Source organism: Rossellomorea aquimaris TF-12 (assembly GCF_001648555.1).
In the GTDB taxonomy this organism is placed as follows: Bacteria; Bacillota; Bacilli; order Bacillales; family Bacillaceae_B; genus Rossellomorea; species Rossellomorea aquimaris.
Map to the genome: position 1 here is coordinate 1 of NZ_LQXM01000030.1, position 56109 is coordinate 56109.

Sequence of the window (56109 nt, forward strand, 5' to 3'; positions counted from 1 at the left end):
TCTCAGGTCGGCTACGCATCGTCGCCTTGGTGAGCCGTTACCTCACCAACTAGCTAATGCGCCGCGGGTCCATCTGTAAGTGGTAGCTAAAAGCCACCTTTCAACATTTCCTCATGCGAGGAAATGAATTATTCGGTATTAGCCCCGGTTTCCCGGAGTTATCCCAATCTTACAGGCAGGTTACCCACGTGTTACTCACCCGTCCGCCGCTGATATCAGGGAGCAAGCTCCCATCAATCCGCTCGACTTGCATGTATTAGGCACGCCGCCAGCGTTCGTCCTGAGCCAGGATCAAACTCTCCGATAAAAGTTTGAATAGCTCTTGTGTTACTTGTAAATCTAGAATTAACGTTGACGTTTTGTCTTGTTTTGTTCAGTTTTCAAGGTTCAATTTGTTAAGTGCTTCGTTTTGAAGCGACCTAACTATCATATCATTGTCACTTTTTCGTGTCAACAACTTTTTTGTATTTTTTTGAGTCGCCACTGACCGCTCAATGATGTCGTTCAGCAGCGACATTTACAACTATACCAAGGTTGAAAATTGAAGTCAATATAAAAATGATATTTTACTATAATTTCTTTGATACGCGATAATATCTATGAAAAACACCTTGACCCTTTGTTTCTACATCTACAATATCAATTAATCCTCTATCTGTTAAAAACTCTATTAACATGCTCAAATCCACAGAGTAATGTTTTGCTTCTGAATGATTCAGTAGATCTTGGAACGTCCAATAATCCCTCTGTTCCAAAATACTTAATAGATGTTCTGAAGAAACCTTTGTTCTTGAATGAATAAGAAATTCGCTAGCTAAAAACAATAACTCTAGTCTTTTTTCAATTTCTTCATCACTCGTAACCAACTCTTCATAGAGTTTATAAATTTCGGGCTCTATTTGTTTCACTTGATTCCATACTGTTACTTCAGGGTGGAATCCATTTTCTATTACCGCCAATCTCGCTAAATGATGTAATGAATGTACAATATGATTATAAGCATCCAAATAATGTTTACTCTCAAAGAATACTTTTCCATCCATGTAACGGCGTATCAGCTTTCCAAATTCTAACCCCATCTTGATCTTTCTACCATAGAAAGGGAAATCTCTCAGTTCAGTCTTTAAGTTTTGAATATACTCATTACGATCAAACAACACTTTTCCATTAAAGAGCCAATCGATCACTTTTCGGTTCGAGCCAAGTAATATCCATTCCTTCAACTTTTCTTCTGTTACGATATGTAAGGCAGCTTTTTGCTCCTTATATGAATAATGTTTTATAAATACTGGCTCATCAGCTTCTTTTACAATTAAAAATAGGACAATATCAAATGTATCAGTCAACGGACTAGATTTCTTGCTTTGTTCAATTAGGATTACACCTAATGTATTTGGGTGGCTTGTTCGCTCTTGGTATAAAGGGCGCAAAATGTCTTCCATAAAATACTCCTCCACATCAATCATTGGTTGGTTACTATTTCGACATTCAATGATGATTTCCTTCTCATAATATAGTCATTTTTCGACAAACGGTTTTAATATCCCCTCTTTTCAACAAATATGGTATAGTATTTTTTTAGGAGGGACAAACATGACTAAGAAATATTCAAGTAAAATTAATAAAATCCGGACCTTTGCCTTAAGCTTAGTTTTCATAGGATTTATTATTATGTACGTCGGTATATATTTTAGAGAACATCCGTGGGTAATGACAACATTCATGCTACTGGGTTTTCTGGGCATTATTGGGAGTACTGTAGTTTACTTTTGGATTGGAATGCTTTCAACCAAAGCTGTGCAGGTTACATGTCCCAATTGCGGGAAAGTAACAAAGGTTCTTGGCCGTGTAGACATGTGTATGTATTGTAATGAGCCTCTAACGTTGGACCCTAATTTAGAAGGCGAAGAATTCAATGAAGAATATAATAAGAAGAAAATGTAATGAATAAAGTAAGGACTGTTCAAGAATACTCTTCCTGAACAGTCCTTTTTTTGTTACATCTGAGCAAAAAAAGAATGGTTCATTTGAACCATTCTTCTAGTGTGTTTCTTTTTTCGAGCATTCAGAACATGTACCATATATTTCCATACGGTGATTATTCACTTTAAATCCTGTTACATGAGAAGCAAGTTGCTCTACTTCATCTAATCCAGGGTAGTGGAAATCAACGATCTTTCCACAGCCATCGCAGATAACGTGATAATGATCTGTTGTGACAAAGTCAAAGCGACTAGAAGCATCACCGTAAGTTAACTCTTTTACTAAGCCAACTTCACGGAAGACTCGTAAATTATTATATACAGTAGCCACACTCATATTGGGAAATTTCCCTTCGAGTGCTTTATAAATATCATCAGCTGTTGGATGAGCCATTGATTCAATGAGATACTCTAAAATCGCATGACGTTGCGGAGTTATCCGGACTCCCGTTTCCTTCAATGTAGAAATCGCTTCTTTTAATTGCCCTTCTTCTAACATCGCCATGCACCTCTTTTCATAAGAATTATTATTTTATAATCTTTATAAATAGTGTACTAATCACAGGTCCTATTTGTCAATCTTTCTAACTATTCACTCATGCAGATTTTTCTCTTGTTCTCCTAGTTGTTGGTTAATATACCTGCCTGCAACAAATAGGTAGTCCGATAATCGATTTAAGTATGAAAGCACAAGGGGATTAATATTCTCATCTATCCCAACTGCTTCTCTTTCTGCTCTTCTCACAATTGTTCTGGCGGTGTGTAATGCTGCTCCAGCAGGATGACCACCAGGGAGAATGAAATTGCTTAGAGGTGTTAAGGTTCCATCCAGAAAATCAATTTGTTCTTCTAGTTCTGAAATATTCGATTCTTCCAGTTTCCACTTTACTTCTTTTCCTTCAGGCGTAGCAAGCTCTGCTCCAACATGAAAAAGGATTGTTTGAACTTTATGAAAAAAAGCTTCAAAGGATTCTTTCCCATCGAAGTACTCTACCTTTAGATAGCTTAACCCTAAGCCTATCATGGAATTTGCTTCATCACAGGTTCCATATGCCTCAACTCGCTGATCTTTTTTTGAAACACGTGTACCGTATACAAGTGAAGTTGTTCCTTTATCCCCTGTTTTCGTATATATTTTCATCTTAATATCCCCTTTCAACATCAACAATATTGATAAATTCTTCATTGTTCTTACTATATGTTATTAAGTTCTGTTTAAATATATCAAATGCTCTTGGTAAGTAATTTTTTGTAATGCTTGAGAGATGAGGTGTAACTGTTATGCCTTCTTCCTTCCAAAATGGATGATCCTTCGGTAAAGGTTCATCCTTGAAAACATCAAGGTAAATATGACCTATCAACTGGGATTTCACTACCTCTGTCAACACATCCTCACTAACAAGATCTCCTCGACCAATATTGATAAAAACACTAGAATCTTTCATTTTCTTAAAGTGTTTAACCCCAATGAAAGATTTTGTGCTTTCTGTACTTGGGAGAACAGCTACTACGTAGTCTGCATGTGGAAGTTGTTCCTCAAATGTTTCTAGCGTAAACATGTTGTCAAAGTACTGAGCAGGCTTTGCATTTGAGTTTACCCCGCTTACCTTCATCTGAAAAGCTTTCGCTATCCTGGCAATCTCTCCCCCAATGGCACCTGCTCCAATTACTAGTAGAGAGGATCCATGAAGTTCTGTCGTAGGGAGTCTTCTACTCCATACCGCTTCTTTTTCTTGATCCAATACGGCTTGTAACTGTTTAGCATGCTGGAGCATGAGACCGAATGTAAACTCCGCCATGGGAATCTTATGTATTCCTTTTGCATTTGTTACCAATATCCCTCGTTCTTTAATGGATTGGAACGGCATTTTTTCCAAGCCAGCAGAAGTGACCATGATCCATTTTAAATTCTGGCTCATTTCAATATGTTCATCCGTCAAATCTTCTCCCATAGTAACGATGACTTCTGCATTTGGGAGTTCGTCTCTACTATCTTCAATTGTTCTATAAAATAAGAATTCAACCTCAGGAAAGGACTTTTGCAGATCTTCTCTAAACTCTTCCTTAGGTTTAAAGGTTACGATAACTTTCATTACTAATCCTCCCAAAATCCCTGTTACATTTATATTATCATAGTGAAATTAAAATCCCCTACTTATAACATTTTTCTGGAACATGGGCATCTTTTTATCAGGCTCTTTTTGACAAGTGTGTGTTGGATGCTGAGTGAACCTGCTTCGCTTGCAGCTAGCGTTTGCCGTAAAAATGGAGAAGCACAGAGGGGATTACAGCAGAAGCCAGAGGTGCCCCCAGAACCAATAAAAAAGAGGACCGACAATAGTCGATCCTTCAACGGATGAGACTGACTTATTTGAGGAGGTTGCCCTACTCTTACTATATGTCCTTCAACAATTTGTGAATGGACAGAATACTCATCCTTTTTAAAATAGGCTTTAAAATAGGCTTAGGAAAGGTTTTCTTGTATATAATGAAGAGCTTCTTCCACATGTCCCTTTACTTTTACCTTTCTCCATTCCTTTGAAAGGTTACCTTCTTTATCAATAATAAATGTAGAACGCTCGATTCCCATATATTCTTTTCCAAAGTTGTTCTTAAGCTTCCAAACACCATATTCCTCTGCTACTTTATGATCTTCATCGACAAGTAATAGAAATGGAAGTCCATGCTTGTCTACAAACTTTTCGTGTCTTTCAACAGGATCAGGACTTACACCGAGAATCACTGCATCAAGGTCCTCAAAGTTTTCATGCTGATCTCTAAAATCACATGCCTCAGTGGTACAGCCAGGCGTCATGTCTTTTGGGTAAAAATATAGAACGACATTTTTCCCTTTGTAATCAGATAGCTTTACCTTTTCTCCGTTACTTGCAACCAATTCAAATGCTGGTGCTTTTTGACCTGTTTCTACTGTCATTTACATTCCCCTCCAATAAAATATTCTGTATTACTAGAGTACCCATTAGGAGGAGAAAACTCAAACGTTACGCTATTTTCTTTCATAGTTCAAAAAGGATTTGACGACAAATGCAGCTGGAATCGTGTAACCAAGCCATGACTCAATTAAAGCAATTCCCCTACCAATCCCCACGGGTGTAACATCTCCGTATCCAACTGAGAAAAGAGTGATTCCACTAAAATACATTGTCGTGAAGAAATAATCCAAGAAGTCGCCAGAAACCGCCATTCCGTTTTCAATGAGAATCGGAATCCCCTCTAATTCTAAAAGAGTAAACAATAACCCAAACCCTATCATTATTGTGATATAGCTCATTCCCAGAAACATAAAATGATGAAAGGAAACGTGATGCCCTTTCCATTTTGAAGGATAAAACAAAGCTCTCAAACTCATGATCATGCAAAAAAGGATGAGAATTCCCATAATATAAAGCATACCTATACCCTCTTTTCAACGCTTGTCATAGTATATGTACGCTTTATATGCTGAAAAAATGCTAGTTTCCTGCACCTCTATATCTCTTTACTCCTTCATTCCACAGCACGATTGAAAAGAGAAAGAAGCCGACTCCAACCAGTGGTGTCAGAAAGGAATAGGTGTACCATTCTGTTTTCTCTAAGAAAAAGGCAGAAGGATAAACCCCTACAAAGGCAAACGGTAAAATCCACGTCAAGATAAATCGAATAACCTTATTATAAATATCTACCGGGTACCTTCCATAGTTCCCAATGTTATACATCATAGGCATAATAGATGTTTTAGCATCTGACCAGAAGGCGATACTTGCCAAAGCAATAAAGATCCCTGCATAAACAAGGGCACCACCCAACACAAAGGTAATAAATAGAAACGGCTCATACCATTCGAAGGTAATATCGAGTCTATTTCCTGCGTAAAACATAACAGCAAGACCTGTAATCACACCGAATAATGACTCTAACTCCATTCGTTCTAATATCACTTGAAATAAACTATGAATAGGCCTTGTTAAAATTCGGTCAAATTCTCCCTTCACAACGTATCGGTCATTAAAATCCCAAATGTTGAAAAATGAAGTAAAGAGCGCGAAGGGGACCAAAAAGAATCCATAAATAAAAATAATCTCATCACGTGTCCACCCACTAAGTAGCTGCGTATGTCCAAACACTACAAGAATGAAGACTAAATTGACGGCTTGAAACAATAAATCAGAGAGAATTTCTACAATTAAATCCGCTCTGTATTGCAGTCTGATTTTCATATATTGGGCGACATATTGAAAAAACATCTTTAAATAAAACATTTGTCACCCTCCCTGAATAATCATTTGTTTTTTTGCGATAACCCATAGAACTTGAATTGGAATAAACAGAACCAACGTCCACACTCCCTGCATTAAAATAGCATTGAATGCTTCAGATGATGTAAATCCATTTGTAAAAATCATACTTGGTACATAGCTAATACTTTGGAAAGGCAGGTACTCCATTACATTTTGAGCCCATAAGGGAAAAAAGTGAATCGGCAATAACAGACCTGAAAACAAATCAATGACTACTCGCTTTGCACGAATGAGTCCATCGTTATTAAATAAGAAGAATGTTGTAATACCTGTTAACAAGTTTATTTGGGTGTTGATAATAAAACTGAATAAAATCGATATCCCAAACAATCCCCAAGTATCAAGACCAGAACCAAATTGCAGCGGGAAGACAAAGCCCACAATAATCATCCCGGGAAAAGAAAAGAACACCAGTCTAAAAATCCCTTCTCCTAACCCTTGCATCGTTTTCATTCCTAAGTAGTTATAAGGCCTAATAAGTTCAACTGCTACTTTCCCCTCTTTGATTTCTTGGGCAATTTCACGGTCAATATTATTAAAGTAAAAAGCTCGTGCCATCCATGAAACTGCTACATAAGTGGTCATTTGAACAACAGAGAGTCCTTCGATGTCTTCTTTCCCACCATAGATCGCCTGCCACAAAAAATAATACGCTCCAATATTAATACTATAAATTAGAATTCCACTATAATAATTCGTTCTGTAAGCGAGCATCATTAAAAAGCGGATACGAATCATTTCGATGTATTTTGCCATAGTAACCTCCTATTTTTAGCATCATATCCTTCACTTTGATACCGATCCCTTTTCATAAATGTTTCGAATGATTTCCTCAGTTGTTGTTTCCTCAATTTTCATATCTTTGACTTTGATTGTTGACACAACCTTCGATATCAGCTGAGAAATCACCTCATCATCAGCTTCAGTGATGGCAGCATAGCTTTGCTTTTTATCATCGAATATCCATTCGATTTTAAGGTCCTGCGTCAATTCAGTTAATGCTGAAATAGAAGTATCTTCTAGAAATTGAAACACGACTTCCTTCTGATCCCCCCAGTTTTCCTTTAGTTGACTTAAAGCTCCATCATAGATAATTTTACCTTCATCAAGCATAACAACTCGTTCACAAAGGGCTTCAATATCCGATAAGTCATGGGTAGTAAGAAGAATGGTCGTATTATACTTTTCATTAATTTCTTTTAGGAATTTACGAATCTTCAGTTTTACCAAAACATCCAAACCAATCGTTGGTTCATCCAGAAACAATAGAGGAGGATTATGAACGAGTGCTGCGGCAAGTTCACATCTCATCCGTTGACCTAAGGACAGTTTCCGTACAGGTTTATCAAGTAGTGGAGCTATATCAAGGGTTTCAATCACATGATCCATATGTTCTTTAAATTGTTGATCTGGAACCTTGTACACCTTTTTTAAGAGTTGAAAGGATTCTTGAACAGCAATATCCCACCATAATTGAGATCGTTGTCCAAAAACGACCCCTATGGTTTGAACAAATTTTTCCCGATCACGATGCGGATTCATTCCATTCACCGTCAGTTCTCCATCACTTGGTGTTAGTATTCCTGTCAGCATTTTAATGGTCGTGGATTTTCCAGCTCCATTTTCTCCAATATAACCGACCATCTCTCCTTGCTTTACGTTAAAGGATACATCGTTTACTGCTTGCAACACTTTATAATTACGAGTAAACAAATCTCTAAATGCTCCTTTTAATCCAGAGCGACTGGAAAATGCTTTAAACTCTTTTCGTAAATGCTTTACCTCAATGGCATTCATATTACTGCCTCCTTCATTTATCTATATATAGAAAAAATTCACTTCTCGAATAATCAACAAATAGTGTACCATATAGTTTTGTTCTAGTACTTAAACTATGCTTCAAAATAGTGTTCCCTATTATCCCCTATTTGCTAAAGGGGAAATAAGCATACTACAATAGAACATGAAGGAAATTAGTTAAGAATAAATTAGGAGGAGAATTATGAATCATACCCAATCAGAATCCTTACATAAAGAAGCTCTAGAACATATTGTCGGGGGAGTGAATAGTCCATCCCGTTCATTTAAAGCAGTAGGCGGCGGATCACCCGTTGCCATGGAACGTGGAAAAGGAGCTTATTTCTGGGACGTAGACGGAAACCGTTACATCGATTATTTGGCAGCATATGGCCCAATTATTACAGGTCATGCCCACCCCCATATAACAGAAGCCATTAAAACAGCTGCTGAAAATGGAGTCCTTTACGGAACTCCAACTCGCCATGAAGTGAAATTTGCGAAGATGATTAAAGAAGCAATGCCTAATATGGAAAAGGTCCGTTTTGTCAATTCAGGTACTGAAGCTGTGATGACAACAATACGTGTGGCACGAGCTTATACTGGCAAGGATAAAGTGATTAAATTTGCCGGCTGTTACCACGGTCATTCCGATTTAGTCCTTGTGGCAGCAGGTTCTGGTCCTGCAACATTAGGAACACCTGATTCTGCCGGAGTGCCTAAGAGTATTGCACAGGAAGTGATTACCGTCCCATTCAATGACATCGAGCCTTTCAGAGAAGCAATGGAAAAATGGGGAGATCAAATTGCTGCCGTTTTAGTGGAGCCGATTGTAGGAAACTTTGGAATCGTTGAACCGAAGGAAGGTTTCCTAGAGCAAGTAAATGAAATTGCTCATAGTGCTGGATCTCTTGTCATTTATGATGAAGTAATCACTGCTTTTCGTTTTATGTTCGGAGGAGCACAAGACATGTTAAATGTAAAACCCGATTTAACAGCACTTGGGAAGATTATCGGAGGAGGTCTTCCCATCGGTGCATACGGTGGAAAGCTTGAAATCATGGAACAGGTTGCTCCCCTTGGACCTGCTTATCAGGCAGGAACAATGGCTGGGAATCCCGCATCCATTCTATCAGGGATTGCTTGTTTAGAGGTATTAAAAGAAGAAGGCGTGTATGACAAGCTGGATCAATTGGGAAAAATGCTGGAAGATGGTATTTTAGCCGCTGCTGAAAAACATAACACTCCTATTTCCATTAACCGACTTAAAGGAGCTCTTACACTTTACTTTACAAAAGAAAAAGTTGAAAACTACGATCAAGCAGAAGCAACCGATGGAGAAACCTTTGCGAAATTTTTCAAATTAATGTTGAATCAAGGGATTAACCTTGCACCTTCCAAATATGAAGCTTGGTTTATCACCATTGCTCATACTGAAAAAGATATAGAAGAAACCTTAACGGCTGTTGATAAAGCATTTGCTCAATTATAAAATTTTAAAGGCTCGAACAGAAGGTTAATCTCTGTACGAGCCTTTATTTTATGGATTAAGTTTCTCGTATTCTATGAAATTGTTCTAGGCCGTGTTGTGATTTCTACCTTAAAACGATTGAATAAACCCTGTATAATGGTACACAAATGGTACAAACTAATTTTCATTTGCCTATTGATATTGTTTTAAAGTACCTGTATAGTACACTATTATTTATGAAAAAGTACTTCAAGAAAGGACCTGTTTCCATGAAACTTGGTGCTCGCATCCTTAAGACAGGAATCGCGATTGTATTAGCTTTACTTGTATCCCAGCTATTGAATTTACCTTCTCCCGTATTTGCCGGAATTGCAGCTGTGTTTGCTGTTCAGCCTACGATTTATCGATCGTATTTAACCATCATTGAACAAATACAAGCAAATCTCATTGGGGCTGGTATAGCCGTTATTTTTGTACTTTTATTTGGCAGCAATCCCCTTGTAGTTGGCCTTGCTGCTATTATAGCCATTGGCATTATATTAAAATTAAAGCTTGAAAACACGATTGGCCTAGCTCTGGTAACACTCATTGCCATTATGGAAGTAACAAACCAAGACTTTATACAATTTGCATTTATTCGATTTTCTACTATTATGATCGGGGTATTTTCCTCTTTCATTATTAATCTCATTTTTTTACCACCAAAGTATGAAACAAAACTGTATCACAAAATCTCTGATTCTACTGAAGAAATTCTAAAGTGGATTCGGTTAAGTACAAGACATGCCACGGAATTTCATTTATTAAAGAAAGACCTTGAACGCTTAAAAGAAAAGCTGATTAAGGTTGATCAACTGTACCTTCTATATAAAGAAGAACGTTATTATTTTAAGAAGAACTCAGTTGTAAAAAGTAGAAAACTCGTCATATATAGACAAATGATCTCCTCAACGAACCGAGGATTAGAAATTCTTAAGAGATTGAATCGATATGAAAACGAAATTTTTCAATTACCCGATGAACTTCGTGGTGTCATTAAAGGACAGCTTGACTGTCTCCTTACCTATCACGAACAGCTTCTCTTAAAATTCATCGGCAAAATGCATCCACAGTCAGAGTCTGAAGCTCAACAGGATGTTTGCCTACACCGTAAAGAGCTCATGAAGATTATGTTAGATGAAGTTCAAAATCATAGCAAAGACAATAATATTCAAAATTTCCACCTGCTTCACATTTTTTCAGCAATATTTGAATACGATGAACACCTAGAGCATTTGGAAAAATTGATAACAAGCTTCCAATCCTATCACAAGGATGATAATGAGGTAATGATTCAAGAAGAAGAAGAGTAATTAAAAAAGGAGCAGATGGTTTGAAACCATTTGCTCCTTTTTTTAATTCTTCATTTTTGGATCAAGTGCATCGCGAAGTCCGTCCCCCATTAGGTTAAACCCTAATACAGTCAGCATAATCGCTAGTCCGGGGAAAATCATCGTCCAAGGTGCTTGAAGCATAAATTGTCTTGCATCTGATAGCATCTTGCCCCATTCTGGTTCAGGTGCCTGAGCCCCTAATCCCAGGAACCCAAGAGCTGCTGCCTCAATAATTGCTGTAGCAATAGCAAGAGTTCCTTGAACAATAATCGGTGCCATACTATTCGGAAGCACATGACTAAAGAGAATGCGACTATCACTCATTCCAATAGCCTTTGCTGCCATTACATATTCCTCTTGCTTTACGCTTAACACTCTTGACCTGATCAATCGACCAAAGTTTGGAATATTAATGATTGCAATGGCGATTAGTGCATTTCTTAGGGATGGCCCAAGTGCTGCTACAACGGCAATAGCAAGTAATATACTCGGGAAGGCTAACATGATATCAAAGATACGGGATATGATTGTATCCACCCATCGACCATAGTATCCAGCAACGATTCCCAATAAGCTCCCTACTACAGAAGAACCTATCACGGCAAAGAATCCAACCCATAATGAGATCCGGGCTCCATGTATGATTCTTGATAAAATATCACGTCCAAAATCATCTGTTCCTAACCAATGTTCAGACGAAGGAGCTTGAAGTCTCTTCGATAAGTCCTGTTCATTGATTCCTTGAGGAGCAATGAGAGGCGCAGTAATGGCCAGGATGACAAAAAATAGAACAATACAGAAGCCAACAAGAGCAACTTTATTCTTTTTAAAGCTCTTCCAAGCTTCCTTCCATGGAGATATGGTTTCCTCTTGCAGCGAAGGACTAAATTCTTTTTGCGGTTCTGCTACTTCTGCCATGAGAGTTCACCTCTTTCTTCTATTGATGTTAGTTGTATTTAATACGCGGGTCGACCGCTGCATATAAGAGGTCAACGATTAAGTTAATTGATACAAATATAGTGGCTACTACTAATATTCCAGACTGTACAACAGGATAGTCTCTAAAACTGATCGCTTCATAGATATAGCGACCAATTCCTGGCCAACCAAATATGGTTTCTGTTAGGATAGCTCCTCCTAGAAGAAGACCCATTTGTAAACCAATAACCGTTAATACTGGAATGATGGCATTTTTCAAAGAATGCTTATAGACAACCCAAAACATCTTCAACCCTTTTGACCGAGCTGTACGAATATAATCTGAGCGCATTACTTCTAACATACTTGAACGCGTCATACGAGCTATGATGGCCATAGGAATCGTAGCTAAAGCAATACCTGGTAGAACTAAGTGTTTAAACACTTCCCCAAGCTGGTCAAAACGACCTTGTATAATCGTATCTACGATATATAGATTCGTAATGGAATCGATGGGGTTTCGAATATTTTCCCTTCCTGTGGTAGGGAGAATATCCAATTCTATTCCAAAAATCCATTGGCCCATTAACCCTAACCAGAAAATAGGCATAGATACTCCAATTAGAGCTAAGATCATAGCTGTATAATCAAACCAAGAATTTTGGAACCAAGCACTAATAATTCCTGCATTCACACCAATCACTACTGCAACGATAATGGCAACTAATGCTAATTCAAACGTGGCAGCCAGATATGGCCATATTTCACTTGAAACCTCCGTTTTGGTTCGTAGAGAATTACCTAAATCTCCTGTTAAAAGTCCTTTTAAGTAATCAAAATATTGTATATACCAAACAGTATCAAGGCCTAACTGAGCCCTTAATGCTTCAACCGCTTCCTTTGAAGCTTGTTGTCCTAATATAACCTGAGCAGGATCTCCTGGAATCGCCCGGATGATAAAAAACACGATAAGTGTCATCCCAAGTAATACGGGTATAAGTTGTAATAATCGACGTATGGTGTATTGAAACATCATGTTCACCTCTCTGAAAGGAGATTCTATTATTTGAATCTTTCATTCTCTTACTTGATAGATGTTGCCGTGAAGTGCTTGTTGCCTCTTAAGCAAGGCTGGTTTTCTATTAGTCTAGCTTCGCCTCCGTGTCCCTCGAGGTCACTTTTGAAATATCCCATAAGGCATAGAGCGCTTTTTGGAATTTTCCCAAAGTGCTTGTCGGGCCAAAACAGTCGGCTCCGCTTTTCTATTTGTCTAGCTACAGGGCTTAGAGGCTCGAGGTCATTTCATGCCAATCAGCTGAAGGCAAAAAACGCCTTCTCCTGATTGCCCTGAAATGCTTGTCGCCTCTTAAGCAAAGCCCTTCCGCTTTTCTATGTACAAAGGGGAGAATCAAAGACATCTCCCCTAGGTTTGTTGCTTATTTCTATTCGATATCTACTCCACCTAACCAGTCAGAACCAGTTGGATGTGGTTTAAAGTTTTTAAGTTTTGAGCTACCCGCAAGTAGTGGTGTAGAGTGAGCAATTGGTACCCATGGAGCATCTTCATGGATAATTTCTTGTGCTTGTTTGTATAACTCTTCACGTTTTGCAGGATCCACTTCTGTTTGAGCATCAATTAAGATATCGTGCACTTTGTCGTTACTGTAGTAAGAGTAGTTGTTACTTCCGATATTGTCCTTATCAAGAAGAACGTATAAGAAGTTATCAGCATCTCCGTTATCACCTGTCCAGCCAAGTAAGAATGCATCTGCTTCCCCGTTTTTAGCTTTTTCCAGGTAAGTAGCCCACTCGTAAGATACGATTTTCGCTTTAATTCCTACCTCAGCTAAATCAGCTTGCATTGCTTCTGCAACTTTTTGGCCGTCCGGCATGTATGGACGTGGTACAGGCATTGCCCATAGTTCCATTTCAAAACCATCTGGATGTCCAGCTTCAGCAAGAAGTTCTTTTGCTTTTTCAGGATTGTATTCATATGCTTCAACATCATCATTGTATCCAGCAATTACTGGAGGCATTGGATTCTTTGCAATGTTTGCTTTTCCTTCGAAGAAAGCGTCAATAATTTCTTGCTTATTAATAGCATAGTTCACAGCTTGACGCACTTTAGGATCATCAAAAGGCTCACGAGTTGAAGTTAATCCTAAGTATCCAACGTTCATGGATGGACGTTCGAATAATTGTAAATTGTCATCAGAATCTACTTTACTTGCATCACTTGGGTTAACTCCATCAGCAAGATCGATTTCACCAGAAATTAATGCATTAAGACGAGCAGAGTTTTCTGGGATAGATTTGAATACTACTTGATCTAATTTCGGTAAATCTTTATTCCAATAGTCTTCATTCTTTTCTAGAACAATTTTGTCATTACGCTTCCATTCAACGAATTTGAAAGGACCTGTACCTGCATCAGTAGGACCTTCTGCAAGCTTGTCACCTAATTCGTCAATCGCTTTAGGACTTACAATAGCGAAAGGACTCATAGCGACATTCTTTAAGAATGGAGCTTGTGGACGCTTAAGTGTAAATTCAACTGTTTTTTCATCTACAGCTTTTACTTCTTTAATTACATGACCTTCATCGCCTTTAAATCCACCAAACATTGAACCGTAGTATGGGAATTTATCTGCGTCTCCATTCATCCAGCGTTCGAAGTTTTTCACAACAGCATCAGCATTAAAATCTGTACCGTCTTGGAATTTCACTCCTTCACGCAGCATAAATTTATAAGTCAAACCATCTTCAGATACTTTCCAATCTTCTGCTAACCCTGGGTTAACATCTGTATCCTGTTCACCAAATTTAACGATTGTTTCAAAGATGTTTTTCGTTACTTTAAATGATTCTCCATCTGTCACGGTACCTGGATCCAATCCAACTGAATCTCCTCCGCGACCAAAGATCAATACTTTTGCATCTCCGTTATCTTTTTTCCCGTCACCTGAAGAACCTTCTGATCCGCCACATCCATATAGGACAGACGAAACGACTAAGATGACAAGCATTAAAATTGACCAGCCTTTTTTCCTCAATGAAATCCCCTCCTGAATATTGTTTATATACTTATGAGACTTGACCTCTAATAAAGATGACAAGCTACATAATGCCCTGGTTGGTGTTCCTTAAATTCTGGTACTTTCTGTTTACAAATCTCTGTTGCATGTGGACATCTCGTATGAAATGTACATCCACTAGGTGGATTAGAGGGACTCGGAATATCTCCTTGTAACAGGATCGTCTCTCTTTCAAAATCTGGATCTGGTATCGGAACAGCCGATAATAGCGCTTGTGTGTATGGATGCAATGGTTTGTCGTACAGGTTTTCACTTTTACTTAACTCAACCATTTTTCCGAGATACATCACGCCGACTCGATCGCTTATATGTCTAACTACACCTAAATCATGAGCAATGAATATATAGGTGAGTCCAAACTCTTTTTGCAGGTCTTGCATAAGATTCAATACTTGGGATTGTATCGAAACATCCAGTGCTGAAACAGGTTCATCCGCTATAATTAACTTTGGTTTTGTCATTAGAGCACGTGCGATCCCAATTCTTTGCCTTTGTCCTCCACTAAATTGGTGAGGATACCGTTTGGCATGATAGCTGCTTAATCCAACAATGTTAAGTAGTTCGTGCACTCTTTCTTTTCGTTCCTTTGATGATCCCATTCCATGAACCTTTAAAGGCTCTTCTAGAATTTTTTCAACTGTATGTCTTGGGTTTAAAGATGCGAAAGGATCTTGAAACACCATTTGCATTTCTCGACGAACCTTTCTCATTTCTGAGTTTGATAGACTCGTAAGTTCCCGGTCTTCAAACGTAACACTGCCCTCAGAAGGGTCTATCAGTCTCATTAGCATTCTTCCAGTGGTTGATTTTCCACATCCACTTTCCCCAACGATTCCGAGTGTTTCCCCTTTATTGACGGTAAATGATACTCCATCTACTGCTTTTACTGAACTGACAGGTCTGCCGAGGACACCCCCTGTAATAGGGAAGTGCTTCTTAAGATTATCAACCTTTAGCAACGGTTCCGTCATAAACTCCCTCCTCCACTTCATCGAACAGGAAGCATCTTGTGCAATGTCCTTGTGATGTTTCATATAATTCTGGTGTCTCAACTAAACAGCGATCGAATGCAAATTCACAGCGAGCAGCAAATCGGCATCCAGTTTTGATGGAACCTGGCTTTGGAACGCTCCCTTGAATGGAGTGTAATCGTTGTTGTTTTACACGCATATCGGGAACGGACTGAATTAAGCCTTTTGTATAAGGATGTTGAGGGTTCTTAAAAATTTCTGCTACTGTTCCTTCCTCAACTATTTTCCCTGAATACATCACAACGACTCTTTCGCATGTCTCTGCTACGACTCCAAGATCATGAGTAATAAGTAACACCGCAGTGTTTAATTCTTTGTTTAACTTCTTCATTAATTTAAGAATTTGTGCTTGGATAGTAACATCCAAAGCTGTTGTTGGCTCATCGGCAATTAATACTTGTGGGTCACATACCATTGCCATGGCAATCATTACCCTTTGTCTCATACCACCTGATAACTGATGAGGATAATCTTTTATAAGTTCTTCTGATCTTGGTAAGCCTACCATTTTCATAATTTCAATTGCTTTTTCTTTTGCCTGCTTTTTGTTCACTTTAGTATGTATTCGTATAGCTTCTGTTAACTGATCACCTATGGTAAAAACAGGGTTTAAAGAGGTCATTGGTTCTTGGAAGATCATGGCTATGTCATTACCCCGAATATCTCTCATTCTCTTTTCATTAGCCTTTGTTAAGTCTTCATCTTTAAAAAGGATTTTCCCCCCGACTACTTTCCCCGGTGGGCTAGGAACTAGTCCCATTATGGATAGTGAGGTTACACTCTTTCCGCAACCACTTTCTCCTACAATTCCTAGTACCTCTCCTTGATTTACATGAAAACTAACTCCATCGACTGCAGGAACTTCTCCGTCATCGGTAAAAAAGGAGGTCCTTAAATCTTCCACTTTTAGTAAAGGACGCGTTTCGTTCATTCAAATCCTCCTCTTAAACTATCTTTCTTTTCGTAATAGTGATTATTTTCTAAATTTTATATGCTTCTTATTATACAATACGTTACAAATGTTGCAATCTATTTTCAGAATTTTTCTTTTAATTACATTTCCTCTTTCCTTCCTAATTCATTTCAATATATGTCCAAAATAAGGTTTCATTCCTTCCATAAAAAGTTATTTAGTCCTACTTTTTTCATCATTCTCTTATTCATATTTTAAAAAAACCTTATCGATTAAATAAAAAAGTCATGACTATTATCACCCTAATGTCTAAACATCAGTGGTAATCTTAGTCATGACTATATCAACGTTAGTTATCTAATTGTTGTACCTGGAAGAGCTTATGATAATGACCTTGTTTCGCCATTAACTCTTCATGGGTCCCCATTTCAACTATTTCACCATGCTCCATGTGAATAATACGGTCAGCATGAGTAATGGTGGATAATCGGTGGGCAACAATAAATGTTGTTCTGTCTTTCGCTAGTATTTCAAGAGCTTCTTGAATAAGGTGTTCACTTTCCAGATCAAGAGCAGAGGTTGCTTCATCTAGTATTAAGATAGGCGGATTTTTTAAGAATACTCTTGCAATGGCTACCCGTTGCTTTTGTCCACCAGAGAGCTTTACGCCCCTCTCTCCAACTCGAGTGTCATATCCGTCGGGAAGCTTCATAATAAACTCATGGGCATTTGCGGCTTTCGCTGCATTTATCACTTCTTCATCAGAAGCTTCAGGGTTTCCAAACTTAATATTCATCTTCACAGATTCGCTAAATAAAATATTATCTTGAAGAACCATACCGATTTTATCTCTCAACGACCTAACTTGAAATCGTGTGATTTCGGTTCCATCAAGTAAGATGGATCCCTTTGTTACGTCGTAGAAACGAGGAATTAAACTGACAAGTGAAGACTTTCCTCCTCCACTCATTCCAACAAGAGCAACCGTTTCTCCAGATCGAATCTGTAAGTTTAAGTTCTTTAAAACCTCTTCTTCTTTCGAATCATACTGAAAAGAAACATCTTTAAATTGAATGTCACCTTTAACATGTTTACAAGGAATTGCACCTGGCTCATCATCGATATCATATTTTTCATCCATAAACTCAAAAACACGATCCATGGAAGCTATAGACTGAGTGAGGGTTGTGGATGAATTGACTAATCTTCTTAAAGGGCTATATAAACGATCAATATAAGCAATAAATGCTGCCATCGTACCAATAGAAAGATTATCTTGAATCACTTCATATCCAGCAAAACCAATTATGATTAAAGGAGAGATATCTGTAATCGTATTTACTACGGCAAAAGCCTTTGCATTCCAGCTCGTTTGCTTTAATGCTTTTGTTAAAAAGTTACTATTTTGATCTTGGAAGTGCTTTTGTTCATAATCTTCTACTGCAAAGCTTTTCACCACAGACATACCTTGAACACGTTCATGTAAATGGCTTTGAACCTCTGCCAGTGCTTGAGAACGTTCCCGCGTCAAACCACGAAGTCGACCAAAAAAGTAACGGACAGAAAAAGCATAAAAAGGAAAAGCAATGAGAGATACAAGTGTCAGCGATACATCCATCGTAAACATAATGGCAAGGGCAATGATAATGGTAGCTGCATCCAACCATAAATTCATTAGACCGGTAATAACGAAATTTTTTGTTTGCTCTACATCATTAATTACCCTTGAAATAACTTCCCCTGCTCTCGTATTCGAATAATACTTAAAGCTTAATTTCTGTATGTGAGAAAACAGATTATCCCTCAGGTCATATAAAATTTTATTTCCTGTCCACTGAGCAAAATATTGTCGATAATACTCTACAGGCGGTCTTACAAGTAAGAAAAGAACGAGCATAATTCCCATAATCGTAAAGAGCTGACTCGTTTTTTCATCAGAAGATAAACTCGAACTTCCCACAATATCATCAATCACATATTTAATTAAGATTGGAATCAAAAGTGGAATAGTAAATTTAATAATTCCTATAATTAATGTACCAATAATTTGCCACCGATAGGGTTTAACAAATTGAAGGTATCGTTTTATACTATCCAAGAAATTACTCCTTTCTAAGGTGTATTGTGCCCATTTTTCCGCAATAAAAAAGGATGACCCTGTTTGGAGCGCTCTACTGTTCCTCATCCATTCACTACAGATAGGTGAGAGGCTCCTTACTGGGTCAGCCCTTTAAACGTATAAAGTTTTCCAGCTGTGCTACCCCCGATGAGTCAAATAGCGCTCATACCAGATATCAATGAAGTCAGGAGCAAAAGGTCCTTTTCTTTGTCGTATCCAGCGCACTAATTTGTCTACATTTCGTTTAAGAATGTGATCAATCACATCTGGGTAACCATACAATTTTCCATGAGCCTCGTACTCGTCCTCATCTAGTAATGTATACGTCATATCAGGAAACACCTTGATATCTAAATCATAATCGATATACTTAATTGCTTCATGATCGTATACAAATGGAGAACTTAAATTGCAATAATAATAAATTCCGTCCTCACGAATCATACAAATAATGTTAAACCAAAGCTCTGAATGAAAATAACAAATCGCGGGTTCACGAGTCATCCACGTTCTTCCGTCTGATTCCGTTACCATTGTACGGTCATTTCCACCAATGATGAGATTACTTGTTCCTTTCAGAACCGTAGTCTCATTCCAAATTCGATGAATGTTGCCGTCATGCTTATAGCTATGTATTTGTACAGATTGCCCTTCAGTGGGAACCGCCATCGTATCCCCTTCTTTCCTTACAAATTACAAGTATATATGGGTGTCTACTCTATCATTATAACGTTTCGACGGAAAATTTAAAACAAAAGGGCTGCTCTTAAAGAAAATAACCTTTAAGAACAGCCTAATATGCTGATTTACTGTGCAGTGAAATCCTCACAACAGTCAACAACATCGAATTTATTTGTTCGTATTCATTTAGAAACTTTTCATATAAAAAGATTCGTTTGGATTATGAAATTTATGTTGTCACCCGATTCAAATCTTTTTGATACGACCGAATTACCTGATCCGTTTGCTGCTGAAATATTTCATGAATCTCTTTAAGCTCCACTTTCTTCTGAGTAATTTCCTGTTTCAAAGACTCAACCTTTGTCATCTCCTGCAACTGAAGTAACTCCTCCTCAAGCTCCTGACAACGCTCAATTTCAGACTGAAGATATAGTAGCTTATCCATCGTCTCCAACTGTTCCGTTACTAACTGATTAAACCGTTGCTGCACCACTCTACCATCTCCTCTAAACAAACTCTACTAAACATTCTCCTTTCCTACCCCAAACCCTTTGACAACTTCTGTCACATTCCCACCAGTTTTGTCGATGTGGTGGATGAGGTTCATGAGGGACGGACCTCCAAAAGTATGTATGGGAGGGATGTAACTCTATGAATTCAGTAGAGGGTTTATTGAGAAGTTAGTGTTCGGAGGTCCGTCCCTCAAATAAACGAAAAAAGCACCCAGTTTTGGGTGCTTTTTCTCGGTAAGGACAATTACAATTATTGTTGTTGTTGGCCGTATTTACCAGAAGCTTTCGCTTTGTTTGCTTCTGCTTGTTGGTTTTGTTGTTTCACATGCTGTGCCGCTGTTGTTTCTGAAGCAAACTCAGTTCCGTATTGTTGTTTCTGAGGTTGAGCTCCAGCTTGAGCGTTTTGTTGCTTAACATGTTGAACGCTTGTTCCAGCTTGAGTTTTGTTTGGTTGTTTTGCCATTGTAATCACCTCCACGCTAATTAAGATAACCAAGCGTGGTAGTGACTATCCAATATATTTATTGGGAAAACATTCCATTAAACTAAGAGTGAACGACCACCATCTACAATGATTGTTTGACCTCGAATCATAGAGGAATCGTCGGAAACTAAGAACATTACCGACTTTACAAGATCATCTATTTCTACCATTCGTCCAGCTGGTGTTTTACTGCGGGCATCTTCTAATAGTTCTTCACGATTTGGGAAATGTTTTAAGGCATCTGTATCAATTGCTCCTCCTGAAACTGCGTTTACAATGATATTGCGTGGAGCTAATTCAACAGCAAGATAACGTGTAAGTGCCTCGACTGCTGCTTTTGAAACACCTACTGTTGTGTAGTTATCAAGATAACGGATCGAACCTAAAGAACTAATGCTCACAATACGACCGCCATTATCCATTAATTTTGCAGCTTCTTGAGCACAAAAAAGTAAAGCCTTGCTGTTAATGTTCATTGTCCAGTCCCAATGTGATTCTTCAAGCTCCATAACAGGACGAAGCACACCGGAAGCGGCGTTGCTAACCAGTACGTCAAGACGACCAAATTCTTCTTTCACTTGCTCAAACATGGCTTTAATTTTTTCCACATCGCCTACATTCGCACGGACCACTATTGCTTTACGGCCAAGCTTTTCAACCTCTGCTGCCGTTTCTAGAGCTCCTTTTTTACTTCGGGCGTAATTCACGACGATATCGTATCCTTTTTGTGCTAATTGTATGGCAATTTCTCTTCCAAGTCCTCGACTGCTTCCTGTTACTAATGCTACTTTTTGATTCATTCTTTTCATCCTTTCGTATGTCATTTCCATTTAGGGCAATTGTATCAATGAGCATAATCAGCAACTGAATATGCAAACTAAAAAGAGCTCGATAAAAATGGAGGAATGTAAATGTATGTAGGTAGAGATATGACAGAGCTTTCTATGCTCCCTAAAAATGAATGGACAAAAAGTGAGCTTGCCTTCTTTCACCATTCACTACAACAAATAGTACCCTATTTAAACGTAGAAGGACAATCTATTCACAGAGAAATCGTAGAAGAAATTGAGAGTCGTGGAGGATTAAAACGCGGTGAAGCTGATTACACCCACGGAACGAAGATATCGTATGATTAAAAAAAAGCAACCAGCTGCAAACTGGTTGCTTCAAATTATTTTTGTAAAAGCGCTGCTGAAGTCTCTTTCCAAATCTTTTGATGAGAGACAGGAAAAGCATACTTTTCCAATTCTTCTTCAGTAACAGCAACCAAACCATTCGCTCCTAGTGAAGTGCTATTAATAGATCCCACATATACTTCAATATCCCAAATGATATGAGAAAATACATGTTGAATTTTAGTTATAACCCCAGTTTTCAACGAACAATCTACTTTATATTCATCTACAATGTTTTGTAACAACTGCTTTCGTCCACTGCTCGAATTCCCTACTTCGAAATTAGGAAATTCCCATAAATTTGCTAGTAACCCTTTGCTTGGACGTTTATGAATGACTACTCTATTGTCTTCTGTAAATAGGACAGCAGCAGCCATATTAAGTTTCCGGGCAGATTTTTTTTTAGTTTTTACTGGTAGATCGGATTGAACCCCTTCTTGAAATCCCTGACAATGTTCTCGGACCGGACATAATAAGCATGAAGGCGAAGTTGGTGTGCAGATTAATGCTCCAAGCTCCATTAAGGCTTGGTTAAAATAAGATGGATTTTCTTCAGATATTAAAGCTCTCACAGCTTCCTCAAAAACTTTTCTGGAAGATGGTTTGGCAATATCAATCCAAATAGATAAAATACGAGAAAATACTCTCATTACATTTCCATCAACAGCTGGTTCAGGCTTACCATATGCAATACTCAAAATGGCTCCGGCAGTATAGGGGCCAACCCCTTTTAAAGCCGAAATTTCTTTTGGCGTGTTCGGAACAATCCCCTCGTATTTCTCATTCACTTCTTTTACAGCAGTTTGAAGGTTTCTTACCCTTGAATAATACCCTAAACCTTCCCATGCTTTTAAAACCTCTTCCTCATCAGCGTGAGCAAGAGCTTCAATGGACGGGAATTTTTCTAGAAAGCGATTAAAATAAGGGATAACAGTATCTACTCTCGTTTGCTGAAGCATGATTTCGGACACCCATACTTTATATGGATTCTGATCCTTTCTCCAAGGTAGGTCCCTTTGTTCTCTTGAAAACCAAGAAATTAAGTCTTCTTGAAATTCTTCGCGATTAATTGTTTGTAAATGTCTTAATGATTCTTCTTTCAATTTTGTACCTCCAGGATGTTAAATGTTACGTTGAATAGGGAATAAATAATTAAAGCTTTGTTTTTAAGCCGATGCATCTGATTTCCTTTAATCCACCACATATACATTCATCTAATAATCCAAATAATAAATGACGACGGGATGTTCGTAAGCGTTTCAAAGCATGATAATGGGATTCTGTTGGAACAGCGAAGGTTTCCATGTACCGATTGGGGCTGATTTCAGACTTCTCCCATTGAATGTTTGAAGCATCATATTGTGGTAATGTATTTACGATAGTATTCATAATTTGTTTATATTGAGGTTGAAGATTTTGTTTTATTTCGTATTCTAAATAAATTTGCAATGAATTTTTCATTGAAATAAACTCCTTTTAACCATATCATGTTTAAAAATGAATACAAGAGATTACAGGTTACAGGATAAAAACGAGCCAAGGGAGGACTTTCATTGGATACAGGTACTCACATTGTTATGGGCTTTGCTCTTGGAGGCTTAGCTACATTAGATCCCGTTGTTGCGGAAAGTGCAGCCACCTCTCAAAGTGTGTTAATAGCCGCAGTTATAGGCTCTCAAATACCAGATATCGACACTGTCTTGAAATTACGCAATAATGCCGTTTATATACGACATCATCGAGGTGCTACACATAGCATTCCAGCTGTTGCTTTATGGCCACTTTTAATCATTGCATGTCTTTATCCTTTTTTTCCTGAAGCTAATTTGCTTCATCTATGGATTTGGACATTTGTTGCTGTATTCCTGCATGTATTTGTCGACATTTTCAACGCTTATGGAACCCAAGCCATTAGGCCAATCTCGTCGAAATGGGTCGCATTAGGTGTCATAAACACGTTCGACCCATATATTTTCGGTATCCATGTTGTCGGATTGATTCTTTGGGGCATTGGGTTACCACCTGGTGAAACCTTTTTAGTTATGTACATTGTCATTTTTGCTTATTATGTGTTGAGGTTTCAGGTTCAAAAAGCAGTTAAAAACGCTGTAAAAAGAAGAATCCCAGAAGCTGAAAAAATCATCGTATCACCGACGATACGTTTCTTCCAATGGAGATTAGCCATAGTAACGAGAGATAAATACTATGTTGCCAGAGCCTTTAGACGTTCGATTACGATTTTCGATGAATTCAAACGTGTTCCAGTACCGAAACTTCCTGTGATTGAAGCAGCGAAAAAAGATAAAAACTTATCAGCATTTCTATCCTTCTCCCCTGTATATCGTTGGGAAGTAGATGAATACGACGACCATTTCGAAGTACGCTTTATTGATCTACGGTACAGAAACAACGGACACTATCCATTTGTAGCCCTAGTGCAGCTAGATAAAGACCTCTCAGTCGTAAGCTCCTACACAGGCTGGGTCTTTAGTGAAGAAAAACTACGCAAAAAAGTAGACATCGACATATTAATCGATTAACGTGATGAGGGACGGACCTGCTTTCAGCAGGTCCGTCCCTCTGTCCTTTAATGCGTTACATTATTGTCATTGTCCAGCAGGTGTTTGTATTTTGGGTTACGTGCTGCGAATTCATGGATGCGTCCACCGTAATTGGTGATCCATTGGCGTACTACTTTTTCGGTCATTTCTTTGCCTTGATAGTCGTATCCTGCTTTAGCATATGTCGTTTCGAAGTCCTCCCAAACAAGCTCTACCCATGTTCGGGCTTTTTCATAGGAAAGATTATCATTGGTTTCCAATAGTAATTCTGTTAACTCGTGAAATGTTGACTCCATTTTTTGTCTCCTTCATTTCCATTTATTTTGTTTCTGCTTTTATGATAATGTTCATTATTCCAACCATACTAATAATACGTGATTAAGCTTAGTTCATTTCCTTTGCTTTTTCACGGTGTGTAAGTCCACTACACCTTTTAGGAGGCAAATTATGCGTAATAAAACTACAGGGTTCCCAAATGCAACAGGTAATAAATTCGAAGGGGAGCCTAGAGCGAAAGCGGAATATGCATCTAAAAGGGCAAACGGCACCATCAATACCCATCCTCAAGAACGTATGAAAGCTTCAGGGGACAGAGACCAAGACTCGATTTAGTGAAGTGAAATTTGTTTAGGGGGTAGTTACGATGGCAAACATGAAAAACAACTTTTATCGCAATAAGTACAGCAGTCCATTTAACAAGGCATTTTACAACCCGAAACATGCCCATTCTCAAGCAAATGGACAAACAACACAAACACAAGACTTAATTATTCTAGAGAACCAAACCCGTAAGCGTTCCTAGACTATTTCAAGGTGCGTCCCTAAGTGGATGCACCTTGAACCTTATTTTTTCTCCCCTGCTAAAAGAGAAATAGGCAATGCTTCTTCTTGTCCATTACCACCTAATCGATAACCCCAAGCGAATACTCCATTTAAATAATCAATTTTAAAGTATGTACCTGGATCTCCTTCAATGGCGTAAATTCCACCAGCTTGATATTCACTAGGATCCATCAAATAAGCTTGAGCCATAAGAGCTTTACGCTCTAAAACGGCGAACTCATTTACGATTCCTAATTGTTCAGCCTTTCGTGCTTTTTCTTTCAACTGTGCAATTTCCTGTTTCAGTTCATGCTCAGTCATTTGACTGTATCTTCTCTCTTGTTCCATCAAAATCACCTCTACTAATGATAGTATAGAGAATTTGTTATAATAAGAAAAGCGGAGGATCTTAGCCCAGAGGTGACAAGCATAAGGTAAGTCAGCCTAAAAGGCGTTCTTTTCCTTTTTGGATGAATTTACTTTTGACCTCGAGCCTCTAAGCCCCGGAGCTGGGCAATAAGAAAAGAAGGAATGACTTGTACAAACAGGCGTAATTGTTAAAGAATGTTGTTTTTGTGAGTATTGGTTAATCTCTGCTCCGTTTAAGTGTTTATTTCTACTTAAAATTATGTTTTGCATAAATTTTTTTTTTGCTAATATGACTCTGTCACGATTTTTCTTATAGATGGTTAGGAGGACTGAGAAGATTCCTGCAGAAGTACAGGCGTAACGAGACCCCGGAAGCGAAGCAATTCCCCTTACCATCAAGCACATACTAGTAATCAGAGCCTTAGGTAATTAAAATTGACCACAAGACAAAACAGCATACAGAAAGGATGATCAACATGAATACAGCAGTTATTACAGGTGGAGGTTCCGGTCTCGGATTAGAGTTAGGAAAACGTCTAAGCCAGCAAGGATTCCATATTTTCATATTAGGTCGTACCCTTGACACTTTAAAAAAAGCGGCATCAGACATACAAGAAATCGGCGGAGAGGTTTCATACGCAACCGTTGACTTACGCTCAAATTCTGATATTCAAAAGGTTTGTGAAAATCACCTTCATAACCACAATATTCAATTGCTTATACATAACGCTGGAGTCGGATACTTTGGTGCTTTTAAAGACTCAAATGAAGAAGAATTAGAATCCATGTTTGAGACAAATGCCCTTGGCCCCATTCGCCTGACAAAAGCATTGTTGGATCAACTTGATTCTAACAACAGTACGATTCTAAATATTATTTCAACAGCTGGTTTAAGAGGGAAGAAGAACGAATCTTTATATGTAGCAAGTAAATTTGCATTAAGAGGATTTGGAGAAAGCTTACAAAAGGAATACGAAGACTCTAGCCTTCGTATTGTGAATGCTTATATGGGAGGTATGGATACACCATTTTGGGATGAAAGCGATCATATTAGTGATCGATCCCGATTACGTTCACCAGAAGAAGTAGCTGAAATAATCGTGGATCAATACAAGAAAAAAAACGAAATTGTGATTGAATCAAAGAAATAGGATAAAAAAGCTGTATCCACGAGTGGATACAGCTTTAATCGTTTATTTACTACTCTTCACTTTCCTTTAATTCCTCCAACAGTCTTCCGATAATCTCCATGGAAAAACCTTTTCGATAAAGAGCTTGCTTCATTTTTTGCTCATATTCATATCCCTCATACTTTGTACTTAACTTTCTATGGGCTTTTAATCCTTGATGATAAATGGCATCCCATTGTTCATCGCTATCCCGATCCGTTTCAACCGTTTCCCAAACGATTTTCATAACAGATCCTGAATACCCTTTACGAAGCAAATTCTGTTCAATTTTTTGTTTAGCAATTCTTTGAGAATCTTTTTTATATTTCCGAAGAAGCTTCTCTGTTAAAACAACTGCTTTATCAACTTGGTTTTCCACAGTGAAGGAAGATAGGGCCTCTTCAATATATTGTTGAGACACACCTTTCTTCATTAATTCACCGCGAATCCAGCTTGGACCCTTGTCCGACGTGTTGATTTGAGTTCCTACAAAGGCATGTGCAAATTCTAAATCATTAATGTACTTGATTTCTTTCAACTTATGTAATACTTCTGGAATGATTCCATCCTCAAGATCTCCTTCTGCAAGGTGATCATGGATTTCTTTTTCTGTTCTCATTCGATAAGATAAGTATTGAATAGCCTTGTTAAATGCCTTTTTTACATCATCTTCATATTGTACCTCTGAAATTTTTAATTCTTCGACTTCCAAACCTTTTCTTAGTTGAAACTTAGCTAAAATGGCTTCATCTACGCTAAAGGCATATTTTCCATCTATAAATAAATTGTACCGTTCAAGATTCTTCACTTGCTTCGTTATTTTTGTGATAACACCCATTTTTTCCACCTCATTACTAATGTAACACATCAACATATGTTTTTTATTGAGAAGATAGGTAAAATAGTAAGTATTAATGGAGGGATGATTATGAAAATTGCCATAACAGGTGGAACAGGTTTTGTAGGGAAAGCTCTTACAGAAGAACTTCTCGAACATAACCATGAATTATTTATCCTTACCCGAAATCCTGATAAATACGAAAATCGCACTGGAATCACATATGTAAAATGGCTTTCAGATAACGCTCATCCTAAAAGAGAGCTTGAAGGGGTGGAAGCCTTTATAAATCTTGCAGGTGAATCCATCAACAGTGGAAGATGGACAGATGAGCGGAAGAAACGAATTATTAATAGTCGAATCACCTCTACACAAGAAATCATTTCAATTATGAAAGGCTTAGATAAAAAACCAGCCTGCCTGATTAACGCAAGTGCAATAGGTTATTATCCATCTTCTAAAACGAATACCTACACAGAAGAATCAACCGATACGTCCAATGATTTTTTAGGAGAGACGGTTCAGATTTGGGAAAAAGAAGCAAGTAAAGCAGCTGAACTAGGTATTCGAGTTGCTTATACTCGCTTTGGTATCATACTAGGAGAAAAGGAAGGGGCACTCCCTCGTATAGCTTTACCTTATAAAATGTTTGCAGGTGGCACCGTAGGTTCAGGTAAACAATGGATGTCCTGGATTCACATTCAAGACGTTGCAAGGGCGATTCATTTTGTGGCGAATTCAGAAGATATCAAAGGTCCTGTGAATATTACAGCCCCTACACCTGTGACAATGAAAGAATTTGGGAAAACGTTAGGTTCCGTACTAAACAGACCCCACTGGATACCAGTACCTCCTTTTGCGTTGAAAATAGCAATGGGTGAAATGAGTACACTCGTATTAGAAGGGCAAAAAGTACTTCCTGGCGTTCTTTCACAGCATGGATTCCCGTTTCTTTACCCAACTCTACAAAAAGCGTTAAAGAATATTTATTAAAGGTATGTTCCCTTCTTTTTAAGTCAAAAATAGGAATAATCTTGTTAAGAAGGGAAGATACATACGTATGGATAAAAAGAAGAAAAGAGATAAAACGAAATCAGTGTTAACGAGTGCACAAGAGGTAACATATTCAAGAGAGTTTAAGGCAGCTGATCGAGTAGGTGGATTTACTTCTAAACGAAATAGTTAAGAAAATTTTCCCTAACTAAAATTCATCTCTTTGATGCAAAATAAAGGTACAAGTCAGAGTTACTGACTTGTACCTTTATTTTTGTATTAAAACGAAAAAGGGGATGTTTAGATTGGGTAGATCACGCGGACATAACAAAAGGGATAAAAACAAAAACAGCTTGGCTCAAACGCCTGCACAACTTAAGAAAACAGATGGTGTAGACGAGGAATTCTCTCGAGAAATCGCTGACCAGGCTGATATGGAAGCCCAGGCTCGCGCAAATGCAGCGAACCAACGTGCACGAGTGAAGAAAAACCAATAGAACAATCCCAGTTACAAATCAGGACTTGAGGAATTCACAATGAATAAACCACTTAAGAGTTTTTCTTAAGTGGTTTATATTTATTAAACAATCATCGCTTTTTTATGATGGACATCCTTTTTTTGAGTTAATGTATGTTTCAAATAAGGAATCATCCAGCGGTCAGCTCCCCAATAATACGCACCTTTCCCGGTGAATAATAGGATGATTGCTATTGTATAGAGAATCGGATTAGTGCTTAAGGTACCTGCCAGGAGAAAATTCAAATTCATAAATGCTCCCGCCAGCAGTGCAGGAATAGTCATAAACCCAATAATAAGTCCAAGACCTACCAAAACTTCTCCCCAAGGAATTAAAATATTAAATACGTCAACATTTGGTATGGCGAATTCTTTTAAAAATGTAGCATACCACCCTTGAACTGCAGGATGATCACCTGCTGCTTTGCCTAGTGCTCCTTGTAGAAAACCACTTGCATCGAAACCATCATTGACCTTATGCCATCCGGCCTCAAGCCATTGAATTCCTAACCAAATTCGAAGGACTGTCCAAACCATGCTAACTTTTTCATTTTGCCACCATTTCATGATGGACCATCTCCTTTACATTATATTGTGAAATAATTCACAAATATTCGCGAGATTAATACATTTTTTTGATTGACGTCATTCGTTTGTTTGTGAAATGTTTCACATGTTCTTTACACTTATAATATACCTTCTTTCTAGCTCCATTACAATAGGCTTTCCCGTAATTCATAAAGCTGTCAAATTTATAAAAAATAAACCAGAAAACCGTTCTAACGGCTTCCTGGTTTAAACATACAATCTTACTCTTTATCGTTCTTTACTTAAATCAATGATTCTTATGAGATTATCTGACTCGTCTTTATAAATGGCATATCTCCCTGGTGGTATATCACATGGTGTTTTGATGAATTGGAGCTTGTTTTGATGTTCTTCAAAGTATACGTCTACGCTCTCTACAATGAAAATTCCCCCAGCAGTTAATTCCGGTTCATCATTTTCTATCATGAGTTGAACCTCGGTTCCTGGCAGCTTGAGGGCTATTGTATGATCTCCTTCTCTCCACGCTTCTTCAAAACCAAGAGTATCACGGTAGTAATCAAGTGATTTCATTAAATCTTTTACTGGATGACAAAGAAAAGCTAATTTCATTTACTTCACCTCTAATGAATTTATTTATAATACTAATCCCACAACCTCATCTACCCAATCTGTTTGCTCTTCAAGTTCAAGCTTTCTGCAGATAGATGAATGTACCCGCTTAAATTCAGGGACAATTCCTTTCATCACAATAAGTATATCTTCTGGGCTTCGACTACTTCCCCATTCTTTCAATAGGGAAATTTGCCAATCTGCAAAAGTCGATCGTTTCCCTTCATATTTAGACCAGTCACCTGGAGGGTTCGGGAGTATATCTCTCTCCATGTTCCATCCTGCTGCAATGGACCATCGCATGTGGTCTAATGAATGAAGAGCATAATATATTTCCCCTCTCTTCACTCTTCTATAAACTTCATGCATATGAGCAAAGAATTTACTTCTCCATATTTCAAATTCATCAAGGGTCACCATATAATGTAGTTCATTTGATTGTTTATGAATATTTTTTACAATATGAAATGGGTCATATTCAATCTCCACTTCCTTTAAGTGAAGAGATGCCTTTAAGTCCTGTGGCTTGTAGTAGAATACATCTACTTTTATAAAACATTTGAAATGAGCTACCGTATGGACGGCCCATGGAAAATCTTCGTAATAGAGCACGTCCCCCCAACACTTTGCTCTTTCCTTTTTGTTTTTTCTGTATGCTTCAAAAACTTCTTCTTTCACAACGATTCTCAAATCTAAATCTGAGTAATCATCATAGTTTCCTTTAGCTAGTGAGCCTCCATAGAAGAAAGCCAATACATATTCATCTTGTATTAAGTCTTCCTTGATGGCTTTTCTTAATTTTTCACGTTCTTTAACTAAAGAAGCATCTCTTTCGTTAAACTTATGCCCAAATCCCACACATATCCTATCACTCCTTCAATTTTTTCATTGAGAGACTCCCTATGAGGTTTTGACCATTTTACCACATAATGGTATTAGTATCGTGGAAATATTTCTAATATTATTGATTCTTCTGATCTTTTAGTTAAAGAAACTTTCTTCTTTCCCATTCGTACTACATAATAGAAATAGACAGAAGTGTTACGGAGGATTAAATCATGAAGTCAGAGAGAAAGCTTTGGAGAATGTGGAAGATATTATCGTTGGCGTTATCCATTGTAATACGGACTTATTGGTATAAGCTTAGTCGAAAGTCTGAAGCTGAGAAGGAACAGCTTTGGGTGAGGATTGGAAAAGAGTTTAAACAAACACTGTTTGAATTAAATGGTGTTCTCATTAAGGTTGGTCAATTATTGAGTATACGTGAGGACCTTTTACCTAAGGGATTCATTAATCAAATTAAAGATCTCGTCGATCATGTTCCTCCATCACCATGGAAGGACATTGAAAGAGTATTAGAGAAGGAATGGAATAGTTCTGTTCATATGAAGGTAGACTCTATTAATCGAGAAGCCGTTGCATCTGCTTCCATTGGAGAGGTGTACAAAGCTACTTTATTAGATGGTACTCAAGCTGCCATTAAGGTACAGCGTCCCGAAATCCCATCTCTTGTCAAAACTGATTTCCGTTCCCTTAGCATCATTATTTGGTTTGCTAAGTATTTTGCTCCCGTTCCCAAAGGGTTTATCAATTTTAATATGCTATATAAAGAATTAAAGCAGGTTATTGAGCAGGAGCTTGATTTTTACAAGGAAATGAATACAGCCATATCTTTTAAAGAACGATTTACCGATCACCCCGGGGTGAAAGTTCCAGCTGTTTTTCCGGAGCTTTGCACAGATAAAGTTTTGGTCATGGAATGGGTGGATGGAACAAGATTAAATGATAGGAATGCCATTACTCGGTATGGACTTGATGGTCGTGAACTAGCGGAAAGATTGTTTCGACTGTTTCTGCCTCAATGGCTTGAAGCAGGGTTATTCCACGCAGATCCACATGCAGGTAACATTCTTATTCAGCCTGATGGAACCTTTGTATTACTGGATTACGGGATGATTGGTGAGATTTCAAAACGTGATGCAGCTCACTTTCAGGGACTGCTAGAGGGTATCCTTCTGAAAAATTATTCGAAAGCGTCTGGAGCATTAGCTGACCTTGGCTTTTTACTACCCGGAGCCGACCCTAAAGCCATCGAACAGGTTCTTGAAGAATTTGTGACCCTTGATATGGAGCAATTTAAGCAGATGGATCTTCTATCGGTTAAAAAAGAAATAAACGAAATGGTAAAATCTCTACCAGTACAAGTACCAACTCGGTTTATATTCCTTGGACGTTCCTTTGCCACAATTGAAGGACTTGTCTTTATCCTTCATCCAGAAGAGGAAACTCTGGACATAGTAAAGCCGGCTTTCTTAGATTGGCTAAAAAATAGTAGTACTAGTAAGTGGGATTTGATACTAAAATGGATAACGGCTCAACCTCTTTTCCAAACCGTTCAGAAGGTGAAAGGACTTTTAGATATTCCTGAACGGATATTAAAGCAAAGGGAGCTTCACGATCAGAATTCTTTTCAATTTACAATGTATGAGAATGGAAAGAAGTATGCATTTACTGTAATGGTCCTAGGTATTGTGGGGAGTTTTACAGGATATTCTCTTACAATGGAGTCGGTGTGGCAAGGTTCCGTCCTACTAACAGTACTCGGAGGGTTTTCGTATTCAATCACAGGCATGAAACAGAAAAAATGGCTAAAAAAGTTAAAGAACGGTCAACTACAGTAAAAAGGAAACTTCCCATGGTTTCCTTTTGTTTTGGTTCTATTTTCATTCACCTTTCCCTTACATATACTTCATCGACTCGGATCTCGAATTCTAACCCAGTCGGTTCGTTATCAAAAGGGCCAGTCATTCTTTAAAGGGTAACCGTAGTCCAGTACCTTCATCAGGTAATGGAGGAGATCCAATAAATTAGAGTTGATGATGTTCTAATGATCCCCCACCTCCTATTCCCCGACAATCTTACTTTCCCCCTAAAAATAATTCAAATGATTCACGGTCATGTTGATCTATGTAGTTCAGTTTTAAGGTAGAAAAAACAAAGAGCTCCAATACTTTTAGTCCAATTCGCATATGAATTAGACTATTTCATTATGTTGATTTATCAGTGTATTGTAATGTTCATATGATTATTTAGAGGTTAAATATGTAACGCCATAGGACACTATTACGACTAATTATTTGAAGTTATTGATAAGGAGGTAGAAACTAAATGGAAAAGAATTTTATTATACTCTTTTTAATATGCTTTTCCCTGGTTGGCTGTAGTAGTAAGGAAGAAGTTAAAGGTCAATTTGATATTAAGGGAAATATTGTTGGAATTAACGAAAAAGAAAATCGTATTTTAGTAGTGGATGCAGATAAAGGAGAAACTTGGGTAGTCTTACCTGAAAACGCAGACATCAAGAATTATCAAGAAGGACAGGAAGTTGTCATTTGGGTAGATGATGGGATAGACACATCGGCCCCCACTTCCGCAAAAGCATTAAATATTGAGATAACATCATTAAATCCATAATACAAAGGGATATCTAAAAACAGAAATTCCTTTTAATTTTTTCTTACCTTTTATACTTCTAAATTACTTGTCAGTTTTACTTTTTCATCTATCCTTATTTTCTACTTCGAAACTGAATAACTTACATGATGATCATGTGGGTTTTCCTCTGAAGTGTCCCAGTCAACATTTAAAACAACAACGCTTGCATTATCATATTGGCGGATGAATAGTACTGTGTAGAGGTGATTATCTAATTCTACTGACTTTAAAATTTGTACATGCCTACGGAAGCCAATGGGCTCAATGAACGAGCGAAAATTCTCATTTCTTAAAGCACCAAATATACTATTTAATAAATCCTCATATAAATCATATTACCCCGCCCAATCTGCTATATACTCAGAGAATGGAAAAACTGGTTTAAAGACATCCGTTTTATCTTCTTCCACCTCCTCCTCCATTATGAATCAGGCATAAACCCCCTATGAGCTTTTTGCCCAAATTAGCTATGTTTAAATCATGCACTCACCGCTGGTACACACAATGTTACGACCGTTTCGCTTAGCTCTATATAAGGCGTCATCCGCTTGCTGAAACATGGAGTCATGCTTTTCTTTCCCCCCATTATATACAGACACACCGATAGAGACAGTAAGCTGAATTTTCTTCTTATCCGGCAGGACGAAAGAGTGGTGATAGACCGCTTCTCTGACTCGTGTGGCAATTTCTTTTGCTTGCTCTACACTGCAATCTGGGAGAAGAAGAGAAAACTCTTCTCCACCATTTCGAGACAACGTATCCCCCGATCTAGTTAAACCCGTCAATACTTTTGCAAGCTGTTTTAATACTTCATCACCCGCACTATGACCGTGTGTATCGTTAATTTGTTTGAAATGATCAACATCTATTAGGCAGATGGCACAGGTTTCCTTTTCTGTCCTGGCCACACTGATCATATCATTGTAATAGCGATCAAATGATCGAACATTATACAAACCTGTTAGGGAGTCACGCTGTGAATTTTCTTTATATTTGTAATATCGTTCACTTGTTTTTCTTATATAATTGACGAAATAAAAGGTTAAGTATCCTCCAATAAGCGTACTTATGATATGAAATACTGCAAAGTCCAGGACGAGACTATAGTCATCCACCACTATATAAAGAGCAATGGAAAAAATCATTTGGCTATACACTAGTAGAATTGTCCATTTCTTCCAAGGAGAAATCCTTATAAATCGCACAATGAATCCTGCTCCAATAGAAATCATCAGCATCATAAATAAAGCCACATAAGATGAAAAATTAACGGCAATAAAAAAGCGTCCAATCGTGATGACGATTGCTGATACAATAGTTGGTAAAAACCCTCCGTAATAAGCAACAAGAATAACAGGGATATGTCTTAAATCAAGAATCGTTAACTCATTTACAGTAATGCTGTAATGCATGAGGACAATTCCAAGAAGACCAGCCAACACCCCGTCCACAGACTTGATCCAAATAGGCGAATTCATAGTCAAACGATTTTTGCGAAAGAGCTGATGCCACAAAAACGTAAAGGACATTAACAATGAAATATTGACGATTAAATCACTAATCATACTAAACTCTTCCTTTTACAAACTATATTATTAGAAAATTATACCATAATGGTATTTCACACTACAATTTTTCACTCTACTTCTTCTACTGATGGACGATGCTGATATTTCTCCAAATCTATCTTATTCTCTTTTGCAATGATAACTCCTTCAGATTGAAGTGATTTTTTTTGAAAATAAAGAGATTCCTGATCTTGAATCCCAATCTCTCCCTTGCTATTAATGACTCGATGCCACGGAAGGTTATATTTTTCACTCATAGAATGTAATATTCTAACCACCTGTCTTGCAGCTCTATGGCTACCGGCTAAAGCAGCAATTTGACCGTAAGTCATCACTTTTCCAGGTGGAATATCTTTAATTATTTTTACTGCTCTTTCTGTAAAAGGCTTCATTTTCATTCACTTCCCTATCTCCAGATCTCAATAAGTGATAGTTCCATTGTAATATGAAGGGAAGAATAGAGGAAAGCATAAAGAAGCTTAAACCTTTGACGAATCAAAGATTTAAGCTCTTTTTTGTTACAGTAGGCAAGTTCCGTCCTTTAAAGGACAGCCTAAACTATTATATCCTTCTAGTTCTTCTCTTACTTCTTCATAGTCTCCGCTATTATAAGAATCTTGTACCTTAGCAATAACCTCAGACTCGGTGAGTGGATAAGAGATAGCTGGATGTGCCGCATTCAAAAGTGCTGCAACTCCTGCTCTAGCAACTCCGTTAAAGTCATATCCTTGCAACTTTAAAGCTTCCTTTAACGTAATATCCGGATCATAAGCGTGAATTCCAAATACAGTGTCAAAATCATCTGTACGGGAGTAGCCAGTTGGAGTCCAGTGACAGGCATTCTCGCACTTTCTCCAAAATTTATTCGTACACCCTTGTCGTAAGCCCATTATCATTACCTCCTTTCATAGGAAGATATTTTATACTATGATAGATTTTCCAATGTGGACTAGGTGTTCATGGCTATTCTTGTAAAGATTTAGCGGAATTAATTGATCATGTGTAAAGGACCTACAAATCCGGTAATATAGTCTTTTTTAATTCCAACTCATAGTTTCTAGTGAATTAGTGGATATCCAATGGAAGAAAGCCAGCATATACTATTTAGAACATACAAAGGAAGGTGGGTTATGAATGAGTACTTCTAGTGGAAGATGGAGTCTATATGAAATCTTAAGAGAAGATATAGCTCTTCAACCTTTCTTATTAAATACACAACTTCTCAAGAAAGAGACTTTTTCAACTGAATTATTGGATCTATTCACTATACGACCTTGCTTCGGAGAGGCGAACATCTTTGGTGGCTCTGTTAATCGCGACATCTATCAACTAATCAGTAGAAAGCAAGACGTCACTTTCATCGAGAAATCTCAAGCGTTCCATTTTATACAAGAAATAATTCTCGAAGGGAAAAACGCCATTTTACAAGACTTTCATTTTTTGAATGAGTTTGAAGAGAAGCCCTCTGAATTGTATATTACCGTTCAACTGGAACCTCCTTCCGAATGGAAGGTTTCTGCACTGGTAGAAAAGGAGTCCCCCTCCCTCCTTAAAGGTAATACACTCCTTAGAAGTAGAATGTATGAAGTAGCGATTAGAATGGCTGGAAGACTCCAAGTCTACTACCCCCAATGCCTTACATTCGTTTTGGAGATTGGATTTGTATTGGACAAACTATGGTTACAGGATATAAAACTCCACTATTCCAAAAGCAAATGGAGTCAATATCAAATCATGAAATCCGTTCAAGAACTAACCCCCTATCTTCCGCAAACCCAGTTAGCTACGCCTCTTTCCCTCTGCAATTTTCTATCACTTTACAATGAAGTCGTTCTTAAACCCTATAATGGGCAATGGGGTGCTGGAGTGATTAAAGTGAACAGTCTTTCTGAAGGGGACTATGAGTTGCATGAAAACCGGAAGAAAACCCGCTTTTCAAACAGCTCTGATCTCCTTTTTCACTTAAATAGCCATTACCTCTCGAAAAAGGGCTACATTGTTCAAGAAAACATCCCATTATCCAAAATAGAGCAAAGTCCATTTGATGTTAGAGTGATGACTCAAAAAGAAATTCCTGAAGAACACTGGGAAGTAACCGGCAAGCTCGTTAAGATAGCTATGGATAAAGTATTTGTTACGAATTTAGCTAAATCTCTTATATTTTTAGAAGATGCTTTGAATAGGATTGGGATGAATATGAAGCAATCTATCGATCTGATTGCAGAGTTGGAAACCCTTTGTCTTCTCACTTCTCAGCTTTTAGAAGAACATTTTTCTACAGTTTCCATCGTTGGATTTGATATAGGGATTGATACGTATGGGCAACTTTGGATCATTGAAGCAAATTTATGGCCCGACTTAACCATTTTCAGAATGATTGAAGATAAGAGCATGTATGAAAAAATCAGAGAAAAAAAACGAAAATGAAGTTCAGAGAGAGGGACGGACCTCATGAGGTCCGTCCCTCTCTCTGAGCTAAATCCTACATAAGAATTCCATGATGTATTACACTAATAGTACATTTAGAGAGGACGTGAGGTATTTGACAATGGATATTAAGTTAATAGCATTAGATATGGATGGAACTCTAGTGAATCATGAGGGAGATGTTTCTCCTGAGAATGAACGAGCTATTCAACAAGCAAAAGAGAAAGGAATTCATGTGGTGTTAAGTACAGGGCGTTCCCTTACTAGAGCCAGGGATATTTCTGATCAGTTAGGTCGCTCATCCTACCTGGTCACTGTGAATGGCGGAGAAATATACGATCATGACTATCAATTAGTAGATAGTACTCCACTAGACACGGAGCTGGTAAAACATCTTTGGAAATTAAAACAGGAGCACGATGTGTATTTCTGGTCAACCACTAAACAAGGACTGTTTAATAGTAGAAATCCCTTTGACCAGGAAATTGATACTTATGATTGGTTAAAGTTTGGATACGACATTAAGGATGATGAAGTACGTCAAGTCATTCGGGATGAACTAATGAAAAACGAAGCACTTGAGATTACAAACTCAAGTCCAACAAATATAGAAATTAACCCTGCCGGCGTTAATAAAGCAGCAGCCTTAGTAAAAGTTTGTAAGTGGTTGGATTTATCCATGGATCAAGTGATGGCTGTTGGAGATAGTATGAATGACATTGCCATGATACGGGAAGCAGGGTTAGGCGTAGCAATGGGAAATGCTCAAGAAGAAGTCAAACAGGCGGCTAATTGGGTAACTGGAATAAACACGGATCATGGCGTAGCTCAAGCCATTGATCGAATTCTTACATCTTGAAAAACATGAATGGAAAAAGTTAATATAACTTTTTCCATTTTTTGTTACAAACGTCTATCCTACACTGTAACCGGCCATACTGATAAAAATCGATAGGATAAGGACAAACTCTTATGTATTTACTTTTAATCGTCATCGCCTATATATTAATCGCTATCAAATTCATGAATTGGAGCCGGTGGAAGGAGTATTATCCAACCATCCAATTCTACGTGATCGGGGACCTTCTATATAATTTTGTCTTTTACCATCATACTTTGTGGGCATACAAAGGAGCTTCCTGGAAGTGGCTAAACCATACCTTTATTTCTCTTACCTTTACCTTCACGGTGATTCCCATAGCCCTCATGTTTTTCCTTCAGTACTATCCAAAAGGCAAGAAACGTTTTCTATATTTGTTTCTTTGGGTTCTTTATTTCACCCTACTTGAGCTGTTTTTCTCTAAAATAGGATTATTTGTTTATGATAATGGCTGGAATCTATGGTGGTCTGCCCTATTCAATGTAGTTACTTTCTCTATGATTTCTTTGCATTTTAAAAAACCAGTGGTAGCACTCATCATTTCAGTTCCACTCATTGCGGTTTTGCTATTATTCTTTCATCCTTTGCTTCATGAATTGAAGTAATTTTATTTAAAGGGTAACTCACATCAAAAAGTTCAGTGTCCTGAGGTTCGTCTATATCTCCCAAAGCAACGTGATTTATTTATCCAACTCTTCCTTTAAAGCGTTAATAGCTTCCAGTACCTCTTGAATATTATCCTTATGATTCATCTTGTTTCTAGCATGTAGTAATGACGGTCGAACAGACTCCACTGAACGTCCAAACTCATACATCCATTCGTACCTTGGAACCATCCAGGTATGGAAATGATGAGTCGTATCTTCGTTGTAAAAATAATAAACATATTCAATTCCCAATACTTCTCTTTGAGCCTTTCTTATCTTAGTTAAAAGAGTGATGTAATCAATTTTTTCAGCTTCTGTTAATTCATCAAAGCATTTAATATGCCTTTTAGATGCTAAGATAATCAACCCTTTAATTGGATAAGCAACGTCCTGATGGGCGTGAAAGTGCTCCGTTTCTATTACCACACCCCCATCGGGTTCAATGAGTCCACTGGTTAAGGCACAGCTTAAACATTCTACGTCTACTGTTTCTCCGTTTGATAGTGTTATTTTTCTCATGTTTTTTTCTCCTGGCTGGTTAAGTATTTTTTATGAATATTAACTTATTAACCAATCTTTGATTAGCTCTTGTACTATTTCACGTTTTTCTATTTGAAGCATATGACCTGCTTTATTTAAAACGACAAATGTGGCATTAGGAAGCTTTTCTAGAAGAAAATAGTGATCTTTATATCCACAGATTGAATCTTGTTTTCCTACTATTATGAGAGCAGATTGAGAAAGACTCTCTAAACCTTTAAAGGGTTCTTCAGAAAGGAAATAGCCATTTTCTCTCCAATTTGATGATAGAAAATCTTTATTGGCTAGTGAACGTCCAGGTTGAATTTCATCTAAAAAGCATTGAATACTTTCTTCGCTTTGATCGTTCATCAACGTTTCAAATGCTCTTTTAATATCAGGATCCAATGTATTTAATAATTCCTCATCCTTTTTAAAAACCATTTTTTCTGGAAGATTTCTTTCTTTTAGATGGAGTGCAGTAGCCATTAAACAAATACTCTTAACATTATTTCGTTTTTGACGCAAAATTCCTTGAGCTAAATATCCACCATATGAAAAACCAATAAGAGAAAAATCTTCGTTCGGTATGGTCTTATCAATAAATTCTAAAATATTTGAAAGCATATCATCTGAAGAGCTGAAATGATTGTCAATTAAACTTCGACCATGAGCAGGTAAATCTATGTATATTCTCTGAAACCCTTCTATATCATTAAAGATTGGCTCAATCCATGTCTTCATGGACCTGTGGTCTGTCCCCATTGAATGCAATATTACGATTGGAAAGCCATTTCCGACAACTTCGTAATAAATACTTCCTTTTGTAACTAAGCAATTCATACATTTTTTCTCCACTTCTATATTCGATTTTAAAGGGAATATCTTTTCTGCAAATCCATATTCATTTCAATCTCGTTATCAGTTTGTTCTACCCTTTTAAAACCTACTTTTTCATACACGCAAATGGCTGCCTTGTTTTCTGAATCCACAACTAATTTAATGTTGTTAAGTTTACGATTATAGTGTTCAATGCCAAACTCTATTCCTTGATTGACAAATTTCACTCCTAAACCTTTACCTACTAAATCAGGTTTTAAAGCCAATCCTATTTCCATAGTCGATCCCTTTATATTAAACTCAAATAAACCGGCAGCCTCGTTGTCTATGAATGCTACAAATCCATCGCAGCCTCCGGGGCCAATCAACGTTCCAGACTTCTCAAATGAATTAAAATAAGGGGTCATTAATACTTCTTCAATGAAACCTTCATAATTCCAAGAATCAATTTCTTTTACATATTCCATAGTGATAGGTTTAAAAATGAAATCCATTTGCTTTAGCTCCTTTAGCTGAAAAATATCGCTTCGTTATTGAACAAGTACTCGAATACTTATCCGTTACTTTGGTCGGTTAATCCATATGAATCAGAGGTTTATCCGTTACTTTGGTGGATTTATACGTAAAATTCATAGATTTTCCCGTGAATGCCTCCCATTTTTGCGTATCATTGTGAACAACGATAATGATTCTAATTAAAATTTAATGGGATTAAGTTTTATTTTAGCATTAAATTCCATTCTCTTGGCATTCTTACATAAAAAAGAGAGGCCTTTTGAATGGCCTCCCTTTTTTTATATTTTAGTAACTACGATTTCATTTTCATTTAGTGAAACTCTAACATTACTTACGTTTTCTTCTTCTAATAATAAATCTGCGATCTTATCTTCCACTCTTTCCTGGATGACACGGCGAAGTGGTCGCGCACCAAATTCAGGGTGGTAGCCAAGATCAACTAACTTCTCTTTTGCATCCTGTTCAATTGTCATTGTAATGTTTTGCTCCGTTAACTCTTTTTGTAAATCCGTTAACATGAGCTCAAGGATTTGAAGTAATTGATCCTTATTAAGGGAATCAAACTCAATGATACTGTCAAAACGGTTTAAAAATTCCGGCTTAAAGTACGCACCAAGAGATTGAAGAATCGTTGTTTCTTTTATGGCATCGGTGCCACCGGTGTCAAACCCTACGACTGGTGCTTCTTTATCTGTCACTCCAGCATTACTTGTCATAATAATGACTGTTTCCTTAAAGTTCACTGTTCTACCCTGACTGTCTGTTAAACGACCGTCTTCAAGGATTTGCAGGAACATGTGCTGAACATCTGGATGAGCTTTTTCAATTTCATCCAGTAAAATGATGGAATAAGGATTTCTTCTTACTTTTTCAGTTAATTGTCCTGATTCTTCATGACCTACATAACCAGGAGGTGAACCAATCAGCTTAGAGACAGAATGCTTCTCCATATATTCACTCATGTCTAATCTAAGCATGGCATCTTTTGATCCGAATAGTTCTTCCGCAAGGGTTTTGGTCAGCTCCGTTTTCCCTACACCAGTTGGCCCGACAAATAGAAAGGTTCCAATTGGACGGTGCTTTGCTTTTAACCCTGCACGACTTCGACGGATTGCTTTCGATACTTTCTTCACGGCTTCTTCCTGGCCAATAACGTTGTTTGAAAGATTCTCTTCCAATGACTTCATACGTTTGCGGTCATCACGGTGAAGCTTTCCGACGGGAATACCTGTTTTTGCCTCAATAATCGTTTGAATTAATTCTTTTTCAACTACAGCCTTACTGTTGTCTCCATTTGAGTGTAGTTGTTTTTCAATCTCAGTTTCCTGATCCCGCAGAATCGCTGCTTGTTCATAGTTCTCTTCTTTCGTGGCAAGTTCTTTTTTGGCTTTTACATCATTTAATTTCTTATGAATAACTGAAATGTCTTTTCCTTCAAATTGGAGATTCATTTTAGATCCAGCTTCATCTAATAAATCAATGGCTTTATCTGGTAAGAAACGATCTTGAATATAACGGTGGGACAAACTTACACATGCTTCAATGGCCTCATCTGAAAATTGCACACCATGATATTCTTCATACTTTTCTTTCAGGCCTTTTAAAATATTGATTGATTGTTCGATTGACGGCTCGTTTACCATAACTGGCTGAAAACGACGTTCAAGGGCTGCATCCTTTTCAATTTGTCTGTACTCTTTTAACGTTGTGGCTCCAATCACTTGCAGTTCGCCACGAGCTAATGCAGGTTTTAAAATGTTGCCTGCATCCATAGATCCTTCAGCCGAACCAGCACCCACCAGCTGATGGATTTCATCAATAAATAACATGACATTTTTCCGATTTTGAAGCTCACTAATGATGGCTTTTAGTCGCTCTTCGAAGGAACCACGTACTCCTGTACCTGCTGTTAGAGACGCTACATCCATGACATAAACCTCTTTATTGATTAATTTTGATGGTACAGTTCCTTCCACAATTTTAAGAGCTAACCCTTCTGCAATCGCTGTTTTCCCTACACCAGGCTCACCGATAAGAACGGGATTATTTTTATTGCGACGGTTTAAGATTTCTATCACACGCTCAACTTCTTTATCTCGACCAATCACGGGATCAATCAGTCCCGCTTTCGCCGCATGAGTGACATTACGACCAAATTGATCCAGTATTCCGTTTCCACCTTGCCCGTTTTGGGTATTTGGTTCTTGTGGATGTTTATTTTGAAACCCTTGTGGTTGAGTACCGCCCATGCTTATTCCTTTAAATAATTCATCAAAAGGAAAGCTTGATGTTGGTATTTTTGCCTGCTGCTCCTTAAAGCAGCTTGAACACATACGCATGCTCGCTTTCTGTCCATTCAGTTGGGTATATACTTCTACGGTAGCTTGATTATGCTGACATACTTGACATTTCATCAATACATAACCTCCTATATATCATCTTATTTACAGCAATTATCTAAAATTTTTTTAAGGTCTTTTTGACTTTGACTTTCTTTGACCTTATAAACCAAGTATACTTTGACCTATTTTGACTTTCAAGATTTTTGCTTATGGGAATTTTCGGTAACGAAGGAAGCATTGAAGGTTTTTAAAATGATACAATAAAGGTACCCATTGAATTTTTGGAGGTGATAAGATGGTTTCCAACATTTCGTCAGAAATTGTCATGGATGAATGGAACCATTTGTTCTTACATATTAATTGGTTGGATATTCTATTGTTTTTTGTTTATGTTTTGCTCATCTTTTTGGCAAGATGGATTATTCTTTATTTGACAAAAAAGATTAAATCAGAGAACCATCCCTTTTTGAATCAAGTAGAATCACTGACCAGGTATATCCTGAACTGGGTGACAACTTATGGCATCCTTCTCTTTATGCTGTTTTATTTTTCTGAATCGAATTGGCTGACGAAGGAAATTATTTCAATTGGTAATGTGAAAATTACGATCTTTCTTATCATCATTGCTATTTTAATTATTTCTTTAGCAAACAGAGCGTCGAATGTAATCACTAAATATATTTTACCGAATGTGTATCGTCGATATCACCTGGATCGTGGGATTCAGTTTACGTTTGATCGGATTTTTCATTATAGTGTGATGGTTATTGCCTTTGTTGTCAGCTTAACGACTGTCGGGATAGATCTTAGTGCCTTAACTGTATTTGCAGGAATGCTTGGTGTTGGGATTGGGTTTGGCTTGCAAAACATTGCTTCGAACTTTATCTCAGGAATCATTTTATTATTTGAACGTCCCATTAAGGTAGGGGACCGTGTAATAGTAGATGACATTATTGGGGATGTTGAGAGAATAAATATGAGGGCAACAATCATCAAAACCCTGGATAATGAACACATTATTGTCCCAAACTCATATTTTCTTGAAGAACAGGTGGTCAATCGTTCATATAGTGATCCACGATTACGATTGGTTATTCCTATTGGTGTCGCATACGGAACGGATGTAGAAAAGGTACGAGAACTCCTTTTACAGGTTGCAGAGGAGGAAAAGAGTGTCTCTGATACAGTGTTACTCTATCCAAAGCCCTTCGTTAATTTCGTAGGATTCGGCAACTCTTCTTTAGACTTTGAACTGTTTGTATGGATAACAGACCCTAATCAAGTGGTTGTGATAAAGAGTAATATTAATTTTAGAATCAATAAAATACTCGCTCAACATCAAGTTGAAATTCCATTTCCACAACGAGATTTACATATTCGAAGTGTTGATTCAGGGATTATGAAGGGCGTTTATAAAGATGCTAATGATCATGAGTGAGACTTATATGTACGAAAGAAAAGCTGGGTTAAACTAACCCAGCTTTTCTTCATCTTTACCACATATCTGTGGGATCAATACCATATTTCAGGTATTCTCTCATTTCGCTTAACTCTTCCTTGATTTCTTCTATTTCTTCTTGATTATTAGTTGAATCTTGATTTAATACTTTTTCAACCATAGGAATTACATTCATCAAATTCGATAAGACTTCTGATGATGTACCTTCATTTTTTTTGACTAAATCTGCTAGTGTACCTCCTTCTAATAAAGGAGTAAGAGACGTTTTAATCGATTCTAAATTAAAAGATTTCCCGTTTTGTTTTGCATATTGTGTTACTAAACTCAACAGAGCTTCTGCTGGATGTCTTTGATCACTCATTTCAGAATTCCTCCCTTCTTTTCAAATCTAGCTTTAAAAGAATAGTGTTTTTTGAAAGGATTCCTTGAAAGCAGCTTTCACTGTTTTCAAGGAGAATAGATACTTCCATTGCAGGTAGATTAGCTAATCGCTCCAACAACTAAAAGAATCAGCAACGCAATTCCTACAATAATGGCCGCGATAATATCAATTCCTAGTAGTACGATAAAAGCTACTAGCAACAGAACCAACAGTAGGCTGAAGAAATCGAATTCCTCTCTTGAATGACTATTCGTATAACTCATAACCTATCACCTCTCTTATTCGAGATTGGTAAAACACCTTACATAGCTATCCTATGCCTGTCCTTCTAGTAATGTTTATTATAGGAGTCTAGAAACTAGTAAAATAGTAAAGAAATTTCTATGGGGACAAAAAAAAAAGAGAGGATCTCTCTCCTCTCTTCTTTACTATACTAATTCACGATTCAAAATAGGTTGCTTCATTACGGAATTTTTTATCCGCGCCTTCTCCACCTACTACATACAGACTATCAAACAAGACTGATTCACTACTCATCTTTTGACACCTTTACACCTGTATTAGTCGTCATGTCCTTTCCTTGATCATCCACTCGATACTCCTCAAGCTGTTCTTCTTTACGATTACCTTTTTGGCGTTCACTTCCCATTTTTTCATCCCTTACTCACATTATGTAAGTCATTCTGATTGACTATTACCCCAATCATTCACCAATAAACACTTATTGGAAGTATGAAAAATTATGATATATTAGTAGCGATAATAAGTATTTTTAAAGAAGGAGGGAAAGTATGCAAATTCATGAACAATGCCCGTTTTGCAACCCACACAACGATCCAGACCAACATATTATTTTTGAAAATGATACATGTTACTTTCTTCAACATAATCACCAGCAAAATGTCCTTGAAGGCTGTGGAGTCATTGTTCCAAAAGAGCACCGTCAAGACGCATTCTCTCTTACCAAAGAGGAATGGACTGATACATATGATTTATTGCAGCAAGCAAAAGAATATCTGGACAAGAATTTTGCAGCAGATGGATACACCCTAGGCTGGAATGTTGGGAAGGTATCGAATCAATTTATTTTCCACAGTCATTTTCATGTAATCCCTCGATACAACGATGAGCCCTTGGCCGGAAAAGGGCTTCGTTATTGGATTAAGCAACCTGAAAACAAGCGTCCAAAAAAATAATGCTCAGAGTTTTCTCTCTGAGCATTTTGATGGATCTTATGACTTAATGAAACTCAATGAGCTCACCAACTATATAATCTTGCATCCTTTCTTTTCCTTTTTCTGTAGCCAACGTAACTGTTATGACTGCAGAACTAAATGCTTTAATTATTTCATCTTCACTTAAACCCTTGGCATAAAAGACAAATTCATTGGTATACATATTATCTTGTTCTGTCCCTTTCCCATACCAGTAACGCTTTTTATCTCACTTTTTCCAATCATCGGGGAATTCAACTTAATGAGACTGTAAGATATCTTTATCCTCCACCTTAGAATTAACGAGGAATTTTCGAAAAACCTCTCTTGTTGGATTGTCCAATAAGCGAAGAAATGGTTGCGTTATGCGCAGTCAATAAAACAATGATATTTGCAAAAAATGATCAGCATCTGAAGCCTCCGACCATTTTTTTGCTATTTTTATTCAATTAAGGTTTATTTAATTCACGAATTAATTCTTTATCTTCCTCACCAACTCGAACCGTTTTGGATGTATTCTTACCCAATGTCTCGATTGAAATTGATTTCTTGTGATCTACTGTAATTTCATATTGACCATTTAAATCAGTATATAACACTTGAAGAGATGTAATGTTGTAATTTCCCCTTAGACTGTCTATTATTTCTTTTGTAAGTTTTGCAGGCATTTTAATACTGTCCTCAGAAGCAATCTTCTCTCGGTTAATAATGCCTAAAAGATAAATTTTTTGATAAAGAGATATCCCCTTTGAATATTCACCATTAGCAAAAACTGAACTATACAATCCCGCGCTTGGTGGCAACTCAATATTATCTACATATGAATTTTTTAACTTATTGTAATCATATTGGAATTTATTATTAATATCGTTTACTAGTTTCTTATCAATGATTAGATTATTTAAAAGGTCATAGGAAAATTCGTTTCCCAATTGAGGTAGGTAAACTTCATAGGATGAATTTTCAATATTATATTGTGGTTCGGGGATACTTTCATTAAAGTCATATACTTGCTCCACGTAATCAGTTATTTTTGCTTTTGCTATATAACTACCAAAAGGAATACCATTAAATATAGAGTAGAAAAAAATAAGAAGAAAAGAAAAAATAAGTGTTATTATAATTTTGAAAATTCGTTTTTTAATCATAAAGTCCCCCATAATATATTAGCCAGTAATACAACACCAACCATTTAAAGTTATTTGAATCGTCCTCACTTTAGGGTAATTTTACACTAAAAGAGTAATAAATACTATTATTATTTTGAGTTTTTAGATTATTGACTATATTATTACTGATAGGCCGTTGTGAGAACTGCCCTATTCTTTTAGTTTCTAGCGATAAAGAGTATTAAGGAGGGCAAATTTTAATATTTAACAAAGATTAAGAAAGAATCATGCTAAATTTGCCGTTTTCGCCTAATTTTCATGAGGGAATTTCTTGCGGGACAAGATATATTATCAACTTTTGAACTTTTATTTTTAACTTTTGAGGATTTATTTTCAACTTTTGAACTTTTATTTTTAACTTTAAATATTGCGTTGGTTTTATTATGAAGTAAAGGGTTATATAAGCAACTATCAAAATTTATTATCAACATACATTGTTTATTGGCAACTATCAAAGTTCAACCAGAACACCCAAAACACTCCCAATAAAAAACAACGGTGGTAGTGCGCTCAACATCAAACCATATTTAGCGTACGCCGAATGAAACGAAAGGATAGCACCGACTAACCATACTAGAATGATGACTAGGAATTGCGGAAGAACAAACACACTGTCTGTGTAATTTTCACCTATTCCTCCTGATGCAATAAATAGAGTAATAGGAATCGTGATAATGCCTGTTATAATCAAATGGATCATTCGATATATGTTAAATCTCATTTCATCACTCCTTCATTTTTTGACTCTAGCATTTTTTACCATTAATATCCAATCTCTTTTTCTCATAAAAAAATATGCCTGACCCCAAAGGGAATCAAGCATTATTTTCTCAAACATGACTATTCGATAAACTCAATATCTCCCTCTACCTCTACTCCTTGTGGAATACTCAAAAGCAGTAGATCTCCACCCAATGAAGACCCGTATTCGTAATTGTCTTGGGAATCATTTTTAAATTGATTCGTAATAAATTCATTCGTAAAGCTGGCAAGCTTTATTTCAACATGTTCCGGATCGTGAACGACTAATTGATTATCATAGAACGTAATAGTCGGTGAAGATAGTTTATCCGTCACATCTATTCGGTGAACAATGGATTTTGATGTGTAATAATCCACCTTTATTCTTTGGTCATTAGACTCCGTTCTTTTCGCTAATATGAACATATTTACAGTGAAATTGGAAATCGTTAATCGGGATTCATCCACCTTAAACTCCCATTCCTTTTTTAAAACCGTTCCTTCCCCTTCTTTAATCTTTCCATTCATTGCATCTTCAAAAAAAGCTTCTCTGTCTTTATTTAACTGCTTGATTTCTTCATCAGTTAACTTTTCCCCATAGGCTGATTCCTTTTCTGGTAATAGATAAGCGATGGGAACCGATACGATTAAAATACAAAAGTACGCTATGAATATCCATTTAGTTTTCCAGCCAGTAAACAACCCGCCTTTTCTGTAAATTACAGGGATGACCAATGCAAGGACAATAATGAACAGAATGGGTAAGAATGCAACAAGAATACTCATGACCTTACCTCCATTCGATTAGTCAACATCGTGACAAGTCCCAGCAGAGGAATCACGGTTATGAAGATTTTCACCAGGAAGATGAGAAAAGAAGATTCTCCTGCAAATACCAGCCCAATTTCAGCTAAGGTAATATCCTTATTCAGCAATTGCGACATTAAAAACATACTTCCAAATAGAAGGGCAGGGATGAGAATAATAAAGATCTTACTCATCTGAACAAGCATCCCACACGTATAGCCGAAACTTGCAAAGAGAAGTAAATAAAGGATCAGACCGAAGAATCCCCAAATGGAGATTTGGAACACACTCTCCGTTACAATGTCTCCTTTAGTAATAAAGAACATGATCACTTTTAGAGTATAACCTGCTAAGAACGTGGTGATGGCTCCTACAATACTCGCTGTTATTAGAAATAGAATCGTAGACAAATGACTTGTGAATCGATTCGTCACAAAGGTAAAATCATCCTCACGATAGGCTTTAGTAGTCGTTACAATCGAGATAATAAATGCCCAGATCATCATAAAACCGATGATTAAGTTGACGGAATACAGATTCACTTCATATGAAACAATGGCACTGCCACCGCCACCCATTCCCATACCACCTAAGGAAAACAGGAGTGCCAACAGTTGTATAACAATCATCGATGTGTAAACACCGCGATAGGCCTTTAGTTTATAGAAAAATTGTTTCTTTATAACATTCCATGGCTTACTCTCTGTTAAAAACATCATCGATCCCTCCTTTTGATTTACTTGTGAGATAGACACATACATCCTCTGCTGATACAGAAGAAACTTCTAATCCATTACTCTCAAAATCACTTTCCCTACCATCTCTTTTCACCACGGCAAATACCCGATTCATTTCCATAGATCTGTGATGAATGACTTCTTTATTTTTTATCCACTCGTTTACTGCTTCCGTCTTACCACTCACTCCGACAGCATAGGTTCTTAAATCTTCAATAGGCATGTGAAGGCACTTTTCTCCATCTTTTAAAAGAAGAATATCTTCTAAAATGTCTTCTACCTCATTTAGCAAATGACTCGATAAAATCATAGTCCGAGGGTAGGCAATATAATCTTTTAAAAGAACTCTGTAAAAATCCTTTCTTACGGCTGCATCCATTCCAGTCGTTGGTTCATCAAAAATAGTTAATGGACATCTTGCAGAAAGACCAAAAATCATATTAAAGGTGCTTCCCATTCCTTTTGAAAGATTTGCATGATATTGGTCAGGATCAAAAGAGAAATACTGAAACAGCCGCTGGGCAAAATCCATATCCCAATTTTCATAAAAAGAGGCTCCCATTTCTAATAATTCCCCGAGAGTAAGGTATGGGGAAAAGCTTAACTCATCATCTACATAGACCATATTGGCTGAAACCTTTAAGCTATTAAAAGGATTTTCAGAAAATACATTGATTTCACCCGAGGATTCCTTTGTATAACCTGCCATCATTTTCAATAAGGTGGTTTTGCCCGCCCCGTTCCTTCCTATTAGACCTGTTATTTTATTTTCACCAAGTGTAAATGAAAGATTGTTTAGAGCTTTTTTATTTCCATATTCTTTCGTTAATTCACGACATTCCATCACATTCACTTTTCTTCCCCCTTTTTCATTTCCAGTTTGAGCATCTCAAGTAACTCCTGTTCAGACACATGTAAAAATGAGGCTTCTTTCACTAAATCTTTTATAAGAGAAGCTAAGGTCTGATTTTTCCTTTTTGAAAGAATGATTTTTTGAGCTTCTTCTGATACAAACATCCCAAGCCCCCTCTTTTTATACAAAACGCCTTCATCCACCAACATAGTTAACCCTTTACCTGCTGTTGCCGGATTGATATTATACATTTCTGCCAACTGGTATTGAGAGTAAACCTTTTCATGGGCCTGAATCTCATCACCTAATATCTCTGTCTCTATCCACTCTGCAATCTGTATATAAATAGGCTTCATGCTATCAGAGTTAAGAATCAAACGTACACCTCCTTAAAATCCACCATAGTGCATTACTGTTGTAATGTACTATATAATAATTGGATGAATATTACAATAGGTTTATGCCTAATTTGTGAAAATTTTCTAAAAAGTCCTTTACTAACGTAACAATGTTCTGTTAAAGTAAGAGCAAGAAGCGTAACAATGTTTTGTTACAGAAAAGAGGTGAATGAACATTGGAAGGAAATCTCATTTCAAAAAAAGAAGTATTAGAGCTTACTGGGATTTCTTACGGACAGCTTTACCGGTGGAAACGAAAGAACATCATACCAGAGGACTGGTTTATTAAGAAATCCAGCTTTACTGGACAAGAAACGTTCTTTCCACGTGAGAAAATGCTTTCTAGAATTGATAAGATAAAGGAAATGAAAGATACCTATTCACTAGACGAATTATCGGATTTCTTTTCGCCTAACCCAACAAAGATCGAACTGAGCATAGAAGAACTACGGGTACAAAATCTTATTTCAGAAGACACACTTACGCTTTGCACTCCCCTTTTATCCAACATAGACTCACTAGAATTTCCAGACATTTTAAATATGACCATTGTAGAAAAGGTTTCCTTAACAAAAAAAGATCAAGAGAGAGTTTTTCATTTTCTAAAAGAGCATTTTGATCCTCTTAAAAATCCGGCTTATCAATTAATCGGTTTGCGTAAAGGACTAGAGGTCATATGGTTGCTACTTCCACCTCATACTCCTTTTTCAACGGATGGTGGTACAGAAATAAAGCTCGATTTACTTCAAATAATTGAAGAATTAAAAACAACATTATCAAATGGGGAACGTCCCTAAAAATAGGAGGAATTAATATGAATACCGCGGAAAAACAAGAATTACACGATTTAAAGATTAGTGGATCTGGCAGCTCAGGTGGAGGACAATTCAATAAAGTGAAAATAAGCGGCAGTGGCAAAATCTCCGGTGACATTGATTGTAAAGAGCTTAAAATCTCTGGTTCAGGTAAAATTAACGGGAACATCAAAACAGGTTATATGAAGTCAAGTGGTTCTTCCCATATTCACGGGGACTTGAAGGCTGAAAAAATCAGTATAAGCGGCAGCTCTAAATTTGAAGGCTCAATTATGGCCGCTACCATGGAAGTCAGTGGATCTAGTAAAGTCTCTGAAAATCTTATTTGTAAGGATTTTAAAGCGAGCGGCTCTTGTGTCGTACAAGGAAAACTTCAAGGTGAAAACGTAAAATCATCGGGCTTATTAAAGGTTCTTAAAGATTGTGAAGTCGAAACCTTCACTTCACATGGGGCAGTGACCATAGATGGCTTACTAAGCGCTGATAAAGTAGATATTCAATTGGAGCATCAATCTTCCATTAAGGAAATTGGTGGTGAAACCATTGTAGTAAAGAATCAAAACTCTACAAGACTTCTAAAGCAAGTAGTGAACTTCTTTTTCCAAAAGGATGATCATCTTCATTCAGACTTAATTGAAGGTGACGAAGTGTATCTTGAAAATACGAAAGCAAAGCTGGTTCGTGGGAAAAACGTGGTCATAGGAGAAAACTGTGAAATTGAAACAGTAGAATACTCTGGTTCTCTTGATATAAAAAAGGAAAGTAAGGTTCAGAATCAAGTGAAAATGTAGCTGGATATTTCTTTATGGCTCTAGAAATAGAGCCTTTTTTTATGAAAAAATGAGGATGAGAGGCTCCATTCGCTTTTTTGAAAAATTCATATTTTTATTCTGAATAGTCTGCTATATTAATAGGTATATAGTACAAACTTATGTCACTTAAGTTGGAGGCCGTTATGAATCGCCTTACTGATCACTTGATTGTGATATCCTTTGATTGCCTTTCTTCACTCGATTATCCTATGCTTCTAGAGCTTCCCCACTTTCGAGAATTACTTACAAAAGGATTCTATTGTAAGAATGTTGAAAGCATTTATCCATCCGTCACGTATCCATGTCACGCAACAATCGTTACTGGAAACTACCCCAACCGCCATGGTATTACCAACAACACATTCATTCAGCCTGGCCGTCTCTCACCCGATTGGTACTGGCACAGAAAATATGTAAAAGGAACGACCTTATATGATGAAGCGAAAAAAGCTCGCATGACGACGGCCGCTTTATTATGGCCTGTAACAGCCAAAGCAAATATAGATTATAATATGCCGGAAATCTTCGCCAATCGTTCCTGGCACAATCAAATTATGGTCTCACTGTTTAATGGGAGTCCCCTCTATCAATTAAGCATGAATCGTCGCTTCGGACACCTTCGGGATGGTCTGAATCAGCCAGCACTCGATGACTTTGTTCTGGAATCAACCGTGGAGACCATCAAAAAGAAGAAACCCGATTTACTAATGGTTCATTTTACAGACCTCGATACTCAACGACATTATCATGGCTTCTCATCAGAAGAAGCACACGCCAGTATCCGTCGCCATGATGAAAGACTTGGAAGAATTGTAGATGCCCTTAAAGAGAGTGGAATCTATGAGAACTCTACTATCGTTGCCCTTGGCGACCATAGTGCACTTGATGAGTCAAAGGCAGTTCAATTAAATGTACTATTAAAGGAAAAAGGATTCATCACAGTCAATAAAAAAGGAAAAGTGAAGGACTGGAATGCCTATTGTAAGGGGTGTGATGGTTCCGCTTATGTGTACGTAAAAAACAATGATATTAACACAAAGAACGCTGTACATGCACTTTTAAAAGAGCTGCAAAAAGATCCAAAGAACGGCATTGAAAACATTCTAACGGGTGAAGAAGCTGGTTTATTGGGAGCCGATGAACAATGCGCCTTTATGTTAGAAGCCCGAAAAGGATTTTATTATAAAGACACCCTTGAAGGTACGTTTCTTCACACCATCACACCAGAAGATGTTAAGGAAAAGCGTTATACCTATGCTTCCCATGGATACTCCCCTAAGAAAGAACACTACCAGACAATATTCATGGCGGCTGGAAAAGGAATTAAAAAACAGACGAACATTTCTTCTATGCGTCTCATCGACGAGGGTCCAACATTCGCTCATTTACTTGGACTTCAACTAGGAGACACCGATGGAAAAGTGATAGAAGAAATGATAGAAAGATAATGTTTCCATAGGGGGAAATGAAAATGAAACGCTTTTCAAAAGAAGAAAGCAGTTGGGTTTTTTATGATTGGGCAAACTCAGCGTATTCCATTATCATCTCTACTGCTGTCTTTCCTTTATTTTATAAAGCAGCAGCTACAAATGCAGGGATCAGCGGAGCCAATTCAACTGCTTATTTAGGCTATACCATTGCCATTGCCACCTTTATCCTGGCTATGCTCGGACCCATATTAGGAACCATTGCCGATTACGAAGGCTATAAGAAGAAATTTTTCACCTTTTTCCTGGCTTTAGGGGTTACCTTTACTGCTATTCTTGCCTTTGTTCCAAGTGATCAATGGTTGCTATTATTAATCTTTTATACAGTTGCTGCTATAGGGTCAGCAGGTTCAAACGTCTTCTATGATGCATTTTTAACGGATGTCACAACAGAAGATCGAATGAACAGAGTATCGTCTCGAGGCTTTGGTTTCGGATATATTGGGAGTACCATACCGTTTATCATCAGCATTGCTATCATCATTATGGCACAAAGTAACATTATCCCGATTACAACAACCGTTGCTAGTAAAATTGCATTTTTGATTACTGCCTTATGGTGGGGATTTTTCTCCATTCCCCTGCTCAAAAACGTACATCAGCGCTATTACATTGAACGAGAAACCAGTCCTGTCATCAAAAGCTTTAAACGTTTAGGAAAAACAATGAAAGAAATTCGCAAATACCGTGCACTCTTTCTATTCCTTCTTGCTTACTTTTTCTACATTGACGGTGTCGGTACAATCATTACCATGTCCACAGCCTACGGGACGGACCTGGGTATCACCTCTACTAACCTATTGATTATCCTTTTTGTCACTCAGGTTGTAGCTGGCCCGTTTGCCATTTTATACGGAAGACTCGCTGAAAAGTTCACAGGAAAAAAAATGCTTTACGTAGGAATATTCGTTTATATTATCGTTTGCATTTACGCTTACTTCTTAAAAACAACCATGGATTTTTGGATCCTGGCTATGCTGGTTGCTTCATCACAAGGAGGCATCCAAGCCTTAAGCCGTGCTTACTTTGCAAAACTGATACCTAAGCAAAACTCTAACGAATTCTTCGGATTCTACAATATATTCGGAAAATTCGCCTCCATCCTTGGACCACTACTCGTAGGAGTCACTGCCCAAATGACAGGCAATTCCAACAGCGGCGTATTCAGTCTAGTCATCCTGTTTATCATCGGATTAGTCATACTAGCCTTCGTACCCGAACCAAAAGAAAACGAAATTCCAAAACCCACTATCGTATAACCAAAAGACTGACTGCGAGTACGCAGTCAGTCTTTTGGATTGAGGGACGGACCTCATGTATATTGGTTTGGTTCGAGTGTGTGTTCACAATTTCGCACATTTATGGTTGAGTTTCGCACATTCTGCATAGATTTTCGCACATTAACGAGAAGTTTTCGCACATTCCCCTCCCATTTTCGCACATTCTTTCAAACTGTTATTCTATAAGAAGCAGGTAACACAATGCCTTGTTCACAATTTGGCTCAATTTTCCCCAAAAGTGGCCCAATTTTTCACTATTTTGGCCCAATAACAGTGAAAAGTGGCCCAATAAGTAACAATTCCGGCCCAATTATTCAAAATTGAGAACCAAGCTATTTTCCTGATTACATCTCATGCCTCTTTTTCTTATTCATAAACCAGGATTGTTTTCTTCTTATAATCAATTCCTCTAAAGTACCTGATCCACAGATAACCCCGACCACGA

65 protein-coding genes and 1 rRNA gene (1 of these 66 only partly in view) are annotated in these 56109 nt (G+C 37.4%); 22 read left to right on the forward strand and 44 right to left on the reverse strand.

From position 1 onward, the window contains the following. Nucleotides 1-307: ribosomal RNA gene (locus tag IQI_RS17270) — 16S ribosomal RNA — on the reverse strand; the annotation flags it as partial. A 262-nt stretch (nt 308-569) separates the two neighbouring features. After that, complete coding sequence (locus IQI_RS17275) at nt 570-1442, reverse strand: nucleotidyltransferase-like protein (protein WP_064093923.1); 873 nt, start codon at nt 1440-1442, stop codon at nt 570-572. Nucleotides 1443-1593: 151 nt separating this feature from the next. Here IQI_RS17275 and IQI_RS17280 point away from each other — a divergent pair, with 151 nt between their 5' ends. Next, complete coding sequence (locus IQI_RS17280; protein WP_064093924.1) at nt 1594-1944, forward strand: YgzB family protein; 351 nt, start codon at nt 1594-1596, stop codon at nt 1942-1944. 96 nt (nt 1945-2040) lie between these two features. Here IQI_RS17280 and perR read toward each other — a convergent pair whose 3' ends face one another. The 8 genes from perR to IQI_RS17320 form a co-directional block, all read right to left on the reverse strand. Further along, on the reverse strand, nt 2041-2481 hold the full coding sequence (gene perR, locus IQI_RS17285; protein ID WP_156509941.1) for a peroxide-responsive transcriptional repressor PerR: 441 nt from the start codon (nt 2479-2481) through the stop codon (nt 2041-2043). A 93-nt stretch (nt 2482-2574) separates the two neighbouring features. Beyond that, a complete protein-coding gene (locus IQI_RS17290) occupies nt 2575-3123 on the reverse strand; it encodes a cob(I)yrinic acid a,c-diamide adenosyltransferase (protein ID WP_064093926.1) in 549 nt (182 codons plus the stop codon). Nucleotide 3124: 1 nt separating this feature from the next. Beyond that, nucleotides 3125-4075, reverse strand: a complete 951-nt coding sequence (locus IQI_RS17295; RefSeq protein WP_064093927.1) for a D-2-hydroxyacid dehydrogenase — start codon at nt 4073-4075, stop codon at nt 3125-3127. A gap of 371 nt (nt 4076-4446) precedes the next feature. Further along, nucleotides 4447-4917: a thioredoxin-dependent thiol peroxidase gene (bcp, locus tag IQI_RS17300; protein ID WP_064093928.1), complete on the reverse strand. Its 471-nt coding sequence runs from the start codon at nt 4915-4917 to the stop codon at nt 4447-4449. 72 nt (nt 4918-4989) lie between these two features. Then, complete coding sequence (locus IQI_RS17305) at nt 4990-5394, reverse strand: ion channel (RefSeq protein ID WP_064093929.1); 405 nt, start codon at nt 5392-5394, stop codon at nt 4990-4992. A gap of 61 nt (nt 5395-5455) precedes the next feature. Continuing rightward, on the reverse strand, nt 5456-6241 hold the full coding sequence (locus IQI_RS17310) for an ABC transporter permease (RefSeq protein ID WP_064093930.1): 786 nt from the start codon (nt 6239-6241) through the stop codon (nt 5456-5458). A 3-nt stretch (nt 6242-6244) separates the two neighbouring features. After that, on the reverse strand, nt 6245-7036 hold the full coding sequence (locus IQI_RS17315) for an ABC transporter permease (protein ID WP_064093931.1): 792 nt from the start codon (nt 7034-7036) through the stop codon (nt 6245-6247). Nucleotides 7037-7066: 30 nt separating this feature from the next. Next, nucleotides 7067-8077 (reverse strand): ABC transporter ATP-binding protein, encoded by a 1011-nt coding sequence (locus tag IQI_RS17320; RefSeq protein WP_064093932.1) that lies wholly within the window; start codon nt 8075-8077, stop codon nt 7067-7069. 205 nt (nt 8078-8282) lie between these two features. On the opposite strand from IQI_RS17320, the gene IQI_RS17325 reads away from it, so the two are divergent. After that, the gene (locus IQI_RS17325) at nt 8283-9569 is read left to right on the forward strand and encodes a glutamate-1-semialdehyde 2,1-aminomutase (protein ID WP_064093933.1); all 1287 of its coding nucleotides are present in this window, start codon (nt 8283-8285) and stop codon (nt 9567-9569) included. A gap of 248 nt (nt 9570-9817) precedes the next feature. Beyond that, on the forward strand, nt 9818-10900 hold the full coding sequence (locus IQI_RS17330) for an FUSC family protein (protein ID WP_064094433.1): 1083 nt from the start codon (nt 9818-9820) through the stop codon (nt 10898-10900). Nucleotides 10901-10942: 42 nt separating this feature from the next. Here IQI_RS17330 and nikC read toward each other — a convergent pair whose 3' ends face one another. From nikC to fabL, 10 genes are all read right to left on the reverse strand, one after another. Then, complete coding sequence (gene nikC, locus IQI_RS17335; protein WP_064093934.1) at nt 10943-11839, reverse strand: nickel transporter permease; 897 nt, start codon at nt 11837-11839, stop codon at nt 10943-10945. Nucleotides 11840-11867: 28 nt separating this feature from the next. Beyond that, nucleotides 11868-12872, reverse strand: a complete 1005-nt coding sequence (locus tag IQI_RS17340; protein WP_064093935.1) for an ABC transporter permease — start codon at nt 12870-12872, stop codon at nt 11868-11870. 409 nt (nt 12873-13281) lie between these two features. Next, on the reverse strand, nt 13282-14865 hold the full coding sequence (locus IQI_RS17345) for an ABC transporter substrate-binding protein (protein WP_064094434.1): 1584 nt from the start codon (nt 14863-14865) through the stop codon (nt 13282-13284). A gap of 74 nt (nt 14866-14939) precedes the next feature. Continuing rightward, nucleotides 14940-15905 carry an ABC transporter ATP-binding protein gene (locus IQI_RS17350; RefSeq protein WP_064093936.1) on the reverse strand — a complete coding sequence of 322 codons (966 nt, stop codon included), beginning with the start codon at nt 15903-15905 and terminating at the stop codon, nt 14940-14942. Then, a complete protein-coding gene (locus IQI_RS17355) occupies nt 15880-16896 on the reverse strand; it encodes an ABC transporter ATP-binding protein (protein WP_064093937.1) in 1017 nt (338 codons plus the stop codon). The genes IQI_RS17350 and IQI_RS17355 overlap by 26 nt, the downstream gene beginning before the upstream one ends. A gap of 331 nt (nt 16897-17227) precedes the next feature. Continuing rightward, nucleotides 17228-18976 carry an ABC transporter ATP-binding protein gene (locus IQI_RS17360; protein WP_064093938.1) on the reverse strand — a complete coding sequence of 583 codons (1749 nt, stop codon included), beginning with the start codon at nt 18974-18976 and terminating at the stop codon, nt 17228-17230. 159 nt (nt 18977-19135) lie between these two features. Continuing rightward, a complete protein-coding gene (gene ntdP / locus IQI_RS17365) occupies nt 19136-19666 on the reverse strand; it encodes a nucleoside tri-diphosphate phosphatase (RefSeq protein WP_064093939.1) in 531 nt (176 codons plus the stop codon). A gap of 241 nt (nt 19667-19907) precedes the next feature. Continuing rightward, a complete protein-coding gene (locus tag IQI_RS17370) occupies nt 19908-20171 on the reverse strand; it encodes a YgaB family protein (protein ID WP_268874513.1) in 264 nt (87 codons plus the stop codon). A gap of 269 nt (nt 20172-20440) precedes the next feature. Beyond that, nucleotides 20441-20653 (reverse strand): gamma-type small acid-soluble spore protein, encoded by a 213-nt coding sequence (locus tag IQI_RS17375; protein ID WP_064093940.1) that lies wholly within the window; start codon nt 20651-20653, stop codon nt 20441-20443. Between the two features lie 77 nt (nt 20654-20730). Further along, a complete protein-coding gene (gene fabL, locus IQI_RS17380; RefSeq protein WP_064093941.1) occupies nt 20731-21474 on the reverse strand; it encodes an enoyl-[acyl-carrier-protein] reductase FabL in 744 nt (247 codons plus the stop codon). 111 nt (nt 21475-21585) lie between these two features. On the opposite strand from fabL, the gene IQI_RS17385 reads away from it, so the two are divergent. Continuing rightward, the gene (locus IQI_RS17385; protein WP_064093942.1) at nt 21586-21810 is read left to right on the forward strand and encodes a hypothetical protein; all 225 of its coding nucleotides are present in this window, start codon (nt 21586-21588) and stop codon (nt 21808-21810) included. 35 nt (nt 21811-21845) lie between these two features. Here IQI_RS17385 and mutY read toward each other — a convergent pair whose 3' ends face one another. Together mutY and IQI_RS17395 are read right to left on the reverse strand one after the other, a co-directional pair. Continuing rightward, nucleotides 21846-22952 (reverse strand): A/G-specific adenine glycosylase, encoded by a 1107-nt coding sequence (mutY, locus tag IQI_RS17390; RefSeq protein ID WP_064093943.1) that lies wholly within the window; start codon nt 22950-22952, stop codon nt 21846-21848. A gap of 49 nt (nt 22953-23001) precedes the next feature. Beyond that, complete coding sequence (locus tag IQI_RS17395) at nt 23002-23310, reverse strand: hypothetical protein (RefSeq protein ID WP_064093944.1); 309 nt, start codon at nt 23308-23310, stop codon at nt 23002-23004. Nucleotides 23311-23402: 92 nt separating this feature from the next. Here IQI_RS17395 and IQI_RS17400 point away from each other — a divergent pair, with 92 nt between their 5' ends. Further along, nucleotides 23403-24389 carry a metal-dependent hydrolase gene (locus IQI_RS17400; RefSeq protein ID WP_064093945.1) on the forward strand — a complete coding sequence of 329 codons (987 nt, stop codon included), beginning with the start codon at nt 23403-23405 and terminating at the stop codon, nt 24387-24389. A gap of 47 nt (nt 24390-24436) precedes the next feature. On the opposite strand, the gene IQI_RS17405 is transcribed toward IQI_RS17400, so the two are convergent. Beyond that, a complete protein-coding gene (locus IQI_RS17405; RefSeq protein ID WP_064093946.1) occupies nt 24437-24706 on the reverse strand; it encodes a YfhJ family protein in 270 nt (89 codons plus the stop codon). A gap of 151 nt (nt 24707-24857) precedes the next feature. On the opposite strand from IQI_RS17405, the gene IQI_RS17410 reads away from it, so the two are divergent. Both IQI_RS17410 and IQI_RS20400 read left to right on the forward strand, forming a co-directional pair. Continuing rightward, nucleotides 24858-25022 (forward strand): small, acid-soluble spore protein K, encoded by a 165-nt coding sequence (locus IQI_RS17410; protein WP_064093947.1) that lies wholly within the window; start codon nt 24858-24860, stop codon nt 25020-25022. A gap of 31 nt (nt 25023-25053) precedes the next feature. Then, a complete protein-coding gene (locus IQI_RS20400; RefSeq protein WP_082051311.1) occupies nt 25054-25212 on the forward strand; it encodes a YpzG family protein in 159 nt (52 codons plus the stop codon). Nucleotides 25213-25253: 41 nt separating this feature from the next. On the opposite strand, the gene IQI_RS17415 is transcribed toward IQI_RS20400, so the two are convergent. Further along, on the reverse strand, nt 25254-25580 hold the full coding sequence (locus IQI_RS17415; protein WP_064093948.1) for a YfhH family protein: 327 nt from the start codon (nt 25578-25580) through the stop codon (nt 25254-25256). 497 nt (nt 25581-26077) lie between these two features. Between IQI_RS17415 and IQI_RS17420 the strand changes: the two genes are divergently transcribed. Then, nucleotides 26078-26752, forward strand: a complete 675-nt coding sequence (locus tag IQI_RS17420) for an SDR family NAD(P)-dependent oxidoreductase (RefSeq protein WP_064093949.1) — start codon at nt 26078-26080, stop codon at nt 26750-26752. A 49-nt stretch (nt 26753-26801) separates the two neighbouring features. Here IQI_RS17420 and recX read toward each other — a convergent pair whose 3' ends face one another. Next, on the reverse strand, nt 26802-27608 hold the full coding sequence (gene recX, locus IQI_RS17425; protein WP_064093950.1) for a recombination regulator RecX: 807 nt from the start codon (nt 27606-27608) through the stop codon (nt 26802-26804). A 90-nt stretch (nt 27609-27698) separates the two neighbouring features. Between recX and IQI_RS17430 the strand changes: the two genes are divergently transcribed. From IQI_RS17430 to IQI_RS17435, 3 genes are all read left to right on the forward strand, one after another. Further along, on the forward strand, nt 27699-28601 hold the full coding sequence (locus tag IQI_RS17430; protein ID WP_064093951.1) for a TIGR01777 family oxidoreductase: 903 nt from the start codon (nt 27699-27701) through the stop codon (nt 28599-28601). Between the two features lie 67 nt (nt 28602-28668). After that, nucleotides 28669-28794 (forward strand): YfhE family protein, encoded by a 126-nt coding sequence (locus IQI_RS20405; protein WP_082892780.1) that lies wholly within the window; start codon nt 28669-28671, stop codon nt 28792-28794. Between the two features lie 103 nt (nt 28795-28897). Next, nucleotides 28898-29098 (forward strand): YfhD family protein, encoded by a 201-nt coding sequence (locus IQI_RS17435; protein ID WP_408007790.1) that lies wholly within the window; start codon nt 28898-28900, stop codon nt 29096-29098. Nucleotides 29099-29181: 83 nt separating this feature from the next. Here IQI_RS17435 and IQI_RS17440 read toward each other — a convergent pair whose 3' ends face one another. The 3 genes from IQI_RS17440 to IQI_RS17450 form a co-directional block, all read right to left on the reverse strand. Continuing rightward, the gene (locus tag IQI_RS17440; RefSeq protein ID WP_064093953.1) at nt 29182-29685 is read right to left on the reverse strand and encodes a DoxX family protein; all 504 of its coding nucleotides are present in this window, start codon (nt 29683-29685) and stop codon (nt 29182-29184) included. Between the two features lie 249 nt (nt 29686-29934). Continuing rightward, complete coding sequence (locus tag IQI_RS17445) at nt 29935-30276, reverse strand: VOC family protein (RefSeq protein WP_064093954.1); 342 nt, start codon at nt 30274-30276, stop codon at nt 29935-29937. A gap of 24 nt (nt 30277-30300) precedes the next feature. Further along, nucleotides 30301-31134, reverse strand: a complete 834-nt coding sequence (locus IQI_RS17450) for a nucleotidyltransferase domain-containing protein (RefSeq protein ID WP_064093955.1) — start codon at nt 31132-31134, stop codon at nt 30301-30303. A gap of 200 nt (nt 31135-31334) precedes the next feature. On the opposite strand from IQI_RS17450, the gene IQI_RS17455 reads away from it, so the two are divergent. Both IQI_RS17455 and IQI_RS17460 read left to right on the forward strand, forming a co-directional pair. Next, nucleotides 31335-32957 carry an ABC1 kinase family protein gene (locus IQI_RS17455; RefSeq protein WP_064093956.1) on the forward strand — a complete coding sequence of 541 codons (1623 nt, stop codon included), beginning with the start codon at nt 31335-31337 and terminating at the stop codon, nt 32955-32957. A 487-nt stretch (nt 32958-33444) separates the two neighbouring features. Further along, on the forward strand, nt 33445-33750 hold the full coding sequence (locus IQI_RS17460; RefSeq protein ID WP_064093957.1) for a DUF3221 domain-containing protein: 306 nt from the start codon (nt 33445-33447) through the stop codon (nt 33748-33750). 494 nt (nt 33751-34244) lie between these two features. Here IQI_RS17460 and IQI_RS17465 read toward each other — a convergent pair whose 3' ends face one another. From IQI_RS17465 to IQI_RS17475, 3 genes are all read right to left on the reverse strand, one after another. Further along, nucleotides 34245-35336 carry a diguanylate cyclase gene (locus IQI_RS17465; protein WP_064093958.1) on the reverse strand — a complete coding sequence of 364 codons (1092 nt, stop codon included), beginning with the start codon at nt 35334-35336 and terminating at the stop codon, nt 34245-34247. Nucleotides 35337-35407: 71 nt separating this feature from the next. Then, nucleotides 35408-35731, reverse strand: a complete 324-nt coding sequence (locus IQI_RS17470) for an MGMT family protein (protein WP_064094436.1) — start codon at nt 35729-35731, stop codon at nt 35408-35410. Between the two features lie 126 nt (nt 35732-35857). Then, nucleotides 35858-36229, reverse strand: coding sequence for a hypothetical protein (locus tag IQI_RS17475; protein WP_064093959.1), 372 nt, complete (start codon nt 36227-36229; stop codon nt 35858-35860). Nucleotides 36230-36473: 244 nt separating this feature from the next. On the opposite strand from IQI_RS17475, the gene IQI_RS17480 reads away from it, so the two are divergent. The 3 genes from IQI_RS17480 (at nt 36474) to IQI_RS17490 (ending at nt 39251) form a co-directional block, all read left to right on the forward strand. Then, nucleotides 36474-37766 (forward strand): YheC/YheD family protein, encoded by a 1293-nt coding sequence (locus IQI_RS17480; protein ID WP_064093960.1) that lies wholly within the window; start codon nt 36474-36476, stop codon nt 37764-37766. A gap of 121 nt (nt 37767-37887) precedes the next feature. Then, nucleotides 37888-38625, forward strand: a complete 738-nt coding sequence (locus tag IQI_RS17485) for a Cof-type HAD-IIB family hydrolase (RefSeq protein ID WP_064093961.1) — start codon at nt 37888-37890, stop codon at nt 38623-38625. Nucleotides 38626-38738: 113 nt separating this feature from the next. Then, complete coding sequence (locus IQI_RS17490; RefSeq protein ID WP_064093962.1) at nt 38739-39251, forward strand: CBO0543 family protein; 513 nt, start codon at nt 38739-38741, stop codon at nt 39249-39251. A gap of 75 nt (nt 39252-39326) precedes the next feature. Here the strand turns inward: IQI_RS17490 and IQI_RS17495 are convergent, their stop codons facing one another. From IQI_RS17495 to IQI_RS17510, 4 genes are all read right to left on the reverse strand, one after another. Then, nucleotides 39327-39812, reverse strand: coding sequence for an HIT family protein (locus tag IQI_RS17495; RefSeq protein ID WP_064093963.1), 486 nt, complete (start codon nt 39810-39812; stop codon nt 39327-39329). A 39-nt stretch (nt 39813-39851) separates the two neighbouring features. Beyond that, nucleotides 39852-40655, reverse strand: coding sequence for an alpha/beta fold hydrolase (locus IQI_RS17500; RefSeq protein ID WP_064093964.1), 804 nt, complete (start codon nt 40653-40655; stop codon nt 39852-39854). Between the two features lie 29 nt (nt 40656-40684). Continuing rightward, the gene (locus IQI_RS17505) at nt 40685-41146 is read right to left on the reverse strand and encodes a GNAT family N-acetyltransferase (protein ID WP_064093965.1); all 462 of its coding nucleotides are present in this window, start codon (nt 41144-41146) and stop codon (nt 40685-40687) included. 300 nt (nt 41147-41446) lie between these two features. After that, nucleotides 41447-43582, reverse strand: coding sequence for an ATP-dependent Clp protease ATP-binding subunit (locus IQI_RS17510; RefSeq protein ID WP_064093966.1), 2136 nt, complete (start codon nt 43580-43582; stop codon nt 41447-41449). A gap of 223 nt (nt 43583-43805) precedes the next feature. Between IQI_RS17510 and IQI_RS17515 the strand changes: the two genes are divergently transcribed. Continuing rightward, the gene (locus tag IQI_RS17515; protein ID WP_064093967.1) at nt 43806-44948 is read left to right on the forward strand and encodes a mechanosensitive ion channel family protein; all 1143 of its coding nucleotides are present in this window, start codon (nt 43806-43808) and stop codon (nt 44946-44948) included. Between the two features lie 55 nt (nt 44949-45003). Here IQI_RS17515 and IQI_RS17520 read toward each other — a convergent pair whose 3' ends face one another. Together IQI_RS17520 and IQI_RS20725 are read right to left on the reverse strand one after the other, a co-directional pair. Next, nucleotides 45004-45330: a hypothetical protein gene (locus IQI_RS17520; RefSeq protein WP_064093968.1), complete on the reverse strand. Its 327-nt coding sequence runs from the start codon at nt 45328-45330 to the stop codon at nt 45004-45006. Between the two features lie 119 nt (nt 45331-45449). After that, a complete protein-coding gene (locus IQI_RS20725) occupies nt 45450-45614 on the reverse strand; it encodes a hypothetical protein (protein WP_156509943.1) in 165 nt (54 codons plus the stop codon). Nucleotides 45615-46142: 528 nt separating this feature from the next. On the opposite strand from IQI_RS20725, the gene IQI_RS17525 reads away from it, so the two are divergent. Beyond that, the gene (locus IQI_RS17525) at nt 46143-46547 is read left to right on the forward strand and encodes an HIT family protein (protein ID WP_064093969.1); all 405 of its coding nucleotides are present in this window, start codon (nt 46143-46145) and stop codon (nt 46545-46547) included. A 467-nt stretch (nt 46548-47014) separates the two neighbouring features. Here IQI_RS17525 and IQI_RS17530 read toward each other — a convergent pair whose 3' ends face one another. From IQI_RS17530 to IQI_RS17555, 6 genes are all read right to left on the reverse strand, one after another. Further along, complete coding sequence (locus IQI_RS17530; RefSeq protein WP_064093970.1) at nt 47015-47713, reverse strand: YfjL-like protein; 699 nt, start codon at nt 47711-47713, stop codon at nt 47015-47017. A gap of 472 nt (nt 47714-48185) precedes the next feature. Then, the gene (locus IQI_RS17535; protein ID WP_064093971.1) at nt 48186-48455 is read right to left on the reverse strand and encodes a hypothetical protein; all 270 of its coding nucleotides are present in this window, start codon (nt 48453-48455) and stop codon (nt 48186-48188) included. 119 nt (nt 48456-48574) lie between these two features. Further along, on the reverse strand, nt 48575-49261 hold the full coding sequence (locus IQI_RS17540) for a hypothetical protein (RefSeq protein ID WP_064093972.1): 687 nt from the start codon (nt 49259-49261) through the stop codon (nt 48575-48577). Then, a complete protein-coding gene (locus IQI_RS17545; RefSeq protein ID WP_064093973.1) occupies nt 49258-49998 on the reverse strand; it encodes a hypothetical protein in 741 nt (246 codons plus the stop codon). The genes IQI_RS17540 and IQI_RS17545 overlap by 4 nt, the downstream gene beginning before the upstream one ends. Next, entirely contained in the window at nt 49979-50863 is an 885-nt protein-coding gene (locus tag IQI_RS17550; RefSeq protein WP_328585758.1) for an ABC transporter ATP-binding protein, read from the reverse strand. The genes IQI_RS17545 and IQI_RS17550 overlap by 20 nt, the downstream gene beginning before the upstream one ends. Nucleotides 50864-50868: 5 nt before the next feature. Next, nucleotides 50869-51249: a GntR family transcriptional regulator gene (locus tag IQI_RS17555; RefSeq protein WP_197489773.1), complete on the reverse strand. Its 381-nt coding sequence runs from the start codon at nt 51247-51249 to the stop codon at nt 50869-50871. A 197-nt stretch (nt 51250-51446) separates the two neighbouring features. Here IQI_RS17555 and IQI_RS17560 point away from each other — a divergent pair, with 197 nt between their 5' ends. The 4 genes from IQI_RS17560 (at nt 51447) to IQI_RS17575 (ending at nt 55643) form a co-directional block, all read left to right on the forward strand. Continuing rightward, nucleotides 51447-52067: a DUF4004 family protein gene (locus IQI_RS17560; RefSeq protein ID WP_064093975.1), complete on the forward strand. Its 621-nt coding sequence runs from the start codon at nt 51447-51449 to the stop codon at nt 52065-52067. Between the two features lie 17 nt (nt 52068-52084). Further along, entirely contained in the window at nt 52085-52876 is a 792-nt protein-coding gene (locus IQI_RS17565; RefSeq protein ID WP_064093976.1) for a polymer-forming cytoskeletal protein, read from the forward strand. A gap of 164 nt (nt 52877-53040) precedes the next feature. Continuing rightward, nucleotides 53041-54345, forward strand: coding sequence for an alkaline phosphatase family protein (locus IQI_RS17570; protein ID WP_064093977.1), 1305 nt, complete (start codon nt 53041-53043; stop codon nt 54343-54345). A gap of 23 nt (nt 54346-54368) precedes the next feature. Further along, the gene (locus tag IQI_RS17575) at nt 54369-55643 is read left to right on the forward strand and encodes an MFS transporter (protein WP_064093978.1); all 1275 of its coding nucleotides are present in this window, start codon (nt 54369-54371) and stop codon (nt 55641-55643) included. Between the two features lie 365 nt (nt 55644-56008). Here IQI_RS17575 and IQI_RS17580 read toward each other — a convergent pair whose 3' ends face one another. Further along, a protein-coding gene (locus IQI_RS17580) for a DMT family transporter (RefSeq protein WP_064093979.1) crosses the window boundary here: on the reverse strand, nt 56009-56109 show its 3' end. The gene runs 838 nt beyond the window's last position; 101 of the gene's 939 nt are visible here — the last part of the coding sequence; the start codon falls outside the window, past its right edge; it ends in the stop codon at nt 56009-56011.

What these genes read in the sequence shown, in the direction of transcription:
- IQI_RS17420 (WP_064093949.1), top strand. Translation starts at nt 26,078, where the DNA reads ATGAATACAGCAGTTATTACAGGTGGAGGTTCCGGTCTCGGATTAGAG.
- IQI_RS17520 (WP_064093968.1), bottom strand. Translation starts at nt 45,330, where the DNA reads ATGAGTGATCAAAGACATCCAGCAGAAGCTCTGTTGAGTTTAGTAACA.
- IQI_RS17500 (WP_064093964.1), bottom strand. Translation starts at nt 40,655, where the DNA reads ATGAATTGCTTAGTTACAAAAGGAAGTATTTATTACGAAGTTGTCGGA.
- IQI_RS17530 (WP_064093970.1), bottom strand. Translation starts at nt 47,713, where the DNA reads ATGATTAAAAAACGAATTTTCAAAATTATAATAACACTTATTTTTTCT.
- IQI_RS17315 (WP_064093931.1), bottom strand. Translation starts at nt 7,036, where the DNA reads ATGGCAAAATACATCGAAATGATTCGTATCCGCTTTTTAATGATGCTC.
- ntdP (WP_064093939.1), bottom strand. Translation starts at nt 19,666, where the DNA reads ATGGCGGTTCCCACTGAAGGGCAATCTGTACAAATACATAGCTATAAG.
- IQI_RS17415 (WP_064093948.1), bottom strand. Translation starts at nt 25,580, where the DNA reads ATGGAACAAGAGAGAAGATACAGTCAAATGACTGAGCATGAACTGAAA.
- IQI_RS17470 (WP_064094436.1), bottom strand. Translation starts at nt 35,731, where the DNA reads ATGAAGCCTTTTACAGAAAGAGCAGTAAAAATAATTAAAGATATTCCA.
- IQI_RS17440 (WP_064093953.1), bottom strand. Translation starts at nt 29,685, where the DNA reads ATGAAATGGTGGCAAAATGAAAAAGTTAGCATGGTTTGGACAGTCCTT.
- IQI_RS17565 (WP_064093976.1), top strand. Translation starts at nt 52,085, where the DNA reads ATGAATACCGCGGAAAAACAAGAATTACACGATTTAAAGATTAGTGGA.
- IQI_RS17355 (WP_064093937.1), bottom strand. Translation starts at nt 16,896, where the DNA reads ATGAACGAAACGCGTCCTTTACTAAAAGTGGAAGATTTAAGGACCTCC.
- recX (WP_064093950.1), bottom strand. Translation starts at nt 27,608, where the DNA reads ATGGGTGTTATCACAAAAATAACGAAGCAAGTGAAGAATCTTGAACGG.
- IQI_RS17345 (WP_064094434.1), bottom strand. Translation starts at nt 14,865, where the DNA reads ATGCTTGTCATCTTAGTCGTTTCGTCTGTCCTATATGGATGTGGCGGA.
- IQI_RS17480 (WP_064093960.1), top strand. Translation starts at nt 36,474, where the DNA reads ATGAGTACTTCTAGTGGAAGATGGAGTCTATATGAAATCTTAAGAGAA.
- IQI_RS17325 (WP_064093933.1), top strand. Translation starts at nt 8,283, where the DNA reads ATGAATCATACCCAATCAGAATCCTTACATAAAGAAGCTCTAGAACAT.
- IQI_RS17385 (WP_064093942.1), top strand. Translation starts at nt 21,586, where the DNA reads ATGTATGTAGGTAGAGATATGACAGAGCTTTCTATGCTCCCTAAAAAT.
- IQI_RS17275 (WP_064093923.1), bottom strand. Translation starts at nt 1,442, where the DNA reads ATGGAAGACATTTTGCGCCCTTTATACCAAGAGCGAACAAGCCACCCA.
- IQI_RS20725 (WP_156509943.1), bottom strand. Translation starts at nt 45,614, where the DNA reads ATGAGTTATACGAATAGTCATTCAAGAGAGGAATTCGATTTCTTCAGC.
- IQI_RS17395 (WP_064093944.1), bottom strand. Translation starts at nt 23,310, where the DNA reads ATGAAAAATTCATTGCAAATTTATTTAGAATACGAAATAAAACAAAAT.
- IQI_RS17535 (WP_064093971.1), bottom strand. Translation starts at nt 48,455, where the DNA reads ATGAGATTTAACATATATCGAATGATCCATTTGATTATAACAGGCATT.
- IQI_RS17525 (WP_064093969.1), top strand. Translation starts at nt 46,143, where the DNA reads ATGCAAATTCATGAACAATGCCCGTTTTGCAACCCACACAACGATCCA.
- IQI_RS17505 (WP_064093965.1), bottom strand. Translation starts at nt 41,146, where the DNA reads ATGGATTTCATTTTTAAACCTATCACTATGGAATATGTAAAAGAAATT.
- IQI_RS17455 (WP_064093956.1), top strand. Translation starts at nt 31,335, where the DNA reads ATGAAGTCAGAGAGAAAGCTTTGGAGAATGTGGAAGATATTATCGTTG.
- IQI_RS17550 (WP_328585758.1), bottom strand. Translation starts at nt 50,863, where the DNA reads ATGGAATGTCGTGAATTAACGAAAGAATATGGAAATAAAAAAGCTCTA.
- IQI_RS17545 (WP_064093973.1), bottom strand. Translation starts at nt 49,998, where the DNA reads ATGTTTTTAACAGAGAGTAAGCCATGGAATGTTATAAAGAAACAATTT.
- IQI_RS17340 (WP_064093935.1), bottom strand. Translation starts at nt 12,872, where the DNA reads ATGTTTCAATACACCATACGTCGATTATTACAACTTATACCCGTATTA.
- IQI_RS17515 (WP_064093967.1), top strand. Translation starts at nt 43,806, where the DNA reads ATGGTTTCCAACATTTCGTCAGAAATTGTCATGGATGAATGGAACCAT.
- perR (WP_156509941.1), bottom strand. Translation starts at nt 2,481, where the DNA reads ATGTTAGAAGAAGGGCAATTAAAAGAAGCGATTTCTACATTGAAGGAA.
- IQI_RS17280 (WP_064093924.1), top strand. Translation starts at nt 1,594, where the DNA reads ATGACTAAGAAATATTCAAGTAAAATTAATAAAATCCGGACCTTTGCC.
- IQI_RS20400 (WP_082051311.1), top strand. Translation starts at nt 25,054, where the DNA reads ATGGCAAACATGAAAAACAACTTTTATCGCAATAAGTACAGCAGTCCA.
- IQI_RS17330 (WP_064094433.1), top strand. Translation starts at nt 9,818, where the DNA reads ATGAAACTTGGTGCTCGCATCCTTAAGACAGGAATCGCGATTGTATTA.
- IQI_RS17430 (WP_064093951.1), top strand. Translation starts at nt 27,699, where the DNA reads ATGAAAATTGCCATAACAGGTGGAACAGGTTTTGTAGGGAAAGCTCTT.
- IQI_RS17570 (WP_064093977.1), top strand. Translation starts at nt 53,041, where the DNA reads ATGAATCGCCTTACTGATCACTTGATTGTGATATCCTTTGATTGCCTT.
- IQI_RS17350 (WP_064093936.1), bottom strand. Translation starts at nt 15,905, where the DNA reads ATGACGGAACCGTTGCTAAAGGTTGATAATCTTAAGAAGCACTTCCCT.
- IQI_RS17435 (WP_408007790.1), top strand. Translation starts at nt 28,898, where the DNA reads ATGTTTAGATTGGGTAGATCACGCGGACATAACAAAAGGGATAAAAAC.
- IQI_RS17460 (WP_064093957.1), top strand. Translation starts at nt 33,445, where the DNA reads ATGGAAAAGAATTTTATTATACTCTTTTTAATATGCTTTTCCCTGGTT.
- nikC (WP_064093934.1), bottom strand. Translation starts at nt 11,839, where the DNA reads ATGGCAGAAGTAGCAGAACCGCAAAAAGAATTTAGTCCTTCGCTGCAA.
- IQI_RS17490 (WP_064093962.1), top strand. Translation starts at nt 38,739, where the DNA reads ATGTATTTACTTTTAATCGTCATCGCCTATATATTAATCGCTATCAAA.
- IQI_RS17295 (WP_064093927.1), bottom strand. Translation starts at nt 4,075, where the DNA reads ATGAAAGTTATCGTAACCTTTAAACCTAAGGAAGAGTTTAGAGAAGAT.
- IQI_RS17465 (WP_064093958.1), bottom strand. Translation starts at nt 35,336, where the DNA reads ATGATTAGTGATTTAATCGTCAATATTTCATTGTTAATGTCCTTTACG.
- IQI_RS17495 (WP_064093963.1), bottom strand. Translation starts at nt 39,812, where the DNA reads ATGAGAAAAATAACACTATCAAACGGAGAAACAGTAGACGTAGAATGT.
- IQI_RS17475 (WP_064093959.1), bottom strand. Translation starts at nt 36,229, where the DNA reads ATGGGCTTACGACAAGGGTGTACGAATAAATTTTGGAGAAAGTGCGAG.
- IQI_RS17575 (WP_064093978.1), top strand. Translation starts at nt 54,369, where the DNA reads ATGAAACGCTTTTCAAAAGAAGAAAGCAGTTGGGTTTTTTATGATTGG.
- IQI_RS17405 (WP_064093946.1), bottom strand. Translation starts at nt 24,706, where the DNA reads ATGGAGTCAACATTTCACGAGTTAACAGAATTACTATTGGAAACCAAT.
- IQI_RS17510 (WP_064093966.1), bottom strand. Translation starts at nt 43,582, where the DNA reads ATGAAATGTCAAGTATGTCAGCATAATCAAGCTACCGTAGAAGTATAT.
- IQI_RS17410 (WP_064093947.1), top strand. Translation starts at nt 24,858, where the DNA reads ATGCGTAATAAAACTACAGGGTTCCCAAATGCAACAGGTAATAAATTC.
- IQI_RS17310 (WP_064093930.1), bottom strand. Translation starts at nt 6,241, where the DNA reads ATGTTTTATTTAAAGATGTTTTTTCAATATGTCGCCCAATATATGAAA.
- IQI_RS17540 (WP_064093972.1), bottom strand. Translation starts at nt 49,261, where the DNA reads ATGAGTATTCTTGTTGCATTCTTACCCATTCTGTTCATTATTGTCCTT.
- IQI_RS17305 (WP_064093929.1), bottom strand. Translation starts at nt 5,394, where the DNA reads ATGCTTTATATTATGGGAATTCTCATCCTTTTTTGCATGATCATGAGT.
- IQI_RS17320 (WP_064093932.1), bottom strand. Translation starts at nt 8,077, where the DNA reads ATGAATGCCATTGAGGTAAAGCATTTACGAAAAGAGTTTAAAGCATTT.
- IQI_RS17290 (WP_064093926.1), bottom strand. Translation starts at nt 3,123, where the DNA reads ATGAAAATATATACGAAAACAGGGGATAAAGGAACAACTTCACTTGTA.
- IQI_RS17445 (WP_064093954.1), bottom strand. Translation starts at nt 30,276, where the DNA reads ATGAAATTAGCTTTTCTTTGTCATCCAGTAAAAGATTTAATGAAATCA.
- IQI_RS17485 (WP_064093961.1), top strand. Translation starts at nt 37,888, where the DNA reads ATGGATATTAAGTTAATAGCATTAGATATGGATGGAACTCTAGTGAAT.
- IQI_RS17375 (WP_064093940.1), bottom strand. Translation starts at nt 20,653, where the DNA reads ATGGCAAAACAACCAAACAAAACTCAAGCTGGAACAAGCGTTCAACAT.
- fabL (WP_064093941.1), bottom strand. Translation starts at nt 21,474, where the DNA reads ATGAATCAAAAAGTAGCATTAGTAACAGGAAGCAGTCGAGGACTTGGA.
- IQI_RS20405 (WP_082892780.1), top strand. Translation starts at nt 28,669, where the DNA reads ATGGATAAAAAGAAGAAAAGAGATAAAACGAAATCAGTGTTAACGAGT.
- bcp (WP_064093928.1), bottom strand. Translation starts at nt 4,917, where the DNA reads ATGACAGTAGAAACAGGTCAAAAAGCACCAGCATTTGAATTGGTTGCA.